Raw genomic sequence first — 57,671 nt, 5'->3', positions numbered from 1 at the left:
CCTCAACGACGACCTGGCCAAGGAGATCTCTCCCGGAGGCCGTCTGAACCAGATGGTCACGCTGGGCAAGGACCTCGACGTCACCTGGGTGGTCGACCCCGATCTGCTCGCCTCCGTCGACGCGATGACAGGCAGCTACCGGGTCCGCAGCGGGGACGACACCGTACGCGGCACCCACCAGGCGGTCGCCAAGCAGTGGCTCGCCGACCTCCAGGACGCGGTGACCGACAAGGAAGTCGTCGCACTGCCCTTCGCCGACCCCGACCTGGCCTCCCTGGCCCACAACGGCACGGACACCGCCGGGTCGCTGAGCCAGCTGAAGGAAGCCACGGACGTCGTCGACAACACGGTCCCGCCGATCCTCCACGTGAAACCGAACAAGGACTTCGCCTGGCCCGTGGAGGGCGCGGTCGACCGGTCGATCGTCAAGGTCGCCACCTCGGCGGGCGCCGACAAGGTGATCGCCCGCAGTGACAGCCTCCAGGAGACCAACGGCCTGTCGTACACCCCTTCGGCCGCGCGTCCCATCGGCGGCGGGGTCACCGCCGTCGTCGCGGACTCCCGGCTGTCCACGGCGTTCGAGGGCGACCTCGCGAAGGCGTCCTCGTCCACGCTCGCGGTGCAGCGATTCCTCGCCCAGAGCCTGACGCTGGGGCTTCAGACCGGCAAGCAGCGCAGCATCGTCGTCGCTCCGCAGCGCACCCCCTCCGGCAGTCAGGCCCGCGCGATGGCCGAGGCGCTGAGGGCACTCCAGGACGGCACCTGGTCGCAGCCCCAGAAGCTGGCGGACGCCGCCGCGGCCAAGCCCGACCCCGACGCCACCACCCAGGTACCGGGTGCCTCCTCGTACCCCTCGGCGCTGCGCAAGAAGGAACTGCCCCGGTCGGCGTTCACGGAGATCGCGCAGACACAGGACAAGCTGGACAACTTCAAGGTCGTCCTGTCGGACCCGTCCCGGGTGGTGACGCCCTTCGGGCGGGCCCTGAACCGGGAGATGTCCGCGTCCTGGCGGGGCCGGGCCACCGAGGCGGAGTCCTTCCGCGCCGGCGTGCGGTCGTACCTCGACGGGCTGACCGGCCGGGTCAGACTGATCGACAAGTCGGAGACGAAGCTGTCCGGCCGCAGCGCCACGATTCCCGTGACGGTGCAGAACAACCTGGTGCAGGATGTCGGCCCCCTGGTGCTGCGGCTCACCTCGACGAACCCGACGCGTCTGGAGATCGGCGGTGCGGCCTATCAGGAGCGGCCGGTATCCGTCTCCGGGGGCCACAGCCAGTCGGTGAAGTTCACCACGTCCGCCAACGCGAACGGCCGGGCCACGGTGATCGCCCAGCTGTACACGATGGACGGACGGCCGTACGGCAAGGCGGTCACGTTCGACGTGAAGGTCACCGAGATCACGGCCACGGTCATGCTGGTCATCGGCGGCGGTGTCCTGCTCCTCGTCCTCGCCGGTTTCCGGATGTACACGCAGCGCAAGCGGGCCGCCGCCCGTGCGGCCGACCAGGGCGATTCCGGCGAGGACCAGGAATCCGAGGGCGACGAGGACGGTCCTGAGAACCCCGATGCCGCGGAGGCGCGTCCCACGGAGTCCGAGGAACGCTCCCGGGCAGACGCCCCGGAGCAGCCGAGTGACCCGGCGCCGGACACCGCAGCGGAAAACGGCGACCCGTCCGGCACGGGTGAGAGAGTGGACCGTTGAGGATGTCGTGGCCGGTCGGCCCGGGACGATGAGGTGGGGTAACCATGAACGCGCCGTACGACGGTGACCGCGGTCAGGCCGTGGACGGCTCGGGCCACCCCGAGGGTCCGGTGCCCGACCACGGCCAGACGCCGCCGCAGCCGCCCGCGGACATGTACCTCCAGGACGCCTACGACCAGGATCCCTACCGGGCGCAGGACCTCTCCGCCCAGGACCCGGTCTCCGAGGCGCTCTACGACCGCGCCGCGCACCCCCCGCCGCCCCCGGGCACGTACCCGCAGCAGCCGCTCTACGGCCCACCGTCCCAGTCGCCGTACGCACCGGACCCGCGCGTCTGGGCCCAGACCCCGGCCCCCGAGCCGGAGGGCCCCACCCAGTACCTGCCGTACGGCGACGACCCGCGCACGACCCAGTTCGTCGGCGTCGACGACCTGGTCACCCAGGCCGGCGAGCAGCGCCACGAGCCCGACGCCTTCGCCCACCTGTTCCGGGACCAGCAGCAGGGTGGCGGCCACCCGTCCTACGACGACCAGGCGCCCTTTCCCTCCCCCGCACCCGCTCCGGGCCAGTACGGCGCGGCACCGGGGCCGGACCAGTACCGCGGGACCCAGGGCCCCGGCCCGTACGCGAACACCCCGGCCCCCGGCCAGTACGGCGGCACCGCTCCGGCCCCCGGCCCGTACGCGGCACCCGCCGCGGGCCAGTACGCGGCGGCTCCCACTGCGGAAGCGGCCGAGGCGCCCGTCCAGGGAGCCGAGCCCGCCGCCACGCCGGCCGCCGCCCCCAAGAAGGGCGGCCGTGCGGGCGGACTGCTGAAGTCCAGCGCTGTGATGGCGGCGGGCACGATGGTCTCCCGGCTGACCGGCTTCATCCGCTCGGCGCTGATCGTCTCGGCGCTCGGCGTGGGCCTGCTCGGCGACACGTTCCAGGTCGCCTACCAGCTGCCGACCATGATCTACATCCTGACCGTCGGCGGCGGCCTCAACTCGGTCTTCGTACCGCAGCTGGTGCGGGCCATGAAGGACGACGAGGACGGTGGCGAGGCCTTCGCCAACCGCCTGCTGACACTGGTCATGGTGGCGCTCGGCGCACTCACCGCGATCACCGTCTTCGCCGCCCCCTTGCTGATCCGGGTCCTGTCCAACCCGGTCGCCAGCAACCCGGCCGCGAACGAGGTGGGCATCACCTTCGTCCGCTACTTCCTGCCCTCGATCTTCTTCATGGGCCTGCACGTGGTGATGGGGCAGATCCTGAACGCCCGCGGCAGGTTCGGCGCGATGATGTGGACCCCGGTCCTGAACAACATCGTCATCATCGTCACGCTGGGCATGTTCATCTGGGTCTACGGGACCGCGGAGACCTCCGGCATGAAGGTCACCAGCATCCCGCCGGAGGGCCAGCGCCTGCTCGGCGTCGGCGTGCTGCTGGGCCTCGTCGTGCAGTCCCTGGCGATGATCCCGTACCTGCGCGAGACGGGCTTCCGGCTGCGGCTGCGCTTCGACTGGCGGGGCCACGGACTCGGCAAGGCCGTCACCCTCGCCAAGTGGACGGTCCTGTTCGTCCTCGCCAACCAGGCGGGCGCCATGATCGTCATCCAGCTCTCCACGGCCGCCGGCGCGGCGTCCCCCGTCGACGGCACGGGCTTCGCCGCCTACGCCAACGCCCAGCTGATCTGGGGCCTGCCGCAGGCCATCATCACGGTCTCCCTGATGGCCGCCCTGCTGCCGCGCATCTCGCGCTCGGCGTCCGAGGACGACGGCGGCGCGGTCCGCGACGACATCTCCCAGGGCCTGCGCACGACGGCCGTCGCCATCGTGCCCGTCTCCTTCGGATTCGTCTCGCTCGGCATCCCGATGTGCACGCTCATGTTCGGCTCCTCGGGCACCAGCGAAGCCACCAACATGGGCTACATGCTGATGGCCTTCGGCCTCGGCCTCATCCCCTACTCCGTGCAGTACGTCGTCCTGCGCGCCTTCTACGCCTACGAGGACACCCGGACGCCCTTCTACAACACGGTCATCGTGGCCGCGTTCAACGCCGCGGCGTCCGCCCTGTGCTACCTCCTGCTGCCCGCCCGCTGGGCCGTGGTCGGCATGGCCGCCGCCTACGGCCTGGCCTACGCGATCGGTGTCGGCGTCGCCTGGCGCAGGCTGCGCAAGCGGCTCGGCGGGGACCTGGACGGTGCCCGGGTGCTGCGGACGTACGCCCGGCTGTGCATCGCCTCCGTCCCGGCCGCCCTGCTCAGCGGCGCCGCCTGCTACGGGATCGGCCACACGCTCGGCCAGGGCGTCGTGGGGTCCCTCGCCGCCCTGCTGGCCGGCGCGGCGGTCCTGTTCGGTGTCTTCTTCGTCGCCGCCCGCAGGATGCGGATCGAGGAGGTCAACTCACTGGTCGGTATGGTGCGCGGACGCCTGGGACGCTGAGACCGGGGGTAGGCGCACAACCATCGTCCGCCGCCGTGTGTCGTGCATAGCGGCGGACTGTGGGCACAATTGGGTTCGGCGTCGGGCTGCGCGCATCGGGAGTCGGCCGGCGTGCATCGAATGGGGAGGCGGGAACGACGGTGGCGGAACGGAGCACAGCTGCCGTCGACGTGGCAGACAACAGCGGCGAGAAGCCGCTGACCGCACAGGCGGACCAGTCCACGGCCGACGGGGTGGCCAACAACCGGGAGCGGGACACGGACAGCGACGAGGCACAGGGAAGCCCCACGAGCGAGGATTCAGGCAAGGCCTCGCCTCCCGAACTGCACAGCGGGCACAAGCTCGCCAGGCGCTACCGCCTCGAGGAATGCGTCACCCGTCTGGACGGCTTCAGCAGCTGGCGGGCCGTCGACGAGAAACTCCGCCGCGCCGTCGGAGTCCACGTCCTGCCGGCGGACCACACACGGGCCCGTTCCGTGCTGGCCGCCGCACGATCCGCCGCGCTGCTCGGCGATCCGCGTTTCGTCCAGGTACTGGACGCCGTCGAGGACAACGACCTCGTCTACGTAGTCCACGAATGGCTCCCCGACGCAACCGAACTGACCGCGCTCCTCGCCGCCGGCCCGCTCGACGCGTACGACGCCTACCAGATGGTGAGCCAGGTCGCATCCGCGATGGCCGCGGCACACCGCGAGGGCCTCGCCCATCTGCGCCTGAACCCCAACGCCGTGCTGCGTACGTCCACGGGCCAGTGGAAGATCCGCGGACTGGCCGTCAGCGCCGCTCTGCGCGGCATCCGTTCGGACACCCCCCAGCGCGCCGACACCGAGGCCATCGGCGCGCTGCTGTACGCCACGCTCACCCAGCGCTGGCCGTACGAGAGCGACGCTTACGGCATGGCGGGCCTGCCCAAGGACATCGGGCTGATCCCGCCGGACCAGGTACGCGCGGGTGTCCACCGCGGCCTGTCCGAGCTCGCCATGCGGGCGCTCGTCAACGACGGCGCCACCGCTTCGCGCCACGAGTCCCCGTGCACCACGCCGGAGGAGCTGGTCAAGGCGATCGGTGAGATGCCGCGCATCCGTCCGCCGGAGCCGACGTACACCGCGCCGCCCGCATACCAGCGCACGTCGTACCAGAAGGGCACGTACGGCCGCCCGGCACCGCACCCCGGCATCACCCAGCCGGTGCCGACGCCACCGCCCCCGTTGCAGAGCCGTACCGGCAAGGCGCTGAAGTGGACCGTATCCGCCCTGCTGATCGCCGCCCTCGGCCTCGGCAGCTGGCAGCTGGCGGACGCACTCATGGAGCGGGGCGGCAAGGCCGACGACCAGAACCAGACGCAGACGACGGACGGCGACGACAAGAGCCCGAAGGTTCCGGTGGCCGGCAAGCCGATCGCCATCAGCAGTGCCCGGGACTTCGACCCCTTCGGCGACCAGTCCGAGAAGCCGTCCGAGATAGAGAACGTCTACGACAACAGCCCCTCCACGTACTGGCAGACGGACTACTACCTCAGTTCCGACTTCGGCCGCCTCAAGTCGGGGGTCGGTGTCATCGTGGACCTCGGCAAGGTCCAGCAGGTCGGAAAGGTGACGGTCACCTTCGTCGGAAGCACGTCCGTCGAACTGCGCAGCGCGGACGCGGACGCCACCGCGGAGCCGACGTCGTTCGACGACTACGGCAAGGTCGCCGAAGGCTCCGGAACGACGGTGGAGCTCAAGCCCGACAAGGCTCTGAGGAGCCGGTACCTGCTGGTGTGGCTGACCGATCTGCCGAAGCAGGCGGACACCGGGGAGTGGCGCGGCAGGCTGGCGGACGTCAAGGTGAGCAGCTGACGGCATCTGCCGCGAGGAGAGGGTGTGATGGCGGACGGCACGAGCGGTGAGAGCCTGACCGATCACGAGTTGCTCACCCGCCACGTCGAGGGCGATCCCGACGCCTTCGGTGAGCTCGTCCGCCGTCACCGCGACCGGCTCTGGGCAGTCGCCCTGCGCACCCTGGGGGACCGCGAGGAGGCCGCTGACGCGGTCCAGGACGCGCTCGTCTCCGCCTACCGGGCCGCGCACACCTTCCGGGGGCAGGCGGCCGTCACGACGTGGCTGCACAGGATCACCGTGAACGCCTGCCTGGACCGTGCCCGCAAGGCCGCCTCCCGCAAGACCGCTCCGGTCGACGACGCCGAGCGCCTGGAGCAGCTGCTGGAGCCGCACGAGTCGGCATCGGCCCCCGCCGAGCGCAACGACCTGCACCGCCAGCTCGTCGAAGCTCTGGGGACGCTGCCGGCCGATCAGCGGGCGGCTCTCGTCCTCGTCGACATGCAGGGTTACCCCGTCGCCGAGGCGGCACGGATCCTCGACGTGCCGGTCGGCACGATCAAGAGCCGGTGCGCCCGTGGCAGAGCCAGGCTTCTGCCGCTGCTCACCCACCTGCGTCCGGACGGCAAGGGTGACGACGAGAAGCCCGGCCCCGAGCGGAACCGGACGCAGGGCGCATCCGTCCCACCCGCAGCGGGACCGCACCGGGCGGGTCCGCCGGAAGCGGGCCCGAGCGATTCAGCCGCAGTGAAGGGCGGAGGTGGACGAGCGTGACGTCGTCGACGACAGACATGGCCGGGCATCCGGACGTCGCGGAGATCTCCGACCTCGCCGAGGGCCTGCTTCCGCCCTCGCGGACCACGGACGTACGAAGGCACCTGGAGACCTGCGCTCTCTGCGCGGACGTCTACGCGTCGCTGGAGGAGATCCAGGGGCTGCTCGGGACGCTGCCGGGACCGCAGCGGATGCCCGATGACGTGGCGGGTCGCATCGACGCCGCCCTCGCCGCCGAAGCACTGCTGAGTGCGACAGCCCCGGCACTCTCCGCAGCGCCGGCAGCCGACGAGGACGAGAGCCGCGACGCCACGCACGTTTCACGTGAAACGTCGGCGACGGACCGTCCCTCGGGGCGCGCCCGCACCTCCACCACGGGCCCGGGCCGCAAGGACCGCAGGCGGATCGGACGGCGCAGGATCGCCGTCCTGGGGGCCGTGGCCGCGGCGGCCGCCCTGGGGATCGGCTCCGTGATCGTGTCGTCCGTCACGGGAGGCAGCCCGCCCGACGACACGGCCCACGGGCAGCAGACCGCGCCCGTGGACACCTTCTCCGAGACCAAGCTGCAGAAGCAGGTCACCGATCTCATCGGCGATGGGCAGGGCACACGCAGCGGCCCGCGGACGCCGCACAGCTTCGGCACGGAGCCCGAGACGGAGAACCACGTCCTCACCCAGCCGACGGTTGTTCCCGAGTGCGTCCAGAAGGCCATCGGCCGCGACGACGCGGCGCTCGCCACGGAAGAGGGCGTCTACAAGGGCAAGGAAGCACTGCTCGTGGTGCTGCCCGACACCCTCAACGACAGCCGGGTCACCGCCTACATCGTCGACTCGTCCTGCGTGGACCAGCCCGCCGTCGGCAAGGCCACCGTTCTGCTGAAGCACTCGTACACGCGTCCCTGAGTGCGCGCGGTCCGCTCGCCCGCCGTGTGCCCGGACACAGCGGGAATGCGCGCCCCTTAGGATCCGTTGGGTGGGGTGAGAGTTCCGAGAGAAGCTCCACCCGGCCCTGAAGACGCAGTCCAGAGACGAGGAATGAAGCCGTGAGCGACGTCCGAAACGTGATCATCATCGGCTCCGGGCCCGCCGGCTACACGGCGGCGCTCTACACCGCGCGCGCGTCGCTGAAGCCGCTGGTGTTCGAGGGCGCCGTCACCGCGGGCGGTGCACTGATGAACACCACCGAGGTGGAGAACTTCCCGGGCTTCCAGGACGGCATCATGGGCCCCGAGCTCATGGACAACATGCGCGCCCAGGCCGAGCGTTTCGGCGCCGAGCTGATCCCGGACGATGTCGTCGCCGTCGACCTCACCGGTGAGATCAAGACCGTCACCGACACCGCGGGCACCGTCCACCGGGCGAAGGCCGTCATCGTCACCACCGGCTCCCAGCACCGCAAGCTCGGCCTGCCGAACGAGGACGCCCTGTCCGGCCGTGGCGTCTCCTGGTGCGCGACCTGCGACGGCTTCTTCTTCAAGGACCAGGACATCGCCGTGATCGGCGGCGGTGACACCGCGATGGAGGAGGCCACCTTCCTCTCCCGGTTCGCCAAGTCCGTGACGATCGTCCACCGCCGCGACACCCTGCGGGCCTCCAAGGCGATGCAGGAGCGTGCCTTCGCCGACCCGAAGATCTCGTTCGTCTGGGACAGCGAGGTCGCCGAGATCCAGGGCGAGCAGAAGCTGTCGGGCCTGAAGCTGCGCAACCTCAAGACCGGTGAGCTCTCGGACCTGGCGGTGACCGGCCTGTTCATCGCCATCGGTCACGACCCGCGCACCGAGCTCTTCAAGGGCCAGCTCGACCTGGACCCGGAGGGCTACCTGAAGGTCGAGGCCCCCTCGACCCGCACCAACCTGACCGGTGTCTTCGGCGCCGGTGACGTGGTCGACCACACCTACCGACAGGCGATCACCGCCGCCGGCACCGGCTGCTCCGCCGCCCTCGACGCCGAGCGCTTCCTCGCCGCGCTCAGCGACGAGGACAAGGCCGAGCCCGAGAAGACCGCAGTCTGACCCCCATCCGCCCCGCGCACCAACCAGTTAAGGAGCCCGCCGTGGCCGGCACCCTGAAGCAAGTGACCGACGACTCCTTCGAGCAGGACGTCCTCAAGAGCGACAAGCCCGTCCTGGTGGACTTCTGGGCCGCCTGGTGCGGACCGTGCCGCCAGATCGCGCCGTCCCTCGAGGCGATCGCCGCCGAGTACGGCGACAAGATCGAGATCGTCAAGCTGAACATCGACGAGAACCCGGGTACGGCCGCCAAGTACGGCGTCATGTCCATCCCGACGCTGAACGTGTACCAGGGCGGCGAGGTCGCCAAGACCATCGTCGGCGCCAAGCCCAAGGCCGCGATCGTCCGCGACCTCGAGGACTTCATCGCCGACTGACGTTTCACGTGAAACACGAAGGGGCCGGCCCAGAGGGGCCGGCCCCTTCGTGTTGCGGTCCTCGTGGGACTCAGCACGTCACAGCGGCCGCAGCACCGGCTCCTTCTGAACGGCACCGAGCAGCCGGTCCAGCGCCATCTCCACGTCTTCCTTCCACGACAGCGTGGAGCGCAGCTCCAGCCTCAGCCGGGGGTGGTAGGGATGAGGCCGGACCGTCTTGAAGCCCACGGCCAGCAGATGATCCGCCGGCAGCACACAGGCCGGCTCCTTCCAGCGGGCATCCCCGAAGGCCTCGATCGCCTTGAAGCCCCGCCGGAGCAGATCCTTGGCGACCGTCTGCACCATCACCCGCCCCAGCCCCTGACCCTGGTAGCCCGGCATCACGAAGGCCGTCATCAACTGCACCGCGTCGGGAGCCACGGGACTGGTAGGAAACGCCGTCGAGCGCGGAACGTAAGCAGGAGGGGCGTAGAGCATGAAGCCCACCGGTACGTCGTCGACGTAGACCACTCGACCGCAGGACCCCCAGTCCAGCAGGACAGCGGAGATCCAGGCTTCCTTCTCCGTGGCGGACGTCCCCGCTGTTACCGCGGCTTCGCCGCTGACGGGGTCCAGCTCCCAGAAGACGCACGAGCCACAGCGCTGGGGAAGGTCCTGAAGGTTGTCCAGCGTGAGCGGTACGAGCCGACGCCCCATGAAGGCTGTTCCTCGCTTCCTTCGCCCGTCGCGTCGCGGGCGGCTGTGAGAGCACTCCGTTCCCTGAGCAGGCTGCCGATGAACCCACCGACCGCGCCCAGCCCCAATCCCGCGCTCACCAGTCCGATGCGGCTCATCGTTCGCATGGCCCCTGCCTGCCTCTCAGAGGTACTGCCAGGTGATTGCGCCATCTCCTCGCATCGTATCCACGATGCGAGGGAGTGGGCACCGCCGAAAGGCAAAGGGCGGGCCGTGTTCCGGTAGGCACCGGACACAGCCCGCCCATCGGCAACCGGAGCACTGTCAAGTGATCCACCTGCCCGAAGATCAGGACTCGGTCTCCTCGTCCCCTCCGTCCCCGAGGCCCTTCTGCAGCACAGGGCCCTCGCCGGGAGCGAGGCTTCCAAGAATCCGTTCGAGGTCTTCCATGGAGGCGAACTCCACGGTGATCTTCCCCTTCTTCTGCCCCAGGTCGACCTTCACCCGCGTCTCGAAGCGGTCCGACAGGCGGGTCGCCAGTTCGGACAGCGCCGGAGAGACGAGAGCACCGGCCCGCGGCCCCTTGGCCCGCTGCGGCTTCTGCTGCCTGGAGCCCATCAGCGTCACGATCTCCTCGACCGCCCGTACCGAGAGCCCCTCGGCCACGATGCGGTGAGCCAGCCGTTCCTGCTCCTCCGAGTCCTCGACGGAGAGCAACGCCCGGGCATGCCCGGCGGAGAGTACGCCGGCGGCGACGCGGTTCTGCACCTTCGGGGAGAGCTTCAGCAGACGCAACGTGTTGGACACCTGCGGACGGGACCGGCCGATGCGGTCCGCCAGCTGGTCGTGCGTGCAGTTGAAGTCCTTCAGCAGCTGGTCGTAGGCGAAGGCCTCCTCCAGCGGGTTCAGCTGGGCGCGGTGCAGGTTCTCCAGTAGAGCGTCCAGGAGGAGCTGCTCGTCCTCCGTGGCCCGCACGATCGCCGGGATGGCCTCCAGCCCGGCTTCGCGGCTGGCCCGGAGACGACGCTCACCCATGATGAGCTCGTAGCGCCCGGGGCCGGTCTGCCGGACGACGACCGGCTGAAGGAGACCGACCTCCTTGATGGAGGTCACCAGCTCGGCGAGGGCGTCCTCGTCGAAGACCTTGCGGGGCTGCCGGGGGTTCGGAGTGATCGAGTCCAGGGGCACTTCCGCGAAGTGGGCCCCCATCGGGGGCGCGGGCATGCCCGCTGCTGCCGCCGACGCCGACTCCTCTGTTTCACGTGAAACAGAGGACAGCGCGGCCAGCTTCGCCGCCGCCACTCCCCGGTCGCTGGGCAGCACGGGCGCCGCCGAGGGGGAAGCGGACGTCGCATTCCCCAGGGCTGCCGAGGCCACCGACTTCTCGGTCGGGGCTGCGGGAATCAGTGCTCCGAGACCACGGCCCAACCCCCTTCGTCGCTCACTCACTGGATCCCCTCCACCATGTTCGGGTCATTCTGTGCGCCGAGGTGTGCCTGAGCCGGGTCGTAATTGACCCCCACACCCCTCAGCGCGATCTCGCGTGCCGCCTCCAGGTAGGAGAGGGCTCCGCTCGATCCTGGATCGTAGGTCAGCACGGTCTGCCCATAACTCGGGGCCTCGGAGATACGGACCGAGCGCGGGATGCTCGTCCGCAGTACCTCTTCGCCGAAGTGGCTGCGCACCTCGTCCGCGACCTGCGACGCCAGCCGCGTCCGGCCGTCGTACATGGTGAGCAGGATGGTCGACACATGCAGGGTGGGGTTGAGATGCCCCCGCACCAGGTCGACGTTCCGCAGCAGCTGACCCAGTCCCTCCAGCGCGTAGTACTCGCACTGGATGGGGATCAGCACCTCCTGGCCCGCGACGAGTGCGTTCACCGTCAGCAGGCCGAGGGAGGGCGGACAGTCGATGAGGATGTAGTCCAGCGGCTGCTCGTACGCCTGGATCGCCCGCTCCAGCCGGCTCTCCCGTGCCACCAGGGAGACCAGCTCGATCTCCGCACCCGCGAGGTCGATGGTGGCAGGGGCGCAGAAGAGACCCTCGACATCGGGAACCGGCTGAACGACCTCGGAGAGCGGCCGGCTCTCGACCAGCACGTCGTAGATGGACGGAACCTCGGCGTGGTGGTCGATCCCGAGCGCGGTGGACGCATTGCCCTGCGGGTCGAGGTCGACGACCAGAACGCGGGCCCCGTGCAGCGCCAGCGACGCGGCGAGATTGACGGTCGTCGTCGTCTTGCCGACGCCGCCCTTCTGGTTGGCGACCACGATCACGCGGGTCTGCTCGGGCCGTGGCAGACCCTCGTCGGCTCGTCCCAGAGCCTCCACCGCCAGTTGGGCAGCTCGACCGATCGGAGTGTCGTCCATCGGAGGCGGTGTTTCACGTGAAACATCCGTCCCCATCGACTCGGTGCGGGGACCGGGGACCGGATCGGTCATCGGTCCCGCGATGTTGGCGTCGGACCGCAAGGATTCACTCTCCTCGACTTCAGGCTCGCAATGAACAGAGCCTCCCATGCCTTCGGGGTCGTGAACCAGTGAGGCCTGACGTTCTGTGGAGAAATCCACCTCTGTGGACAACTCCGTACCTCGCAAGAGGGTCGAACCCTCGGGAGAGTCCGGTTCCTCAGCAAGAGAACCGAGGGGCCTCCGGTCGCGAGGTTCGGCCGCGGCGCGACCGCGACTGATGATGCCGTGCAGCAGTGAGCGACGTTTCACGTGAAACACGATGCACAGCACCCGAGGGCGAACCGCCGCGACACTCCGGCATGCGTAGGCGGGGAGGCTTGTGTGGAGTACGCCGTGTCGTCAGGACGGGGCCGTCAGGACGATCAGCGCCACCGCATTCTCATCCGCGTCGTCGGCGTGCCCGTCCGGTCCGGGCCGCCTTGGCCCGCTTGGCGGCGAAGCGCACACCTCCGGGGCTTTCCCCGACCTCGACGCGCACCACAGTGGACTGGGGATCCACGACGCCTTCACCCACATGCAGGATCGACGTCTCCACCGCACCCAGCTTGCTCAGCGCCGTGGCCGCGGCCTTGAGCTCCTCCTCGGCCGTGTCGCCCTTGAGGGCGAGCATCTCACCGTAGGGGCGCAGCAGCGGGATACCCCAGGTGGCCAGGCGGTCCAGCGGCGCGACGGCACGGGCCGTCACCACGTGCACCGGCGGGACCTTGCCCATGACCTCCTCGGCCCGGCCACGCACAACGGTCACATGATTCAGGCCCAGCAGCTCCACTACCTCGGTCAGGAAGTTGGTGCGCCGCAGCAGCGGCTCCAGGAGCGTGATCTTCAGGTCGTCCCGGACGAGCGCCAGCGGAATGCCGGGCAGCCCGGCGCCCGAGCCGACGTCGCACACCGTCACCCCCTCGGGCACGACCTCGGAGAGCACCGCACAGTTCAGCAGGTGCCGCTCCCACAGGCGCGGGACCTCACGGGGACCGATCAGGCCCCGCTGCACTCCCGCCTCGGCGAGCAGCTCGGCGTAGCGGACCGCATCCGCGTAGCGATCACCGAACACCTCGCGTGCCTGCTCGGGCACAGGGGGAAGCTCCGCTGCCTCCGTCACGGGGGGACCGTCCTTCCGTACCGCATCCGCGCCCAGGCGCCGATGCCAGAACCACCAGAACTATCAGGCTGACAAAATTCGGCCCCGCCTGCGCAACAGACGGGGCCGGAGAACGTGGGAACCGATCAGGCGGGAAGCACGACGACGAAGCGCTGCGGCTCCTCGCCCTCGGACTCGCTGCGCAGTCCCGCGGACTTGACCGCGTCGTGCACGACCTTGCGCTCGAACGGCGTCATCGGCTGAAGCCGCACTGCCTCGCCGCTGCTCTTGGCCTCAGCCGCGGCCTTCGCCCCCAGCTCGGAGAGCTCGGCGCGCTTCCTGGCCCGGTAACCCGCGATGTCGAGCATCAGCCGGCTGCGGTCCCCGGTCTCCCGGTGCACGGCCAGGCGCGTGAGCTCCTGCAGAGCCTCCAGCACCTCACCGTCCCGGCCGACCAGCTTCTGCAGATCACGGCTGTTCGTGTCGCTGATGATCGAGACAGAGGCACGGTCGGCCTCGACGTCCATGTCGATGTCGCCGTCCAGGTCGGCGATGTCGAGCAGACCCTCCAGGTAGTCCGCGGCGATCTCGCCCTCCTGCTCGAGGCGAGTCAGGGTGTCTGCACCCTCGGCAGCGGCGGAGGTGGTGCCTTCCGTCACGGGATGGACTCCTTCTTACTTCTTCGACGGGGACTTGGGCCGCTGCGGGCCCTTGCGCTGTCCGGACTGGGCCTTGCTGCGGCCACCGCCGCCGGGCTTCTGAGCGGACTTCTTCGCGGCGGCGGGCTGGGTGTCCGGCTTGGCGTCCTCCGGCTCGTCGGACTTGGTCAGCGAGGTCTTCGGCTCGGCCTCGCCGGCCGCCTTCGTGGACTGCCGCTGGGACTTGCTCTGCCGCTTGGGCTGCTGACGCTTCGGCGTGCCCGTCGCGACGGGAGCACCGTCCTCGGTCTGCACCGCGACAGCGGCATCGCTCTTCACCACGGTGCCGTCGGGCTGGGCCGCCAGACCCGCCTTGTTCAGACCGTTGATGAACTTGCGCTCGAACTCGTTGCGGTCCCGGCCCTTGGCGACGATCGCCTTCACGATGGCCTTCTCACCGCGGCCACGCGTCTTGCCGTGCTCGGTGACGTGCTTGTGCAGGCGCTCCAGGTACGCGGCCTGGGCCTTGGAACCCGGGGTCGGGTTGTTACGGATGACATACATCTGCTGGCCCATGGTCCACACGTTGGTGGTCAGCCAGTAGACGAGGACACCGACCGGGAAGTTGATGCCGAAGACGGCGAACATGACCGGGAAGACGTACATCAGCATCTTCTGCTGCTGCATGAACGGCGTCTTCACCGTCGTGTCGACGTTCTTGGTCATCAGCTGGCGCTGGGTGAAGAACTGCGACGCCGACATCAGGATGATCATGATGGCGGTGACGACGCGGACGTCGGTGATGGAGGACCCGAGGGCCTCCACCTTCGACGCGCCGTCGGTGAACTTCGCCGCGAGCGGAGCACCGAAGATGTGGGCCTTCTGCGCGCTCTCCAGCAGGCGATCGTTGATCACACCGATGGTGTCACCCGTCGCGATGCCGTTGAGCACGTGGTACAGGGCGAAGAAGAACGGGGACTGCGCCAGGATGGGAAGGCACGAGGAGAGCGGGTTGGTGCCCGTCTCCTTGTACAGCTTCATCATCTCTTCGGACTGACGCTGCTTGTCGTTCTTGTAGCGCTCCTGGATCTTCTTCATCTCCGGCTGGAGCGTCTGCATCGCACGCGTCGACTTGATCTGCTTCACGAAGAGCGGGATCAGGCAGATGCGGATCAGAATCACCAGGGACACGATGGACAGGCCCCAGGCCCATCCGGTGTCAGGGCCGAAAATGGCGCCGTACACGCTGTGGAACTGGACGATGACCCAGGAGACAGGTGTCGTGATGAAGCTGAAGAGGCTGGCAATCGTGTCCACTAATCATGCTCCTTGGGCATGGGACTGGGTCTCTGCGGCCGGGCTCGAAGGACTGGACGGACTCGTGGGAGAAGCCTGTCCCTCGATGGCCGGTTCGGCGGCGGAGGGCCCGCCCCTGCGTGCACGCCAGGCGTCACGCAGCATTTCGTGCCACCGCGGGCGCTTGCGCGGCGGAACATGGTCCACCCCGCCCAGCGACCACGGGTTGCACCGCAGGATGCGCCAGGCGGTGAGTGCCGTTCCCTTGATGGCACCGTGCCGGTCGATGGCCGTGTAGCCGTAGTGGGAACACGACGGGTAGTACTTGCAGACCGGCCCCAGCAGAGGACTGATCGTCCACTGGTACAGCTTGATCAGAGCCAGCAGCGGGTACTTCATCGCGCGCCCCCTCCCAGTAGCCGCTTCAGGGCGGCGTCCAGGTCTCGGGCCAGCTGTGCATGGTCGGCGTCACCCGCACCGGGCAGCGCTCGTACGACTACCAGGCTACCGGGGGGAAACAGGTCGACCCGGTCGCGCATCAGATGGCGAAGCCTGCGCTTCACCTTGTTGCGCACCACCGCGCCACCCACGGCTTTGCTCACGACGAAACCCGCACGTGTCGGGGGAGCGCTCTCCCCAGGCGCGTGCGGGTCCGTGGCACCGCTTCGAAGGTGGACGACGAGAGCCGGGCGGCCGGCCCGGCGGCCTCGTCGTACCGCGGTCGCGAAGTCCTCGCGCCGCCTCAGCCGGTTCTCGGTGGGCAGCACGATGTCATGACCTGACCGGGATCAGGCGGACAGACGGGCGCGACCCTTGCTGCGGCGGGTCGCGAGAATCGCGCGGCCGGCACGGGTGCGCATACGCAGCCGGAAGCCGTGGGTCTTGGCGCGACGACGGTTGTTCGGCTGGAAGGTGCGCTTGCTCACTCGGGGGCTCCAGAAAGAATCGGGGTTGGCGGGGTGCCGTCCTGGCTGTCACCGTGCGCCCACGAGTAGCTCTCGTCACGCCCGAGTGCACCGCTTTTTCGATCACCTTGGACGTGACCTGTGCCCATCGGAGGCAGGCGGCAGCAGCCATCGACAACTCGACCTGGTTACGGTACGTGAGACTGCGCCATTCGGTCAAACCAGAGGTGACCGAGGCACACTTGTCCACAGGCTGGGGACAACGACTTGAACCCTACCCGTCGCGCTGACTACCGTGACTGAACTCCGATTCGTTCCCTTATCCCTGCCCCACCCGAGTTTCATCCCGACCCGTCCCCGAATCACACCTTCGAGGGACTCGTGAGAGAGCGTGCCCTGTGGCTGACGTACCTGCCGATCTTGCCGCAGTGTGGCCACGCGTACTGGAGCAGCTCCTCGGAGAGGGCCGCGGGCAAGGGGTCGAATCGAAGGACGAGCACTGGATCCGCCGCTGCCAGCCCCTGGCACTGGTCGCCGACACCGCCCTCCTCGCCGTACCCAACGAATTCGCGAAGGGTGTGCTCGAGGGCCGGCTCGCTCCTGTCGTCAGCGAAACGCTGAGCAGGGAGTGCGGCCGCCCCATCCGCATCGCGATCACCGTCGACGACACCGCGGGCGAACCCCCGGCGCCGCCGGCACCGCCCGCCCGCCCCCAGCCGCGCTACGAGGAGCCCGAGCTCCCGTCCCCCGGCCAGGGTGGAAGCGGGGCGGGCCAGAGCGGCCCGGGAACCCACAACCGCGACGACTACGAGGGATACGGCCGCCACCGCGCCGACCAGCTCCCCACCGCCCGCCCGGCCTACCCGCAGGAATACCAGCGCCCCGAGCCCGGCTCCTGGCCCCGCCCGTCCCAGCAGGACGACTACGGCTGGCAGCAGCAGCGCCTCGGCTTCCCGGAGCGGGACCCGTACGCCTCGCCGCAGCAGGACTCGTACGGCCCGCCTTCCCAGGACGGCTACTCGCAGGACTCCTACTCCCAGGACTCCTACGGCCAGGAGCCGTACCCCCAGGACCCGTACCCGCAGGACCGGCGCCCTCAGGACCGCCGCACGCAGCCGCCGGAGCGCCCCCCGTACGACCCCCAGCGCACCGACTACGACCAGCCGCGCGGCGACTACGACCAGCGGGGCGCCCGGCGCGACCTTCCCGAGCCGCCGCCCGGCTCCGGCCACGTCCACCGCGGCGGTCCCGTCGGCCCCGGACCCGCCACCGGCGCCCCCGGCCCGCTGGCCGCACAGCCCGCACCGGCGACCGGCCCCGGCGAACCCACCGCGCGCCTCAACCCGAAGTACCTCTTCGACACCTTCGTCATCGGCGCCTCCAACCGCTTCGCCCACGCGGCGGCCGTGGCCGTCGCCGAAGCACCCGCCAAGGCGTACAACCCCCTCTTCATCTACGGGGAATCGGGGCTCGGCAAGACGCACCTGCTCCACGCGATCGGGCACTACGCGCGCAGCCTCTACCCCGGCACGCGCGTGCGGTACGTGAGCTCGGAGGAGTTCACCAACGAGTTCATCAACTCCATCCGCGACGGCAAGGGCGACAGCTTCCGCAAGCGCTACCGCGAGATGGACATCCTGCTCGTCGACGACATCCAGTTCCTGGCGGACAAGGAGTCGACGCAGGAGGAGTTCTTCCACACCTTCAACACCCTCCACAACGCCAACAAGCAGATCGTGCTGTCCTCCGACCGGCCGCCCAGGCAGCTGGTGACGCTCGAGGACCGTCTGCGGAACCGTTTCGAGTGGGGCCTGACCACCGACGTCCAGCCGCCCGAACTGGAGACGCGCATCGCGATCCTGCGCAAGAAGGCGGTACAGGAACAGCTCAACGCCCCGCCCGAGGTACTGGAGTTCATCGCCTCCCGCATCTCGCGCAACATCCGCGAGCTGGAGGGCGCGCTGATCCGGGTCACCGCGTTCGCGTCGCTCAACCGGCAGCCGGTCGACCTGGGCCTGACCGAGATCGTCCTCAAGGACCTGATCCCCGGCGGCGAGGACTCGGCCCCCGAGATCACGTCCACGGCCATCATGGGCGCCACCGCCGACTACTTCGGCCTCACCGTCGAGGACCTGTGCGGCACCTCCCGGGGGCGCGCCCTGGTGACGGCTCGCCAGATCGCCATGTATCTCTGCCGCGAGCTGACGGACCTCTCACTGCCGAAGATCGGCGCGCTGTTCGGCGGCCGGGACCACACCACGGTGATGCACGCCGACCGCAAGATCCGCAACTTGATGGCCGAGCGGCGCTCCATCTACAACCAGGTGACGGAACTGACCAACCGCATCAAGAACAGCTGACGGCCGCCGGCACGGGCCGGCACGCGTCCTGGAGGCGCCCCTGGAGAGCTCCGGGGGCGCCTTTTCCGTGCCCCCGACCGGTGCGGGTGCGCCCCAGACGCGGCCGGGAGAGCCCCTGGAAGCGCCGGCGAGCTCCCCGCGCCGGCTCGGCCCCGGACCTCCGCTGTTCGAATACCTGCCGGGTTACGGCCTCTCTCCACAGATTCGGTGACTTTTTCCCCTCCACAGCTTGGGGACCGGGAAGTTGTCCCGATCCTGTCCACAGGCTGGGGTGTTGAGGAATGATCAGGGCAGGTCAGCCCCCTGTGGATCCGTGGACAAAAGATCTCCACAGCCTGTGGACAACGGAAAGGCCCCCAGCCCGCGCGTCAAGTTGTCCACCGGCCACCCACAGGCTGGAGCCGGTTGTCCCCAGCGATCACCGGCTTCTCCACATGGCTGTCCACTGTTCGGCAACCCGACGCGGCTTCTCACCGCCCCGAGTGAAAGGCGTCACACCAAGGTGCCTGATTGACCTGTGGGAAAGGTGGGTAAACCTGGGGACGGCGCTGGGGAGAAGTCGCCCCTCCCTGTGCACGGCGTGTGCAGAACTTTCTGTTCTCCACAGAGACGCCCGGTTGTCCACCGGCTCCGCCCACAGGCCCCGTGGACAAAATTCATGCTCTGACCTGCGAAAACGGGGTTATCCACGGTATCCACAGGCCCTACTACTACTCCCGACTAGAGAGAGAGCGGGAATCGTTTCGAAGCGGGGCCTGTGCACAACTCGCTCTCTCGAGCCCGACCGCGCCTCGTCGCGACTTGACCCCGAAGGGCACCTACTGTCAGTGCGGTGCGTCAGACTGGTCCCCGGTGCTCTGCCCCCCGACGGGGTCGGCGACACCGGGTCAGACGACGAAGGCGAAGCAGGGCGAGAAGCGCCGGCAACAGCAGGAGGCGGCAACAGTGAAGATCCGGGTGGAACGCGACGTACTCGCGGAGGCAGTGGCCTGGGCGGCTCGCAGCCTCCCGGCCCGTCCGCCGGCGCCGGTCCTCGCGGGCCTGCTGCTGAAGGCCGAGGAGGGACAGCTGAGCCTGTCCAGCTTCGACTACGAGGTCTCCGCGCGGGTGTCGGTGGAGGCCGAGGTCGAGGAGGAGGGCACGGTCCTCGTCTCCGGCCGGCTGCTCGCCGACATCTCCCGCGCCCTGCCCAACCGGCCGGTGGAGATTTCCACAGACGGTGTACGGGCGACGGTGGTGTGCGGCTCCTCGCGCTTCACCCTCCACACCCTGCCGGTGGAGGAGTACCCGGCCCTGCCGCAGATGCCGAACGCCACGGGCACCGTCCCCGGCGAGGTCTTCGCCGCGGCCGTGCAGCAGGTCGCCATCGCCGCCGGCCGTGACGACACGCTGCCCGTCCTGACCGGTGTGCGCATCGAGATCGAGGGCGACACGGTGACGCTGGCCTCCACCGACCGCTACCGCTTCGCGGTCCGCGAGTTCCTGTGGAAGCCGGAGAACCCGGAGACCTCCGCGGTCGCGCTGGTGCCCGCCAAGACCCTCCTGGACACCGCCAAGGCGCTGACCAGCGGCGACCAGGTGATCCTGGCGCTGTCCGGGTCGGGTGCGGGTGAGGGCCTGATCGGTTTCGAGGGCGCGGGCCGCCGGACGACGACACGACTGCTGGAGGGCGACCTCCCGAAGTACAAGACGCTGTTCCCGACGGAGTTCAACAGCGTGGCCGTGATCGAGACCGCCCCCTTCGTGGAGGCCGTCAAGCGCGTGGCCCTGGTCGCCGAGCGCAACACTCCGGTGCGGCTCAGCTTCGAGCAGGGCGTGCTCATCCTGGAGGCCGGCTCCAGCGACGACGCACAGGCTGTGGAAAGGGTCGACGCGCAGCTCGAGGGCGACGACATCTCGATCGCCTTCAACCCGACGTTCCTGCTGGACGGCCTGAGCGCGATCGACTCGCCGGTGGCCCAGCTGTCCTTCACGACGTCCACGAAGCCGGCGCTGCTCAGCGGCAGGCCCGCGGTGGACGCCGAGGCGGACGAGGCCTACAAGTACCTGATCATGCCGGTGCGGCTGAGCGGCTGATGCCGTCCGGGTTGTCCACAGGCTGAGGACAAAGCCCCAGGTGGGGGCATACGCATGAGCGCGTATGCCCACAGCTGTGCACGGGGTTGCGGGTTTAGGCTCGTACGCGGGTACGAAAGTGCCGCGGCACGCATCCGCCGGGTGCGGACGTGCCGCCACGCCACCTCGCAGACCTAAGGAACGCAACTGATGGAGCTCGGTCTCGTCGGCCTCGGCAAGATGGGCGGCAACATGCGCGAGCGGATCCGCCGCGCGGGCCACACCGTCGTCGGATACGACCGCAATCCCGATCTCGCGGATGTCCACAGCCTGGAAGAGCTTGTGGGCAAGCTCAGCGCCCCCCGCGTGGTCTGGGTGATGGTCCCGGCCGGTGAGCCCACCCAGGCCACCGTCGACCAGCTGGGCGAGCTGCTGGAGCCCGGCGACGTCGTCGTGGACGGCGGGAACTCCCGCTGGACGGACGACGAGAAGCACGCCGAGGAGCTGGCCGCCAAGGGCATCGGCTTCGTGGACTGCGGTGTCTCCGGCGGTGTCTGGGGCCTGGAGAACGGCTACGCGCTGATGTACGGCGGCGACGCGGAGAACGTCGCCAAGGTGCAGCCGGTCTTCGACGCCCTCAAGCCGGAGGGTGACTTCGGTGCCGTGCACGCCGGCAAGGTGGGCGCGGGCCACTTCGCGAAGATGGTCCACAACGGCATCGAGTACGCGATGATGCAGGCCTACGCCGAGGGCTGGGAGCTGCTGGAGAAGGTCGACTCCGTGGAGAACGTCCGCGAGGTCTTCCGGTCCTGGCAGGAGGGCACGGTCATCCGTTCCTGGCTGCTGGACCTGGCGGTCAACGCGCTCGACGAGGACGAGCACCTGGACGAGCTGCGCGGTTACGCACAGGACTCCGGTGAGGGACGCTGGACCGTGGAGGCCGCGATCGACAACGCGGTGCCGCTGCCGGCGATCACGGCGTCGCTGTTCGCGCGGTTCGCGTCCCGGCAGGACGACTCGCCGCAGATGAAGATGATCGCCGCGCTGCGCAACCAGTTCGGTGGTCACGCGGTGGAGAAGAAGTAAGCAACACCCGAAGGTTGGGGAGGTCGGCGAACGACCATGCACGTCACGCATCTGTCGCTGGCCGACTTCCGCTCGTACGCCCGGGTCGAGGTCCCGCTGGACCCGGGCGTCACCGCCTTCGTCGGCCCGAACGGGCAGGGGAAGACGAATCTCGTCGAGGCGGTCGGCTATCTGGCCACCCTCGGCAGCCACCGGGTCTCCTCGGACGCTCCCCTGGTGCGCATGGGCGCCGACCGGGCGGTGATCCGGGCGCAGGTGCGGCAGGGCGAGCGGCAGCAGCTGATCGAGCTGGAGCTGAACCCGGGCAAGGCCAACCGTGCCCGGATCAACAGGTCGTCGCAGGTCAGGCCGCGTGACGTGCTGGGCATCGTGCGGACCGTGCTGTTCGCGCCCGAGGATCTCGCGCTGGTCAAGGGGGACCCCGGTGAGCGGCGCCGCTTCCTCGACGAGCTGATCACCGCCCGTTCCCCGCGCATGGCCGGAGTGCGCTCGGACTACGACCGGGTTCTCAAGCAGCGCAACACCCTGCTGAAGTCGGCCGCGCTCGCCCGCCGGCACGGTGGCCGCACGATGGACCTGTCCACGCTCGACGTCTGGGACCAGCACCTGTCGCGGGTGGGTGCCGAACTGCTGGCGCAGCGTCTGGACCTGATCGCCGCGGTGCAGCCGCTGGCCGACAAGGCGTACGAGCAGCTGGCGCCCGGCGGTGGTCCGGTGGCGCTGGAGTACAAGCCGTCGGCGCCCGGTGAGGCGCACACGCGCGAGGACCTCTACGAGCAGCTGATGGCCGCGCTCGGTGAGGCCCGGAAGCAGGAGATCGAGCGGGGTGTCACGCTGGTCGGCCCGCACCGTGACGACCTGGTGCTGAAGCTCGGGCAGCTGCCCGCCAAGGGATACGCCTCCCACGGTGAGTCGTGGTCGTACGCGCTGGCGTTGCGGCTGGCGTCGTTCGACCTGTTGCGGGCCGAGGGCAATGAGCCGGTGCTGGTGCTCGACGACGTGTTCGCCGAGCTGGACGCGCGGCGCCGGGAGCGGCTGGCCGAGCTGGTGGCGCCCGGGGAGCAGGTGCTGGTGACCGCCGCGGTGGACGACGACGTGCCGCACGTGCTGGCGGGGGCGCGGTACTCCGTGGCGGAGGGGACGGTGGAGCGCGTATGAGCGCGGACGGGCCGGGCCCCGGGAACTCCGGGGGCGAGCAGGGCAAGGGCGGCGGAGCCGCCGAACCGTCGGGTGTGGATCTGGCGCGGGTGGCGCTGCGGGCGGCCCGGGAGGCGGCGCGCGCGCGGGGGGACGCGGCGCAGCAGAAGCGGCAGGCGCGGCGCGGTGGGCTGCGTTCCGGTGCGCGCGCGGACGGTCGTGATCCGATGGCGCTGGGTTCGGCGATCAACCGGCTGATCACGGAGCGCGGGTGGGAGACGCCGGCCGCGGTGGGCGGTGTGATGGGCCGCTGGCCGCAGATCGTGGGCGAGGACGTGGCCAAGCACTGTGTGCCGGAGCGGTACGACGAGGACGAGCGGGTGCTGGTCGTCCGGTGCGACTCGACGGCCTGGGCGACGAATCTGCGGCTGCTCGCCCCGACGCTGGTGGCCCGGCTCAACGAGGACCTCGGGCACGGCTCGGTGCGGGTGATCAAGGTGCACGGTCCGGGTGGCCCGGGTGGTTCCGCCCGGCGTTACGGCCCGTTGCGCGCGCCGGGCAGCAAGGGCCCCGGGGACACCTACGGGTGACCTGTCCGCCCGCCCTGCGGGTTGGTGAGGTACATCACATTCGCGGGCGTCGAGGGCCGGTCCGGACCGTCGGCGCCCGGTGCGTCGTACCACCGCACACGGTTGCGAATCCCGATCTGACTCCCAAGTAGCCAAGGGTTGACGCCTCGAAGCGCTGAGTGCCGTCGTGAGCCTCTTGAGGACCCCTTCCGCATATCGGGAGTCGGGAGAGCCTCGTTCAGGGCGGCACATGCGAACTCAGGCACCGGCAAACCCCCATCAGTGTCAGTGCTACCGGTAGAATGGAAGACAATCCCGCCCCGAACGTGGGGACCGTCCGGGACAAGCTGAGCAACGCTGATCAAGGCTTACCAACGCAACATGCCGCAGCCGCTCCGGCAACCCGCCGACGAGCCCGGCTCGTGCTGTGCCAGAAAGGGCGCTTCGTGGCCGATTCCGGCAACCCCAACGAGAACAACCCGTCCACCGACACCGGCGTGAACGACCCGGTGAGCACCGCCGACGGCGAAGCTCCCGCCTCGTACGACGCCAGTGCCATCACCGTCCTCGAGGGTCTGGACGCGGTCCGCAAGCGACCCGGCATGTACATCGGCTCGACCGGTGAGCGCGGCCTGCACCACCTGGTGCAGGAGGTCGTGGACAACTCCGTCGACGAGGCGCTGGCCGGTCACGCGGACACCATCGACGTGACGATCCTCGCCGACGGCGGTGTCAGGGTCGTCGACAACGGCCGTGGCATCCCGGTGGGCATCGTCCCCTCCGAGGGCAAGCCCGCCGTCGAGGTCGTGCTGACCGTGCTGCACGCGGGCGGCAAGTTCGGCGGCGGCGGTTACGCGGTCTCCGGTGGTCTGCACGGCGTGGGTGTCTCCGTCGTCAACGCCCTCTCCACGAAGGTCGCCGTGGAGGTCAAGACCGACGGCTACCGCTGGACGCAGGACTACAAGCTGGGTGTCCCCACGGCACCGCTCGCTCGGCACGAGGCCACCGAGGAGACCGGCACGTCGGTCACCTTCTGGGCCGACGGCGACATCTTCGAGAGCACCGACTACTCCTTCGAGACGCTCTCCCGGCGCTTCCAGGAGATGGCCTTCCTCAACAAGGGCCTGAAGATCAACCTCACCGACGAGCGCGAGTCGGCGAAGGCCACCGCCGGCGCGGACGAGGCGGGCGAGGACGAGAAGCACGAGGTCAAGAGCGTCTCATACCACTACGAGGGCGGCATCGTCGACTTCGTGAAGTACCTCAACTCCCGCAAGGGAGAGCTGGTGCACCCCAGCGTGATCGACCTGGAGGCCGAGGACAAGGACAAGAGCCTGTCCCTCGAGGTCGCGATGCAGTGGAACGGCGGCTACACCGAGGGCGTGTACTCCTTCGCCAACATCATCCACACGCACGAGGGCGGTACGCACGAGGAGGGCTTCCGCGCGGCGCTCACCTCGCTGATCAACAAGTACGCGCGGGACAAGAAGCTGCTGCGCGAGAAGGACGACAACCTCACGGGTGACGACATCCGCGAGGGTCTGACGGCGATCATCTCGGTGAAGCTGAGCGAGCCCCAGTTCGAGGGCCAGACCAAGACGAAGCTGGGCAACACCGAGGTGAAGACCTTCGTCCAGAAGGTCGTCTACGAGCACCTGGCCGACTGGCTCGACCGCAACCCCAACGAGGCCGCGGACATCATCCGCAAGGGCATCCAGGCGGCCACCGCGCGCGTGGCGGCCCGCAAGGCGCGTGACCTGACCCGCCGCAAGGGCCTGCTGGAGTCGGCGTCGCTGCCGGGCAAGCTGTCCGACTGCCAGTCGAACGACCCGACCAAGTGCGAGATCTTCATCGTCGAGGGTGACTCCGCCGGCGGTTCGGCCAAGTCCGGCCGCAACCCGCAGTACCAGGCGATCCTCCCGATCCGAGGCAAGATCCTCAACGTGGAGAAGGCGCGCATCGACCGGATCCTGCAGAACCAGGAGATCCAGGCGATGATCTCCGCGTTCGGCACGGGCGTGCACGAGGACTTCGACATCGAGAAGCTCCGCTATCACAAGATCATCCTGATGGCGGACGCCGACGTCGACGGCCAGCACATCAACACCCTGCTGCTGACCTTCCTGTTCCGCTTCATGCGGCCGCTGGTCGAGGCCGGGCACGTGTACCTGTCCCGTCCGCCGCTCTACAAGATCAAGTGGGGCCGGGACGACTTCGAGTACGCGTACTCGGACCGCGAGCGCGACGCGCTGATCGAGATGGGCCGCCAGGCCGGCAAGCGCATCCGCGAGGACTCCGTGCAGCGCTTCAAGGGTCTCGGTGAGATGAACGCCGAGGAACTGCGCATCACGACCATGGACCAGGAGCACCGCGTGCTCGGCCAGGTCACGCTCGACGACGCCGCGCAGGCCGACGACCTGTTCTCGGTGCTGATGGGCGAGGACGTCGAGGCCCGGCGCGCGTTCATCCAGCGCAACGCCAAGGACGTCCGCTTCCTCGACATCTGAGTCGGTCTCAGCTGACCGCACCAGGAAGGACCTTCACCAGCAATGACCGACGAGAACACCCCTGTGACGACGTCCGAGGGCGACGCCCTGGCGATGCGTGTCGAGCCCGTCGGGCTCGAGACGGAGATGCAGCGCTCGTACCTCGACTACGCGATGTCCGTCATCGTCTCGCGTGCGCTGCCCGACGTCCGTGACGGACTCAAGCCCGTCCACCGCCGGGTGCTGTACGCCATGTACGACGGCGGCTACCGGCCCGAGCGCGGCTTCTACAAGTGCGCCCGCGTCGTCGGCGACGTCATGGGCAACTACCACCCCCACGGCGACAGCTCCATCTACGACGCCCTGGTCCGCCTCGCCCAGCCCTGGTCGATGCGGATGCCGCTGGTCGACTCCAACGGCAACTTCGGTTCGCCGGGCAACGACCCGGCGGCGGCCATGCGGTACACCGAGTGCAAGATGGCGCCGCTGTCGATGGAGATGGTCCGCGACATCGACGAGGAGACCGTCGACTTCACGGACAACTACGACGGCCGCTCCCAGGAGCCGACCGTCCTGCCCGCCCGCTTCCCGAACCTGCTGATCAACGGCTCGGCCGGTATCGCGGTCGGCATGGCGACCAACATCCCGCCGCACAACCTGCGCGAGGTCGCGGCCGGCGCCCAGTGGTACCTGGAGAACTACGAGGCCTCGCACGAGGAGCTGCTGGACGCGCTGCTAGAGCGCATCAAGGGCCCCGACTTCCCGACCGGCGCCCTGGTGGTGGGCCGCAAGGGCATCGAGGAGGCCTACCGCACCGGGCGCGGCTCGATCACCATGCGCGCGGTCGTCGAGGTCGAGGAGATCCAGAACCGCCAGTGCCTGGTGGTCACGGAGCTGCCGTACCAGACCAACCCCGACAACCTCGCGCAGAAGATCGCCGACCTGGTGAAGGACGGCAAGATCGGCGGCATCGCGGACGTCCGCGACGAGACGTCCTCGCGCACCGGCCAGCGCCTGGTCATCGTGCTCAAGCGGGACGCGGTCGCCAAGGTCGTCCTGAACAACCTGTACAAGCACACCGACCTGCAGTCGAACTTCGGCGCCAACATGCTGGCCCTGGTCGACGGTGTGCCGCGCACCCTCTCCCTGGACGCGTTCATCCGGCACTGGGTGAACCACCAGATCGAGGTCATCGTCCGGCGGACGAAGTTCCGCCTGCGCAAGGCCGAGGAGCGCGCCCACATCCTGCGCGGTCTGCTCAAGGCCCTGGACGCCATCGACGAGGTCATCGCCCTGATCCGGCGCAGTGACACCGTCGAGATCGCGCGCGGCGGCCTGATGGACCTCCTGGAGATCGACGAGATCCAGGCCAACGCCATCCTCGAGATGCAGCTGCGGCGACTGGCGGCCCTGGAGCGGCAGAAGATCGTCCAGGAGCACGACGAACTCCAGGCGAAGATCAACGAGTACAACGAGATCCTCGCCTCGCCGGTCCGTCAGCGCGGGATCGTCAGCGCGGAGCTGGCGGCGCTCGTCGAGAAGTACGGCGACGACCGCAAGACCAAGCTGATCCCCTACGAGGGCGACATGTCCATCGAGGACCTGATCGCCGAAGAGGACATCGTCGTCACGGTCACGCGCGGTGGCTACATCAAGCGCACCAAGACCGACGACTACCGGGCCCAGAAGCGCGGCGGCAAGGGCGTACGCGGCACGAAGCTCAAGGAAGACGACATCGTCAACCACTTCTTCGTGTCCACCACCCACCACTGGCTGCTGTTCTTCACCAACAAGGGCCGGGTCTACCGGGTCAAGGCGTACGAGCTGCCCGACGCCGGCCGGGACGCGCGCGGCCAGCACGTGGCGAACCTGCTGGCCTTCCAGCCGGACGAGACGATCGCCCAGATCCGCGCGATCCGCGACTACGAGGCGGTGCCCTACCTGGTCCTGGCCACCAAGGCCGGCCTGGTGAAGAAGACGCCGCTGAAGGACTACGACTCCCCGCGCTCGGGCGGCGTGATCGCCATCAACCTGCGTGAGCAGGCGGACGGTTCCGACGACGAGCTGATCGGCGCCGAACTCGTCTCGGCCGAGGACGATCTGCTGCTGATCAGCAAGAAGGCGCAGTCGATCAGGTTCACCGCCTCGGACGACACCCTGCGTCCCATGGGCCGTGCCACCTCGGGCGTCAAGGGCATGAGTTTCCGTGACGGGGACGAGCTGCTCTCGATGAATGTTGTTCGAGCCGGTACGTTCGTGTTCACTGCCACCGACGGCGGGTACGCGAAGCGGACCTCCGTCGACGAGTACCGCGTCCAGGGTCGCGGCGGCCTCGGCATCAAGGCCGCCAAGATCGTCGAGGACCGCGGAACGCTCGTGGGCGCGCTGGTGGTCGAGGAGAACGACGAGATCCTCGCCATCACACTCTCGGGCGGTGTGATTCGTACGCGAGTCAGCGAAGTCAGGGAGACGGGCCGTGACACCATGGGCGTCCAACTGATCAATCTGGGCAAGCGCGATGCCGTCGTGGGTATCGCGCGCAACGCCGAGGCGGGACGCGAGGCGGAGGAGGTCGACGGCGATGTCGTCGTCGACGAGGCCGCCGAGGGCGCCACGACCACCGGCACGGACGAGGGTGAGGCGCCCTCGGCCGAGTAGCACGAGGAGAGAGTCATCGTGAGCGGAGCCACGGGCGCCGGATCGGCCAGTACCCCGAGAGGTACGGAGACGGACGGCGGCCGTGGCTCCGCCGCGCGTGCGACGGATCCGCACACGACTCAGCTGCGCAAGATCGACGACGGCGCGACCGGCTCGCACGCGTCGGACACTCATGGATCCCAGGGGGGAACTGTGACGGACACCAGAGGCCCGCAGACCCGGCAGTCGGCCTCGCCGCTGCCCGGGGAACGGCAGCCCCAGCAGCCCGGCGGGCCGTACCACCCGCCGCAGGCCTACCAGACCCAGGGCGGCAACCCGTCCGCGGCCGCCGCGCGCCGACCGCGCACCGGCGCGCGCACCACGCCCCGCGTCCGCAAGGCACGCCTGCGCGTGGCCAAGGCCGACCCGTGGTCGGTGATGAAGGTCAGCTTCCTGCTCTCCATCGCGCTCGGCGTCTGCACGATCGTGGCCTCCGCCGTGCTGTGGATGGTCATGGACGCCATGGGCGTCTTCTCGACGGTCGGCGGCACGATCTCCGAGGCCACCGGATCGAACGAGTCCAACGGCTTCGACCTGCAGTCCTTCCTGTCGCTGCCCAACGTGCTGATGTTCACGACGATCATCGCGGTCATCGACGTCGTCCTCGCGACGGCTCTCGCCACGCTCGGCGCCTTCATCTACAACCTCTCCGCCGGCTTCGTCGGCGGTGTGGAGCTGACGCTCGCCGAGGACGAGTGATCCGCGCGGGCGGTCCCACGACAACCGATTTTGGGACTGCCCGCCTGGTGCGCTAATCTTCAGGAGTCAGCGCGCGGGACACACACCGCAGAGCGCGGCGGGGCTATAGCTCAGTTGGTTAGAGCGCATCCCTGATAAGGATGAGGCCACAGGTTCAAATCCTGTTAGCCCCACCAGCACAAAGACCCCCAGTCGGTAACGACTGGGGGTCTTTGGCATCCACGGCTGAACTCAACGGCGGTCACGGAATCCGCCGTGGTGGGGGTTCCTCGTGATCTCGGCCGGAGCGACAGTGGTCCTGGGGGGCAGTCCTTCTGTCCCTGGTCGGCGTGGTGGCACTCAGCCGAGCCAGGCCGACCGTGGTCCGGCGGACGCCGGCGCGCTTGACGAGTCGGTCGAAGGTGCGGGGTGGCGGTGCTTCGGCGCGGGCGCCGCCCCGTCGTCACGTTCTTGTCCGACACCCCCGGCCGCGGAGTGGGGGCGGATCTCCCGTGAGCGCGCACACGGCGACGGCCCGGCTGCTCTGTCGAGCGGCCGGGCCGTTTCTCGCGTGCGGTGCGTACGCAATACGCCGTGACGTCAGGGTCGGATGGCGGGGGCGCGGTGCGCCGGGCCGCTCAGCGCTGGAGCGGAACGGTGTGCTGCCGGGCCGGGGACTCGGCGGTGTCGCACTGGGTGTCGTCGGCCGGCAGGGTCCTCGCGCCGACGCGGTGTCCGCGAGCGGACGGTGCCGGCAGCTGGGGGCCTTGCCGTGGGCCTCGGCGTGGATGCGCTGCTTCATCGTGGGGGGCAGGGCCCCTGCTCGGGACCAGGACCAGGGTGCTGCCGCCGCCGGTTCCGCCGACTCGGGCGCGGTCTTCGGGTTGCTGCGCGTCTCGGTGTGCGGTACGGCCGCCGCGGCGGTCGTCGTGACGAATCCGAGCGCCGTGCACAGCGCGAGGAAGGCGGTGACGATGGCGGTCCACAGCTTCATGACCTTGTTCCGGTCCATGGCCCCTCACTTTCGGGTCGGGCGATTTGCGTACTTTCCTCATGATGTGTATGTGGGCCGCGAAGTGGTGGACCCGAGCCCGTGGCGCCGCGATGTTCAGATGAACACCACCCGTATGGCCCCAAGAAGGCCGAAAACGTCTGGAGAGGGGAGAAGTTCGGGCGAAAGTCACCGTCCGTGGAGGTGTGATCACCCTCCGATCGGAACGGTTCGGTCCGTATCTACTGGGTTCCACCGACGGGCAGTTGAGGGCCGACTCAGATCACCGATCGGTATCGGCCGGTGTGTATAGTCGGGCGCCAGAGGTCCCCTACGTCAAGGAAAGACGAGGTCGCGCGGTGAAGAAGCTTCTCCTGGTCGCACTGGCCGCCATCGGCGGGCTCCTCGTGTACCGCCAGATCCAGGCGGATCGCGCCGAGCAGGATCTGTGGACGGAGGCGACTGACTCCGTGCCCACGGGTTCGTGAGTACGACCGACATCCGGTCCTGAGCAGACCCCGGCCGTCATCGCGGTCGGGGTTTTGTGTTGTCCGGACCGGGCGCGGAGACCACCGGGCGCGCGGCAGGATGGGCCACGGTCCGTGCAACGGCGAGCGCGAGGGGTGGCGGCTGATGGTGCGGTGGTGTACGGCTCGGTGGCGAGGCGGGTCAGGACGTGGCCGCACACCGGTGCCGGTGCGTCTGGCCGTCGTCACCGCGGTGCTGGCCACCACCTCCGCCCTGCCGGGCGGCACGGCCCTGGCGGCCGGTACGCCGGGCGGCTACGCCTTCGCCGAGGACGCCCGGCGGGTCGAGGGCGCGAGCGGTACCGCGGGCGCCCCGCTGCTCGAACCCGGCACGACGTACCGCAGCTCCCTGCCGCGAAGCGGCACGCTCCACTACCGCCTCGAACTCGACGCGGCCTCGGACACGTACGTGTCCGCCACCGCGGTCCCCGGCGAGGGCGACGAGCTCACCGCCGTCGACGGCATCCGGCTGTCCGTACAGGACGCCGAGGGCGGCACCTGCTCGCTGGACAGCGCGAGTTTCGGCGCCGCCCGCAGCCCTCGACCGGTCACGGCCTGGGGCGTGCGCGCGATCTCCCCCGGCGGATCGCGGTGCCAGGACCCCGGCACCTACTACGTCACCGTCGAGCGGTCCCGGCCGCAGGACTCCCCGCCGGACCCCTGGGACCTGGAGCTCACCGCCGTCACCGAAGCACGCCCGGCGGACACCGGCGCCACACAGGCACCCGAGGCCTGGAACTCCGCCTCGCCAGGACCGCTCGCGGGCGAGCCCGAGCGCCGCCGGGGCGGCAGCGGCTTCGCCCGGGCCACCCCGGTCGGCCAGGGAGCCTGGCGCGACGACATCCGGCCCGGACAGACCCTCTTCTACAAGGTGCCCGTCGACTGGGGCCGGCAACTGTACGCGGCCGCCGAACTCGGCAGCACCGACAGCGGTTCCGGCTACGCGACCAGTGCGCTGCGCCTGGCCCTGCACAACCCCGTGCGCGGCGAGGTCGTCGACGCCGCCAAGGGGTACACCGGCCGTCGGGCGACGGCCGCCCTCGCTCCCGCGCCACCGGTGGCGTACGCCAACCGGTACGCCACCGACGACCGGGTCACCGGCATGCGGTTCGCCGGCGACTACTACCTCGTGGTGCACCTCGCGGCCCAGGTGGCCGACGACTTCGGAGAGGGCCCGTTCCCGCTGGTCCTGCGCCTGCGGCTCGAGGGGACGGCGCAGGCCGGGCCCGGGTACGCGGGGAAGTCCGTGCCCGACGGCGTCTTCGAGGTGTCGGCCCACGACCGGCAGGCGGCGTCGGCGGACGGAGCGGCCGGGGACGGCGACGCCGCCATGACGGTGATCGCCGTGGGCGGGATCGGCGCCGGCAGCGTCCTGCTGGCGGGGCTCGGCGTGTGGACGGCGGTGGCCCGGCGCCGGGCCGTCTGACGAGCGCCGGCGGGCCCGCGCCTCAGATGCGGGCCAGGGCCCAGAAGCCCACGGCGTAGCAGGCCAGCGCGAGCAGCAGCAGCGGAACCGCCACCCGGGCCGGGGGACCGGGTCGGCGGCGCCGAGCCGCGCGATGCTGGGGGTACGCCGGAGCGGGCGGGGGAGTCTGCGGGGCCTGCGCGGTGTACGCGGCGGTGGGCACGTCGGCGCGCTGCCACGGCTGCGGTGCGGGGGTCTGAGGAGGATGCGGGGGCGCGTACGAGGGCTGGTGCCGTGGACCCGGGAATCCGGGCGCCTGCGGCTGTGCCGGCAGATGGGCCGGTGCGTGTACGGGCGACTGCGGGAGGGGGGACGCGGGGGTGGACGTGGCGGTGGCCTGCGGGGGCGGCAGGGGAAAACTCCCGGTGTCCGACATGGCGGACGGCCGAACGGGAGCGGGCGCGTGTGCGGGCCGGGGTTCGGGCGAGGGGGATGGCTGCGGTGGTGGCGTACTGTCCGGGGCTTGCGGCGGGGCGGAGGGTCGCCGCGGATCCGTCGGTACCTCGTCCACTCCCGTGGCCCGCTTCAGCGGTCCGCCGGGCCCGAACCCCGGGGGCAGCGGGCCGATTTGGTCGAAGACCTCGATCAGCTCGTCGTCGGGACCCGGCTCCGGCAGCAGCTCCGCCGCCGCGGCCAGCGCCTTGCGCGCCCCCGTGGCCGTACGGAACCTCGCCTCCGGATCCGGCTGCAACAACGTGGCCACGACCTGCCACAACGGCTCGGGGATCCCCTGTGGAGCCGGTGGCGTCCCGTGCTCCGCGAAGTACTGCACGAGCGCCTTGGCATCCGGCTTGGCACCCTCCAGCAGATACAGGGCGACCAGTCCCACGGCGAACAGGTCCGCCGCGAAGTCCGGTTCCGCGCCCATCATCTGCTCCGGCGCGAGATAACCGGGCGTCCCCACCACCAGGTTGGTCTCCGTCAGCCGGGGCTCGCCCAGCCGCATCGCGATGCCGAAGTCGGACAGCCGGAGCCGGGGCCGCCCCGTGCCGGTGGCTTCGAGCAGTACGTTGGCGGGCTTGACGTCGCGGTGCACGACATCCTCCGCGTGCACCGCCGCCAGGCCCGCCAGGAGCTGGTCCAGCAGGGTGCACACGAAAGCCGGCGGCAGCGGGCCGTAGTCCCCGACCAGGTGGACGAGCGAACCGCCCGTGACCAGGTCCATGGTGAACAGGACCTGGTCGTCGTCGGCGGCCCAGCTGGCCGGGGCCAGCACATGGGGATGGTCGATCCGCAGCGCCTGCTCACGCACGAAGCGCAGCAGCGAGTGGGCGTCCCTCTGCTGCAGCACCTTGGCGGCCACATAGCGCCGGCGGCGGTGGTCCCAGGCACGCCAGACGGCACCCACCCCTCCACGGCCGATCGGATCGACCAGCTCGTACCGGCCGGCGAAGACCTCACCCATGGCTGTGTGCCGCTCCTCCCCCTCGCGCCACTCCCCGCGGGGCCGGCCGAACCCGTCGACGGCCGGACCCCGGGGGTCAGTTCTGGTGGGACTGGTAGTGCGCGACCGCGTCTGAGGTACGGCCGGCGCCGTACACCCGCAGGAACTCCGCCAGCTCCGGGTGGGACGGGGAGAGGGCGTCCGCGGCGTCGATTATGTCGCCGGCGGCCGCCACCGAACGCAGCAGCGACTGGATCTCACGGACCACCCGCTTGACCGTGGGTGCGCCCGAACTGTTCGTCGTCTGCGTGGTGTTGTTGAGCACCGAGCCCCCCTGCGACTTCTTGATCTCGTCCATGCGCTCGGTGGCCTCGGCCGCGCTCACACTGCCGTCCGCGACCTGCCCCGCCAGGTCCTGAAGCAGCTGCACCCGCTGCACCACCGCGGGATTCCCGATCTTCGCCCGCTGCCCGCTCATCAGCTGCGACAGCATCGGCGCGGACAGCCCCAGCACCCCCGCCAGACGAGCCTGGTTGAGACCAAGATCGTCGATCAGCCTACGGAAGAGCGCCCCCAGCGGCTCCCCGTACCAGTTCCGCTGCAGTTCCCGCGCTCTCGCGGTGGCTTCCTGCTGTGCGGCGTCCATTGCGTCTCCCCATCGCTTCCCCAAAAACCGCAGTTCGCTTCAGCGAACCACGCCGAGCATCTTACGGAGCGTGGTGTTTCCCCGGGAGTCCCCATCATTTGTGAGATACGGGGGGCGACCCGGTACTCTTGTCTGCGGCGCCCGCCGGTATGCGGATCCTCCGGCCGGACGTCTCCTCCGGGGCCTTAGCTCAGTTGGTAGAGCGCTGTCTTTGCATGGCAGATGTCAGGGGTTCGACTCCCCTAGGCTCCACACCCCAAGAGCCCGTCCGACCTGCGCAAACACCAGGCCGGACGGGTTCTTCGTGTCGATGTCGTCGCCCTGCGTGCGCAGCGGCTCTCCGGCCGGCGCTCAGCGCGGCCCCAGGGCCCGTCCTCGGCCCCCACGGTCGCCTCCGCGGGCAGTCCCGCAAGCCGCACTCCCGCTCGGCCGCCGTGCGGGGATGTTCGCCAACGACTGTCGGTAGTGCGGCAGTTGACAGGGCATCAGGGATCGCCGACCTCCCATGACCGGGTGGGAAAGGGTGTGCGCGAGGCCACCGCTCAGCACCGGAGTAGCGCTGTCTGCTCTTGATATCGTCACCTCAGAGGGCACCAGCGCCACACCCCTGCGGGGCGGTGCCAAGCGGCACACCGCCGCCGGAACCGTCCGGTCGCTGCCGACGAGATGAAAGGGGCAGAGCATGCGGGCCAAGGTACGAGCCGCACTCGATGCGCTGTACATGAAGCGTCTCGTCAAGGAGCTGGAGGGCCGCCCACGCCCCCAGCACATCGGCATCATGCTGGACGGAAACCGCCGCTGGGCCAAGGAATCGGGCATCGAGGACCCGCGGGAGGGCTACCGGGCCGGCGGTGCGAAGGTGCTGGACTTCCTGCACTGGTGCGACTCCGCCGAGATCGAGCACGTCACCCTCTACATGCTCTCCGACGACAACCTGCACCGGCCCGAGGACCAGCTCACCCCCCTGATCGACATCATCGCCGAGGTGGTGGAGCGGCTGGCCGCGCCCGGAAACCCCTGGCGCGTCGAGGTCGTCGGAGCTCTCGACCTCCTCCCGGCCGAGTCCGCCAGCCGGCTGAAGACCGCCACCGCCGCCACCCAGGGGCGCCAGGGCGGGACCAAGGTGGACGTCGCCGTGGGATACGGAGGCCGCCGGGAGATCGTCGACGCCGTCCGCTCCGCCCTCACCGAGCACAGCGCCCAGGGCGGGGACATCGACGAGTTCATCGAGACCTTCACCATGGAGCACATCTCCAAGCACCTGTACTCCAAGGCGCGGTCGGAATCCGACCTCATCATCCGCACCTCCGGGGAGCAGCGGCTGTCCGGCTTCCTCCTGTGGCAGTCCGCGTACGCAGAGATGTACTTCTGCGAGACCTACTGGCCGGACTTCCGGGAGATCGACTTCCTGCGCGCCCTGCGCTCCTACTCCCTGCGCGAACGACGCTACGGCCGCTGAACCGCCGCCCGACGTTCCACGTGAAACATCACCGCGGGGCGGGAGACCCGGAAGTCTCCCGCCCCGCGGCGATGTACAGAGGCGGTGGCGTACCGATCCGCCCCAAGAGTCGTCAGCGCGGCTCGTCACCGCCGTCGGCGGCCTCGTCCTCGGCCTGCTTGGCCTGCACCTCGGGGTCCAGGACCGCCCCACCGGTACCGTCCACCGACGTCAGCCGCCCGCTCTCGGGAACCTCCGTCGCCTCGGGCGGTTCGACCAGCCAGTCCGGGTTGGCCTGCTTGTCCCACCACTTCCAGGCCGCGAAGGCACCGCCCGCGACGGCGCCCACCACCGCAAGGACCTTGGCGATACGCCCGGCCCTCGCCCGCCGCTCGTGCCGGCGGGTCAGCTTCTGGATCTCCTTGGCCGAGACCTGACCCCGCAGCGCGGCCAGCGCCGCGGCACCACGCGCGGCCGCCTCGTCCCTGACGGGCCCGGCAGCGGCAACCGCCTGCTCGATCACCGGCCGGGAGTAGTCGGCCGCCTGCCGGGCGGCCAGACGTGTACGGACCGCGGCCTCGTGAGCGGCCTGGTCCATCTTCGGCGGCACATGCGTACGGGCCTGCTCCAGCCGTGGCGCGACATGCGCGCCGTACTGAAGCCGGGCCTGGCACGCGGCCTGCGACACCTTGGGCGCCAGCCGTACGCGCGCCTCCTGTGCGTAGTGAGCGGCCCTGTCCTTGGCCGTGTCGGCGTAGGGCGCCACCACTTCCGCGGCGTGCAGCACGCTGTCCTTCGCCGAACCGGTCGCGGCGCGCACGCTGTCGATGCGGGTCACGGGTTCCTCCTCCTCGGTGGCGTACGGTAATTCGACTTTCCACCCTTTTACGGATCATGCCTGCCGACACACAGGCAGGCATGCGCGGACGGGCATCCGGGTCACGGGTGATGACGCCGGGCCCTCTGGGGCACGCGGTGCCGAAGATGCGATCAAAAGACGATCAACGGCAATAACGGATGAATACAGGGCAACAGGAGCCTGTCGACGACAATGCCACGGATCGGCTCCCCGCGCTCGCAACCCGTGGGTACCCACCTGGATTCCCCCAAGCGCCCCACCCGTCCGCGGCCCGAACCGACAGCTGGGCGACGTACACCACGGGCCGTGCGAGGATCGGGGAGCACAACAAGACGACGGAAGGCACATCGTGGCCGAGCAGCTCTACGCCACCCTGAAGACCAACCACGGCGACATCGAAGTCCGGCTCCTGCCGAACCACGCCCCCAAGACGGTCCGGAACTTCGTCGAGCTCGCCCGGGGCGAGCGTGAGTGGACCAACCCCGAGACCGGGCAGACGTCCACGGACAGGCTCTACGACGGCACCGTCTTCCACCGGGTGATCAGCGGCTTCATGATCCAGGGCGGAGACCCGCTGGGCAACGGCACCGGTGGCCCCGGCTACAAGTTCGAGGACGAGTTCCACCCCGATCTCGCCTTCGACAAGCCCTACCTCCTGGCCATGGCCAACGCCGGCCCGGGCACCAACGGCTCGCAGTTCTTCATCACCGTCTCCCCGACCACGTGGCTGACCCGCAAGCACACGATCTTCGGCGAGGTCATCGACCCGGCCAGCCAGAAGGTCGTCGATGCCATCGCCGCCACGGAGACCAACCCGCGCACCGACCGCCCCGTCAACGACGTCGTCATCGAGGCGGTCGTCGTGGAGACACGCCAGGGCTGACCACCGCGGCTCCCCGACCGCCCTCACCGGCGTGTCCCATGGGAACCAAATGCCCCGCTCGTCCGTATGGAAGGGCGGGGCCGCGCGCCTCTCGGACACGGACGGACAAGGGAGGGGATCCCATGGACCAGTCACCGAACGGCCCGCAGGGCCCGGACGGCCAGGCACCCCCGCCCGCTCACAGCCTGCCCGGCTGCTACCGCCACCCCGACCGCGAGACCGGCATCCGCTGCACCCGCTGCGAACGTCCCATCTGCCCGGACTGCATGGTCAACGCCTCCGTCGGCTTCCACTGCCCCGACTGCGCCCGCGGCGGCACCGGCACGGGACCCGCGCCCGCCGCCTCCCGGCCCCGCACGCTCGCCGGTGGCACCGTCGCGGCGGATCCGCACCTCATCACCAAGATCCTCATCGCCATCAACGTGGCGGTGTTCATCGCCGTCCACGCCAGGTCCTCGCTCCTCGGCGACCTCGTCCTGATCGGACGCTGGCCGCCTGCCCCGTACATGCCGACCGAAGGCGTCGCGGAGGGCGAGTGGTACCGCCTGGTGACCTCGATGTTCACCCACCAGGAGATCTGGCACATCGGCTTCAACATGCTCGGGCTCTGGTGGCTGGGCGGCCCCCTCGAAGCGGCCCTCGGCAGAGCCCGCTACCTCGCGCTCTACCTCGCCTCCGGCCTGGCCGGCAGCGCCCTCACCTACCTGCTCGCCGCGCCGACCACCGCCTCGCTCGGCGCGTCCGGCGCCATCTTCGGCCTCTTCGGCGCGACAGGCGCCCTCGTCCGCCGGCTCAACGCCGACATGCGGCCGGTCATCGCCCTGCTGGTGATCAACCTGGTCTTCACCTTCGGGTGGAACAACATCGCCTGGCAGGCGCACATCGGCGGCCTCGTCGCCGGTGCCGTCATCGGCTACGCCATGCTCCACGCCCCGCGTGAGCGGCGGACGCTCGTGCAGTACGGCACCTGTGCGCTGGTCCTCGTGGCCGTCGTCGGCCTGACCCTGTTGAGAACCGCCCAGCTCACCTGAGCGGCTTGTTGTCCACAGCCGGTGGCGGACCCTGTGCAAAGCGTGCGGGAACAGGTGTGCCCCCTGTCACTGAACCGTGTTTCCGCAGGTCAGGCAGGGGGCGAACAGGTTTTCGGTTGCTGGTACTTCCGTCACACCGGCGTCAATGCCCGGCGAGTTATCCACAGATCGTCGTTTCTTTGTCCCCACCGTGTGGACAAGGTCTGTGGATAACTCGGTGGATAGCCCTGGGGAGGGCTACTTCCACTGGGTGGAGACACCGAATCCGGCGGCGATGAAACCGAAGCCCACCACGATGTTCCAGTTGCCCAGCGCCTCGATGGGCAGCGACCCGTCGGTGACGTAGAAGACGACGATCCAGGCGAGACCGATGACGAACATGGCCAGCATGACCGGCGCGACCCAACCGCGGTTGGTCAGCTTGATGGCGGCCGCCTGCTTCGCGGGCGGCGGCGTGTAGTCGGCCTTCTTGCGGATACGTGACTTCGGCACGAGGGTCTCTCCTGTCGATGCGCTGCGTGGCCGCGCAGGGAACGGTTCGGGCTCGGGGCGGCGTACAAGGGGACTCTGAGCGCTCCCCCGGGCGTCCGTTAGCGTAGTGCTTCCGTGGCGCTTAAGGAGATAAGGGTACGTTGAGCAATTCTGCCGACTCCCCCGGGACGGGATCCAGCCCTGCCCGCGGGCGCCGATTCCGGCCGGTCCGGGTGCTCACGGCGGCCGTCTTCGCTCTCGCGGGTCTCATTTTCTTCACCAGCTTCAATACCGCCAAGGGCACCAATATCCGCACGGACACCTCTTTGCTGAAGTTGTCCGATCTCATCCAGGAACGCAGCCGTAAGAACGGTGAGCTGGACGAGTCCAACGCGGCCCTGCGGGACGACATCGAAAGCCTCGCCGAGCGCGACGACGGAAGTACGAAGGCGGAGGACGACAAGCTCGCGGCGCTGGAGAAGAAGACCGGTACGCAGGAGCTGAAGGGCGAATCGGTCTCGGTCACGCTGGACGACGCCCCGCCGGATGCCACCGCCAAGCTTCCCGGGTATCCCGAGCCGCAGCCCGACTACCTGGTGATCCACCAGCAGGATCTGCAGGCGGTGGTCAACGCGCTGTGGCAGGGCGGTGCCGAGGGCATCAAGGTGATGGACCAGCGGCTGATCTCCACCAGCGCGGTGCGGTGCGTGGGCAACACCCTGATCCTCCAGGGGCGCGTCTACTCGCCGCCGTACAAGATCCAGGCGGTCGGGGAACCGGAGCGGCTGAAGAAGGCCCTGGCCGAGTCGCCGGCGATCCAGAACTACATGGTGTACGTCAACGTGTACGGGCTCGGCTGGAAGGTCGAGGACGAGGGGACGGCGACGCTGCCGGGCTACTCGGGCGCCGTGGACCTGCACTACGCCCAGCCTGTCGAGTGACGCCGTTCTCGGGGGCTCCGCGCCGTTAGTCTGGTGCCGTACGGCGTGAGTCTGGTGCCGTGGTGCGACGGAAGGGACGGCATGTACGGCTGGATCTGGCGGCATCTGCCGGGGAACGTGTGGGTGAGGGCGCTGCTCTCGCTGGTGCTCGTGGTGGCCGTGGTCTACGTCCTGTTCCAGTACGTCTTCCCGTGGGCCGAGCCGCTGCTTCCCTTCAACGATGTGACGGTGGACAACCAGTGAGTGCGCGCATCCTCGTCGTCGACAACTACGACAGCTTCGTCTTCAACCTGGTCCAGTACCTGTATCAGCTGGGTGCCGAGTGCGAGGTACTGCGTAACGACGAGGTGTCCACGGGGCACGCCCAGGACGGTTTCGACGGGGTGCTGCTGTCGCCGGGGCCGGGAGCGCCCGAGCAGGCGGGCGTGTGCGTCGAGATGGTGCGGCACTGTGCGGCGACCGGCGTGCCGGTCTTCGGTGTCTGTCTCGGCATGCAGTCGATGCAGGTGGCGTACGGCGGCGTGGTGGGCCGGGCGCCCGAGTTGCTGCACGGGAAGACGTCGCCGGTGGAGCACGGGGGCCAGGGCGTGTTCGCGGGCCTTCCGTCGCCGTTCACGGCGACGCGGTACCACTCGCTGGCCGCCGAGCCGGACACGGTGCCGGCCGAGCTGGAGGTGACGGCCCGCACGCACGACGGGATCGTGATGGGGCTGCGGCATCGGGACCTGCCCGTCGAGGGTGTGCAGTTCCATCCCGAGTCGGTGCTGACCGAGTACGGGCACCGGATGCTGGCCAACTGGCTGGTGGAGTGCGGTGACCAGGGCGCGGTGGCGAGGTCGGCGGGGCTCGCCCCGGTGGTGGGCAGGGCCACGGCGTGACCGCGCTGCGCCCCGAGCGTGAGTCCGGCGCGGCCGGTGACCAGGGGGTCTCGTACGGGCAGTCGTACGGGAGTTCTGGTGCGTTCGGGGGCGGCTCGTTCGGGGACGGCTGGTACGAGGGGCGCGTCCCGGCCGAGGGGGCGTACGAGGAGACGTATGCGCCGGTTCCCGACGACGAGACGGTGGCGTTGCGGGTTCCGGATCCGCCGCCGGTGCGTACGGGGGACGTTTCTCCTTCCGTAGCGGCCGGACCGCCGGGTGGTGGCCGTGCGGCCCGCAGGAAGGCCGCCAGACGGCGCCACGGGCGTCATGGAGGCGCTCAACGGCCGTCGGGGGCACAGGAGTCCGCCGAGGCGCCGAAAGCGCCGCTGTCGCGTGTGGAGGCCCGTCGACAGGCCCGGGCGCGAAAGCCGGGGGCCGCGGTGATCGCGAGCCGGGCGATAGGCGAAATCTTCATCACGACCGGTGTGCTGATGCTGCTGTTCGTCACCTACCAGCTGTGGTGGACGAATGTGCGGGCGCACGCGCAGGCCGACAAGGCGGCGAGCAGCCTCCAGGACGACTGGGCGAGCGGCAAGCGGAATCCGGGGGCCTTCGAGCCGGGGCAGGGTTTCGCCATCCTGCACATTCCGAAGCTGGACGTGGTGGTGCCGATCGCCGAGGGCGTCAGCAGCAAGAAGGTGCTGGACCGGGGCATGGTGGGGCACTACGCGGAGGACCCGCTCAAGACGGCGATGCCGGAGGCGAAGAGCGGCAACTTCGGGCTGGCCGGGCACCGCAACACGCACGGTGAGCCGTTCCGGTACATCAACAAGCTGGAGCCGGGCGATCCGATCGTCGTGGAGACGCAGGACGAGTACTTCGTCTACAAGATGTCGTCGATCCTGCCGGTGACGCCGCCGAGCAACACCACCGTCCTCGATCCGGTGCCCCGGCAGTCGGGGTTCACGGGGCCGGGGCGCTACATCACGCTGACCACGTGCACCCCGGAGTTCACGAGTAAGTACCGGATGATCGTCTGGGGCAAGATGGTCGAGGAACGGCCGCGCAGCAAGGGCAAGCCGGATGCGCTCGTCAATTAAGGGCAGATGACCAGTGGCAGCGACCACCGACACGGATCACGAAGAGCACACCGACGCGTCCGGCCGGCCGCCGTCCACGGCACGCCGCCGTCGCGGCCCGGGGCGGGGCGTCGCCGCGGTCGTCAGTGTCTTCGGCGAACTCCTCATCACGGCGGGCCTGGTGCTGGGCCTGTTCGTCGTCTACTCGCTGTGGTGGACGAACGTCGTCGCCGACCGCGCGGCCGACAAGCAGGCCGACAAGGTGCGGGACAACTGGGCCCAGGACAGGGTCGGTCCGCAGGGGCCGGGGGCGCTGGACACCAAGGCGGGCATCGGCTTCCTGCACGTGCCCGCGATGGGGGACGGCGACATCCTGGTGGAGAAGGGCACGTCGATGGAGATCCTCAACGACGGCGTGGCCGGCTACTACACCGATCCGGTGAAGTCCGAACTCCCGACGTCGGGCAAGGAGGGCAACTTCGCGCTGGCGGCCCACCGGGACGGGCACGGTGCGAGGTTCCACAACATCGACAAGATCGAGAAGGGTGACCCGATCGTCTTCGAGACGAAGGACACCTGGTACGTGTACAAGGTCTACGGCATCCTCCCGGAGACCTCGAAGTACAACGTGAAGGTGCTCGGGGGCATCCCCAAGGAGTCCGGGAAGAACAAGGCGGGGCACTACATCACGCTGACGACCTGCACGCCGGTGTACACGAGCCGGTACCGGTACGTGGTGTGGGGCGAGCTGGTCCGCACGGAGAAGGTGGACGGCGAGCGGACTCCGCCACAGGAGCTGAGCTGACCGGCCTCCTCGCAGGGGCAGCCACCCAGCACGACGACAGAGCCCCGGCCCTCACCAGAGGGCCGGGGCTCTGTTCGTTTCGGTGGGGTCAGTCGTGGTTGCCGAGGCCGCCGATGAAGCCGCCGCCACCGTTGTCGTTGCCGTTGTTGCCGTTGCCGCCGGCGGCGAAGAGGGTGACCTTGTCGCCCTTCTTGACCTCCTGGCCTTCCGACGGATTGCTCGTCAGCACGATGGCGTTGTCGTCGCCGCTGCCCTGGACGCTTTCGAGCTGGAGGCCGCTCTGGGCGAGGACCTGCTTGGCCTGGCCGACGGTCATCTGGGTGACCTTCGGCATGGCGAGCTTCTCTTCCGCCGGCGCCTTGGCGATCTTCACCGTGACCGTGCTGCCGCGGTCCACGTCGGTGCCCGGCTGGAAACTCTGCTCGAAGATCGTGCCCTCGGGCTGCGCGGTGGACTCCTCCTCCGTCTGGGAGCCGAGGACGAGGCCCTTCTCCTTCAGGCGCTGCTCGGCGTCCGCCGGGCTCAGGCCGAGCAGGCTCGGCACGGTCACCTGGGAGGTCTCGCGGGCGACGGTGAGCGTGACGGTCGAGCCCTTCTCGCGCGAGGTGCCGCCCTCGGGGTCCTGGGAGAGCACCGTGTCCGGGGTCTCCGTCGACTCCTTGGTCTCCTTCTCGACCTTGAAGCCCTTGTCCGTCAGGGCCGCCTCGGCGTCGTCGAAGGTCTGGCCCTCGACGTCCGGGACCTCGACCTTGGGCGCGCCGGTCGAGACGACGAGGTTGATGGTGGAGTTCTTCTCGACCTCGGTGTCCGGCTTCTGGTCCTGCGAGCAGATGTGGTCCTTGGCCTGGTCCTCGCAGGGCTTCTGGGTGAATGCCAGTTCCAGGTCGGCGTTGGTCGCCTGGTTGCCGGCCTCCTGCTTGGTGAGGCCCACGAAGTTCGGTACGGGGACGGTGTCGTTGCCGACGCCTCCGCCGCCGATGGCGTACTTGCCGATCAGGATGGCGCCGACGAGGACGAGGAGGCCGGCCAGGACCAGGAGGATCGTGGAGGTGTGGGACTTCTTCTGCTGGCGGCGCCGTCCGGGGCGGTCGTCGTAGCCGTAACCCCCGTCGTCGGGGTTCATCGGCGGCAGCATGGTCGTGGCGCCCGCGCCCGTGCCGGAGTCCGAGCGCAGGGCGGTGGTCGCCTGGTCGTCGGGGTAGCCGCCGTAGCCTCCGGCTGCCATGACGCCCATCGCGGCGGTGGCGGCGACCGGCTGGCCGTCGAGGCAGGCCTCGATGTCGGCGCGCATCTCGTCCGCCGACTGGTAGCGGTAGTCGGGGTCCTTGACCAGGGCCTTCAGGACGATCGCGTCCATCTCGGGCGTGATCTCGGGGTCGAAGACGCTGGGTGCCTGCGGTTCTTCGCGGACGTGCTGGTAGGCGACCGCGACCGGGGAGTCGCCGACGAAGGGCGGCCGGACCGTGAGGAGTTCGTAGAGCAGGCAGCCGGTGGAGTACAGGTCGGAGCGTGCGTCGACCTGTTCGCCCTTGGCCTGCTCCGGGGAGAGGTACTGGGCGGTGCCGATGACGGCGGAGGTCTGGGTCATCGTCATGCCGGAGTCGCCCATGGCGCGGGCGATGCCGAAGTCCATGACCTTGACCTGGCCGTTGCGCGTCAGCATGACGTTGGCGGGCTTGATGTCGCGGTGGACGATGCCGGCGCGGTGGGAGTACTCCAGGGCCTGGAGGATGCCGATGGTCATCTCCAGCGTCCGCTCGGGCAGCAGCTTGCGGCCGGAGTGGAGGAGCTCGCGGAGCGTGGAACCGTCGACGTACTCCATGACGATGTACGGGATGGAGACCCCGTCGATGTAGTCCTCGCCCGTGTCGTAGACCGCGACGATCGCGGGATGGTTGAGCGAGGCGGCCGACTGGGCCTCCCGGCGGAACCGGGCCTGGAAGGACGGGTCACGCGCGAGGTCCGCGCGGAGCGTCTTCACCGCCACGGTGCGGCCGAGCCGGGTGTCGTGCGCGAGGTAGACCTCCGCCATGCCACCACGGCCGAGCACCTGGCCCAGCTCGTACCGGCCGCCGAGGCGACGCGGCTCTTCCATGGTTACCTACCAGCCCTCTCCGTCGGTCCCGACCGGCATGCTTGTACGGTCGGAGGCTGCCGTCCGGCCTACCGTACCCGGCTCGCTCTGTGTGACCTGGCCAAGCCCGGTACCCGATACAGGACCGGTATCGCAACGTGCGTCGATGTGAAGGGGACGTGAGCGGAGTCACGTCCCGTCCAGCGCTTGGTCACTTCTTGCTGTTGATGACGGCCTCCATCACGCTCTTCGCGATCGGTGCCGCGAGGCCGCCGCCGGAGATGTCGTCGCGGCTGGCGTTCTCGTCCTCGATCACCACGGCCACGGCGACCGGTGAGCCGCTGTCGGTCTTGGCGTACGAGATGAACCAGGCGTACGGGTTCTCGCTGTTCTCGACACCGTGCTGCGCGGTACCGGTCTTGCCGCCTACGGTGACGCCGTCGATCTGCGCGTTGGTTCCCGTGCCGTCCTTGACGACGGTCTCCATCATCGACTGCAGGATCTGGGCGTTCTCCGGGGAGAGCGGCTTGCTCATCTCCTGCGGGTCCGTCTTCTCGATGGTGTCGAGGTTCGGGGCCTGGAGCTCGTCGACCATGTACGGCTTCATCAGGGTGCCGTTGTTGGCGATGGCCGAGGTGACCATGGCCATCTGCAGCGGGGTGGCGGCGGTGTTGAACTGGCCGATGGAGGAGAGCGCGACCTGCGAGTCGTTCATGTCGTCGGAGAAGACCGAGGCGCTGGAACGGACGGGGACGAACTGCTCCTCGGTGAAGCCGAACTTCTTGGCCGTCTCGAGCATCTTGTCGTTGCCGAGGTCGTAGCCGATCTTGCCGAAGACGGTGTTGCAGGAGACGCGCAGTGCCTCGCGGAGGGTGGCGTTCTCGCAGGGGAGGTCGCCCTCGTTCGGCAGGGGCGTGGTGGTGCCGGGCATGGTCCACGGCAGCGGGGAGTCGGTCTTCTCGTCGGCCGAGGTGTACTTGCCGTGCTCCAGTGCCGCCGCGGCGGTGACGACCTTGAAGGTCGAACCGGGCGGGTAGACCTCGCGCAGGGCGCGGTTGAGCATCGGCTTGTCGGGGTTGTTCTTCTCGATGATCTTGTTCCAGGCCTTGCCGTCCGCCTCGCCGCCGCCGGCGATCGTCGAGGGGTCGTACGAGGGGTACGAGGCCAGGGCGAGGATCTTGCCGGTGGAGGGCTCGATGGCGGCGACGGCGCCCTTGCCGCCCTGCTTCTTCAGGCCCTCGTAGGCCGCCTTCTGCGCGGCGCTGCTGAGCGTGGTGACGACGTTGCCGCCCTCGCGCTTCTTGCCGGTGAGCATGTCGAGGGTGTTGCGGAAGAAGAGCCGGTCGTCGTTGCCGGTGAGGATGCCGTCGTCGATGTTCTCGAGCTGGGTGGCGCCGTAGGCCTGGGAGACGTAGCCGGTGACCGGCGCCCACATGGCGCCGTCCTTGTAGGTGCGCTTGTACTTGAAGTCGCCCTCGGTGGTGGCGTGTCCGGTGATGGCCTTGCCGTCGACGATGATGTCGCCGCGGGGGGTGGCGTAGCGCTCGATGGCGACGCGGCGGTTGGCCTCGTCGTTCTTCAGTTCGTCGGCCTGGACGTACTGGAGCCAGTTGTCGCGGATGAGCAGGGTGAGGACCAGGAGTCCGCAGAAGATCGCGATGCGGCGCAGGGGCTTGTTCACGGTCGGACCACCTGGGTCATCTCGGCGTCGGGGTTGGCGGCGGGCGCGGGGGCGGGCCTGCGCGCGGTGTCGCTGATCCGCAGCAGGATGCCGATGAGGGCCCAGTTGGCGATGACGGAGGATCCGCCGTAGGCCAGGAAGGGCATCGTCATACCGGTGAGCGGGATGAGGCCCATCACACCGCCTGCCACGACGAACACCTGGAGCGCGAAGGCGCCGGACAGGCCGATGGCGAGGAGCTTGCCGAACGGGTCGCGGGCGGCGAGGGCGGTGCGCACGCCGCGTTCCACGATGAGTGCGTAGAGCAGGAGCAGGGCCATGAGGCCGGCCAGGCCGAGCTCCTCGCCGAAGGTGGCGAGGATGAAGTCGGAGTTGGCGGCGAAGCGGATCAGCTCGGAGTGGCCCTGGCCCCAGCCGGTGCCGAGGGTGCCGCCGGAGCCGAACGCCCACAGGGCCTGCATGGCCTGCTCGGAGTGGCCGCCGACGCCCGCGCGGGAGAGCGCGTACTCCTTCATCGGGTCCAGCCAGGCGTCGACGCGCTGCTGGATGTGCGGTTCGAAGCTGGCCACGCCGACGGCGCCGACGGCGGACATCATCAGGCCGAAGACGATCCAGCTGGTCCGCTCGGTGGCGACGTACAGCATGATCACGAACATGCCGAAGAAGAGCAGCGAGGTGCCGAGGTCGGTCTCGAAGACCAGGATGAGGATGGAGACCATCCAGACGACCAGGATGGGGCCGAGGTCGCGGCCGCGGGGCAGGTAGAGGCCCATGAAGCGGCGGCTGGCGAGGGCGAGCGCGTCGCGCTTCACCATCAGGTAGCCGGCGAAGAAGATCGCCAGGACGATCTTGGCGAACTCTCCGGGCTGGATGGAGAAGGAGCCGACCTGGATCCAGATCTTGGCACCGTAGATGTTCTTGCCGAGGCCCGGGACCAAGGGGAGCAGCAGCAGGAAGAGGGCGCCGACCATGGAGATGTAGGTGTAGCGCTGCAGGACGCGGTGGTCCTTGAGGAAGATCATCACCACGACGAACAGGGCGATGCCCATCGCGGTGTACATCAGCTGGCGGGGTGCGGCGGTGCCGGCCTGCTTGATGTCCTGGAGCAGCTCGGACTGGTCCAGACGCCAGATGGCGACGAGCCCGAGGCCGTTGAGCAGGGTGGCCAGCGGCAGCAGCAGGGGGTCCGCGTACGGCGCGAACTTGCGGACGACCAGGTGGCCGACGCCGGCCAGCAGGCCGAGCCCGAGGCCGTAGCTCAGCAGTCCTGCGGGTACCTCGTCGTTGAGGGCCAGGCCCACGTTGGCGTAGGCGAAGACCGGGATGACGACGGCGAACACCAGCAGGGCCAGCTCGGTGTTGCGGCGGCTGGGCGCGCCGATCGAGCCGATCGTGGACGTGTGGTGCGTCGGCGAGTTGGAAGTACTGCTCATCGTGTGACGGGGCCTCTCACGGCTTGCCTACTGCTTACCGCACAGCGAGACGACCTTCTGCTCTTCCTCCGAGAGGCTGGGGCCGGGGCTGGTAGTGGGTGCGGTCGTGGACGGGGACGGGGACGATTCGGGCGTCTTCGGTGGCTCCGACGCGGTCGGTGTCGGTGTGGCCTTGGACGTGAAGGAGGCGGGTGTGGTTCCCGTGGTGCCTCCGGCCTCGCCTTCGCCCGTCTTCGCGTTCTCGCTGTCCGCGGCATGCCGTTCGGCCTGCTTCTTGCAGGCCGAGGCCTGTACCGACAGCTCTTCGATCTTCGCCCGGGCGTCGTTCAGGTCGCCCTCGGCGATGGTCGACTCGACGAGTTTCTGCTGGTAGGGCGGCAGGTACTTGAGTTCGATCTCGGGGTGGTCCTTCTGGACCTTCGAGAGCGAGACCCAGGCGAGGTCCTGGCTGATGCCCCGGTAGAGGGCGACGTGGTCGTTGTTGGTGCCGACGTAGTACTGGGTCTGGGTCCAGCGCCAGCCGCCGTAGAGACCGCCGCCGATGACGGCGAGGGCGAGCACGCTGTAGAGGGACCGCTTGAGCCACTTGTGGTTCTTGCGGGGTTTGACGAAGTCGTCGTCGCCGTAGTCGCCGAAGCCGCCGGCGGGGATGAAGCCGGTGGTGTCGCCGCTGCCGGGCGGGCCGAACTCGCCGCCTCCGCCGTGCCGGCCGCCGCCCTGGCGGCCGAGTCCGGCGGCGCGGCCGGCCGGGGTCTGCATGATGCCGTTGTCGCCGAACTGGGCCTGGTTCTCGGCGACGGCGCCGACGACGACGGGCGTGTCGGAGAGCTGGCCGGCGAGGGTGTCGCCGGTGTCGAGGTCGAGGACGTCGGCGACGATGACGGTGATGTTGTCGGGGCCGCCGCCGCGCAGGGCGAGCTGGATCAGCTCCTGCACGGTCTCCTGGGGGCCCTGGTAGCTGGCGAGGGTGTCCTCGAGCGTCTGGTGGGAGACGACGCCGGAGAGTCCGTCCGAGCAGATGAGGTAGCGGTCGCCGGCCCGTACCTCGCGGATGGACAGGTCGGGTTCGACGTGGTCGCCGCTGCCGAGGGCGCGCATCAGCAGGGAGCGCTGCGGGTGGGTGCCGGCCTCCTCCTCGGTGATGCGTCCCTCGTCGACGAGGCGCTGCACCCAGGTGTGGTCCTGGGTGATCTGGGTGAGGACGCCGTCGCGCAGGAGGTAGGCGCGGGAGTCGCCGACGTGGACGAGGCCGAGGCGCTGGCCGGTCCAGAGCAGGGCGGTGAGGGTGGTGCCCATGCCTTCGAGGGCGGGGTCCTCCTCGACCATGTGCCGGAGCTGGTCGTTGGCGCGCTGCACGGCGGTGCCGAGGGAGGTGAGGATGTCGGAGCCGGGCACGTCGTCGTCGAGGGCGACGATGGTGGAGATCACCTCGGAGGAGGCGACCTCTCCGGCGGCCTGGCCGCCCATGCCGTCGGCGATGGCGAGCAGGCGGGGACCGGCGTAACCGGAGTCCTCGTTGCCCTCCCGGATCATGCCCTTGTGCGATCCGGCGGCGAAGCGCAGTGACAGACTCATGCGCACCTCGCCCGTCGGCTCCGACTGCAGCCGGTCGTGTCGAGCCACACTGCCCACCCTCCGGTCGGGAGCGCGCCGTGGCCCGGGGTGCCGGCCGCCGCTGCGTGCTCGCTCCGCTCGCGCTCATTCATTGGTGTAGCACTACTTCCGCAGCTCGATGACGGTCTTGCCGATGCGGATCGGCGCCCCCGGGCCGATGGGTGTGGGGGACGTCAGCCGGGACCGGTCCAGGTAGGTGCCGTTGGTGGAGCCCAGGTCCTCGACGATCCACTGGCCGTCGCGGTCCGGGTAGATCCTGGCATGGCGGCTGGAGGCGTAGTCGTCGTCCAGCACGATCGTCGAGTCGTGTGCCCGGCCGAGCGTGATGGTCTGGCCCTGGAGGGCGACGGTGGTGCCGGTGAGGGTGCCCTCCGTCACGACGAGTTTGGTGGGCGCGTTGCGGCGGCCCCGGCCGCCGCTCGGCTGCTGGCGCTGCGGTGGAGGCGCCTGGCCCTGGCGCGTGGCCTGCTGCGGTCGTGCGGCGTCGCGCCGCGCTCCGCGCTGGGTGACCCGCGTACCGAACAGGTCGCTGCGGATGACCTGCACGGCCACGATCACGAACAGCCACAGTACGGCGAGAAAACCCAGCCGCATGACCGTGAGGGTCAGCTCTGACATTGCCCCCGGATCACCCTTCGGCTTGCCTATAGATAACGGTGGTGCTGCCCACGACGATCCGCGAGCCGTCGCGGAGCGTAGCGCGGGTGGTGTGCTGCCCGTCCACCACGATGCCGTTGGTGGACCCGAGATCCTGGATCGTCGAGGGCGTTCCGGTCCGGATCTCGCAGTGCCGGCGGGAGACGCCGGGGTCGTCGATCCGCACGTCGGCCTCGGTGCTGCGTCCGAGGACGAGGGTCGCGCGGGAGATCTGATGGCGGGTGCCGTTGATCTCGATCCAGTGGCGGGTGCGGGTGCCGGGCGCGGGTGCGGCCGGGGGGTGCTGGCCGCCCGCGGGCTGCGGGTAGCCGTAGCCGCCGGGGCGTCCGCCGGGCGGCGGAGCGGCGGGCATGGGCGGGGCGCCGGCGGGTCCGGCGGGCGGGTAGCCGTAGCCGCCGCCCGGTGCGCCGGGCCGTCCGGAGGGAGCGGGGGGCGCGGCGGGTCCCGAGGGGCCCGGGCCGCCCTGCTGGCTGCTGGAGGAGGCGAGCGTACGGCTGCGGACCCGGTACAGGCCGGTGTCGAGGTCGTCCGCCTTCTCCAGGTGGACCTTGATCGGTCCCATGAAGGTGTAGCGCTGCTGCTTGGCGTAGTCGCGCACCATGCCGGCGAGCTCGTCGCCGAGCTGGCCGGAGTAGGGGCTGAGGCGCTCGAAGTCGGGCGTGCTCAGCTCGACGATGAAGTCATTGGGCACGACGGTGCGGTCGCGGTTCCAGATGGTCGCGTTGTTGTCGCATTCGCGCTGGAGCGCTCCAGCGATCTCCACGGGCTGCACCTCGGACTTGAACACCTTCGCGAAGGTGCCGTTGACCAGACCTTCGAGACGCTGCTCGAACTTCTTCAGGACTCCCATGGGGCACCTCCTCCGTCGCTGCCGTCCTGTCCACTGCCTTGCGTACTGCTCGTCGTGCCGCGTGTCCGGGCACTGTCCACCTGGTACTGCTTACTGATCGTATCCACGCGCCGGTCGATCGGCTGGTTCCCCCTGTCGGCCCCGTCGACGGGTGTCGACGCCTCTCGGAGTTCCCGCTGGAGCTCCTCTTCGAACTCTCCCGGCCGTTCGAAGCTGCTCCCGCAGGTCCTCATGCCCAGGATCGTAGAGGCGGCCGTGGACCAGTGTCCCGCACCTGACTGTGGACCCCTGCCTGCTCCTGGGGAGACGGGCGGGACCGGTACGAGGTTGATACGTGAACGGGTACGGGCCGGTACGAGTGCCCGGCCCGGCCCCGGGGGCCCTTCCACCGGCGAACAAGGGATGTGAATCGGGCCCGTACAGCGTGCTAATGTTCTGGGTGTCGGAAGGCGCCGGGCCGAAAGGAACGGGGCCCGAGGACACACCCAATGCGCGGGTGGCGGAATAGGCAGACGCGCTGGATTCAGGTTCCAGTGCCCGCAAGGGCGTGGGGGTTCAACTCCCCCCTCGCGCACAGAACGAAAGCCCCCCAGGTCTCGGACCTGGGGGGCTTTCGCGTTGTCCGTCACGGGCCGTGTGAGGAAGGTCTCACGGGGGTGGGGTCATTCCCGGTGCCACAGGGCGGGCACGTTGGGCGGCTCCCAGCCGGTCATCGACGTGTGGGCCTGCAGGCAGCGGTAGGCGCCGGAGCCGTACGTCACGCGGGCGCCGGCGGCGTAGGCGCGGCCGGGGGCCCAGGTGCCGCCGGGCGGGTCGGTGGGCGGGTCGGTGGGGGTGCCCGGGCCGGGGCCGCCGTCCACGTTCAGCACGAAGTCGAAGGTGGCCTGCCTGCCGCCGCCCGCGTCGCGGACGTTCATGAGCAGCGCCGGATCGAAGATCGTGTCCGTGCTGTTGCGCGGTTCGCCGGGGAAGTAGAGCTGGGTGGTCAGCACGGGTTCGCCGGGTGCCTGGGCCTTGACGTGGATGTGCCGGGTGCGGCCCGGATAGAGGCCGGGGACGATCGTGCGCAGGGTGAACGCACCGGTGGAGTCGGTGAACTGGTGGCCGCGGAGCGTGTATCCGGCCATGTCGTAGGCGCCCGCGGTGTCGGCCTGCCAGAAGTCGAGCAGGACGCCGGGCAGGGGGACGCAGTTGCGGCCGAAGACGTAGCCGCTGACGGTCAGCCGGGTGCCGGCGGTGTCCGGGGTGACCAGGTCGGTGCGCAGCGGGGAGTTCGGCTTGAAGTAGGGGCCCTCGATCTGGTCGGGCGTGGGGTCGTCGCCGTCGTCGCAGAACGGGGTCGGTGCCAGGGTCGTGCCCGGTGCGCGGGCGGAGTCCCGGGCGAGGGCGACGGCGCCGGTGGCGAGCAGCGGGACGGCGGCACCGGCGGCGACGGCCGCCCTGAGCAGGGTCTTGCGGCTGACGCCGGGCTCGGCGCCGCGATCATCGGGGGTGGTGGGTGTCATGGCGGGCTCCTCGGGCTCCTCGGTGGGGGGCAGCCCCTGGGGAAGAAGACGGGCGGGACGTGCACGACACGGAGCGCGTCCCCCGGGCGCGGGGCAGGCTGAGTGCACCGGGGGACGCGCTCCCGTGGTGATCGCCGAAACCGTAAGCCGCGCCGGCGGGCCGCGGGGACCTCCCGTTGTGCCCCCTGCCCGGCGTTATGGGGCGGGATTCCGTGTACGGGCGGTGCGGGCGGCTGTACGGTCGTGGCGCGTTCATGACGGCGGCCGGGCGTGTCCGGTGCGTGCGGGCGGCGGCGGGCGGTGTGGGCGGGAAGTACGGGCCGTGGGGTGCGCGGGGCGGGTTCGCCGTGGTGCGCCGGGGCGGGTGCGTGGGTCGAGTACGGGAGTCGGGGAGGGCGGTCGGATGGCCGAGGCGACTGAGGCGGCTGCGGATGTGGCCGCTGCCGGGGTGACGGAGGACATCGAGGCGGGAGCCCGTGCGGTGCGGGCGGGGCGGATGCCGCAGGTGCCGGGGTTCGCGCGGTGGCCCGCAGGGGGGTCGCCGAAGGCGGAGGGCAAGGCGCTGCGCGGGCGCGTCCCGCGTTCCGCGCACGCCGCCTTCGACCCGGACGGGGCCCGGCCGGACGCGGTGAGCGCGGTCGAGGAGTCCCACCGGGGACGGATACCGGGGCTCACCCCGATACGGACCGGGCGGATGGCGGCCACGCCGTTCGCCTTCCTGCGCGGGTCGGCTGGCCTGATGGCGTACGACCTGGCGCGCACGCCGATGACGGGCATCGGCGCCCAGATCTGCGGCGACGCGCACGCGGCCAACTTCGGGCTGTACGGGGACGCCCGCGGCGGCCTGGTCATCGATCTGAACGACTTCGACGAGACGGTCCACGGCCCCTGGGAGTGGGACCTCAAGCGGCTCGCCGCCTCCCTGGTGCTCGCGGGCCGGGAGGCCGGCGCCGACGAGGACACCTGCCGGGCGGCCGCCCACGACGCGGCCGGCGCCTACCGGCGCACCATGCGGCTGCTGGCCCGGCTGCCCGCGCTGGACGCCTGGAACGCCATCGCCGACGAGGAACTCGTCTCCCACACCGACGCCCACGACCTGCTCGGCACGCTGGAGCGGGTGAGCGAGAAGGCGCGGGCCAACACCAGCGGCCGGTTCGCGGCCAGGTCGACCGAGGCCACCGAGGACGGCGGGCGCCGCTTCGTGGACGCGCCCCCGGTGCTGCGCCGGGTGCCGGACCCGGAGGCGGCGGCGGTCGCGGCCTCGCTGGAGCCCTACCTCGCGACCCTGTCCGAGGACCGGCTGCCGCTGCTGGCCCGGTACGCGGTGCACGACGTCGCCTTCCGCGTCGTCGGTACGGGCAGCGTGGGCACGCGGTCGTACGTCGTGCTGCTCCTGGACCACCGGGGCGAGCCGCTCGTGCTCCAGGTGAAGGAGGCCCGGCCCTCCGCGCTGGGGCCCCATCTGGCGACGGCCGGTTTCGACGTTCCCGAGGTCGCGCACGAGGGCCGCCGGGTGGTGCTCGGGCAAAAGCGCATGCAGGTCGTCAGCGACATATTGCTCGGCTGGACCTCGGTCGACGGGCGGCCCTTCCAGGTGCGGCAGTTCCGCAACCGCAAGGGCAGCGTCGACCCCGCGGCCCTGGCCGCCGACCAGCTCGACGACTACGGCCGGATGACCGGCGCCCTGCTGGCCCGCGCCCACGCGCACAGCGTCGACCCGCGCCTGGTCGCCGGCTACTGCGGCAAGAACGAGGAGCTGGACGAGGCGATGGCCGCCTTCGCCCTGGCCTACGCCGACCGCACCGAGGCGGACCACGCCGCGCTGCTCACCGCGGTGCGGTCGGGGCGGATCGCGGCGGAGCCGGGGGTGTGAGGGGGCCCGGCGGCAGGCCGGACGGCACCGGCGGTCCGTGCCCTAGGCTGGTCGGGTGACGACCCCGGAAGCTGAGCCCGAGCAAGGTGGTGCGCCGCGGCCCGAGGAGCGGCTGGAGCAGGCCGTACGGGCCGCCGAGCAGGCGCTCATCGAGTACGAGATCGCCCTGGAGACCTTCCGCGTGGAGGTCGAGAACTTCTCACGGCTGCACGAACAGCGGCTCGGCCCGGTGTACGCGCGGCTCGAGGAGCTGGAGGCGCAGATCCTGGAGGCCCGGGCGGCCCGCAGCGACGACCCCGAGGACCGCCGCCGGGCCGACGAGGCACGGGCCCGGCTCATGCCGATCCCCGGGGTCGAGGAGCTGCTGCACGGCTGGATGGACGGGGACGGACTGTTCCCGGAGGCCACGGCGATGCTCACGGACCAGGCGGTGCGCCCGCCGAAGCGGGTCCGGCCGGGCGAGGAGGCCCGCAGGCTCTACCGCGAGCTGGCCCGCAAGGCCCACCCCGATCTGGCGCAGGAGGACGGCGAGCGGACCCGGCGCGAGGAGTTCATCACCCGCGTCAACGCCGCCTACGCCCGCGGCGACGAGACCGAGCTGCGGGCGCTGGCCGAGGAGTGGGCCGCGGGCCCGGCCCCCGAGCGGCGGCCGAGCCGCGGCGAGGAGCTGTACGTGCGCCTCGAATGGCTCGACCGGCGCAAGGAACTGCTCACCGTGCTCGCCAAGGAGCTGGAGGAGAGCGCGATAGGCGCCATGCTCCGCCTGGCCCCGGACGACCCCGACCGCCTGCTGGAGGAGATCGCCGAGCAGTTGGCGGCCCAGGTGGGCGAGCGGGAGGCCGAGCTGGCGGAGCTGCTCGGCCAGTAGCCCCGCCGGAGCCGCCGTGGTCAGCAGCGACAGGGGCTGCGCGATCCGGACCAGGGCCTGATGGGCGACGGCGCCCGCGACCCCACGGGCGTCGGCGGCCGGCCGGGCGGGGCGTCGTGTCGGGTAGCGTCGGGGGCATGAGTTTTGGAGCTGGTGTGCCCACGGTCGAGGTCACGGACCTCAAGGACGGCGACTTCTTGCTGGACGTCCGCGAGGACGACGAGTGGCAGGCCGGCCACGCCGCCGGGGCCCTGCACATTCCCATCAGCGAGTTCGTCGCCCGCTACGGCGAGCTGACCGAGGCGGCGCCCGAGGACGGCCGGGTCCACGTGATCTGCCGCTCCGGCGGACGCTCGGCCCAGGTCACCATGTACCTGGTCCAGCAGGGCATCGACGCCGTGAACGTCGACGGCGGCATGCAGGTGTGGGCCGCCGCCGGCCGGCCCGTCGTGGACGGGAAGGGCGAGCCGGGGCACGTCCTCTAGCGATCCCCGCGCGGGTCGCGGTCCACGGCCGCGGCGCGGGTGTGGCGACGGCCACGGTGCGGCCGGTCCGCCGGGGGCTGTGCCGCCGGGCCGTCCTGAGTACCGTTCCCGTTCGAGCGGCGTGGACCACCCGCACCGGTGGTGTCACGCGGCGCCCCCGCGGCAGGGCGGGCGGAGAGACGGACCGGGGAACGGGGCGGAATGGACGCGCACGACACAGGCTCGGACGCCCGGCGGGGGCCGGACGAGCCGGACCGACCCGCCGAGCCGTCCGCCGCGCGCACCGGACCGTCTGCCGGACCGCCCCCCGCCGTCGCGCCCGACGGGCCGCCGATGCCGCAGGCCGTCGCCGGTGCGGCGGGGACCGGGCCTCCCCGTACCGGGGTCGCCGCCCTCTCTCCGCGCTACCAGGTCGGTGCCGTGCTCGCGCTCGCGGTCGTCGCGGCCGCCGTGTGCGCGCACATCGGACTGACGTTCCTGCACGTCGCCCCGTCGAACACCCTGTCCAAGCGGCACGGTTCCGTGGTCGACGAGTGGATCTACCCGGAGTTCGAGCAGAACTGGAAGCTCTTCGCGCCCAACCCGCTCCAGCAGAACATCTCCGTCCAGGTCCGTGCCGAGGTGAGCACGTCGGACGGCGGGATACGGACCACCGGCTGGTACGACCTGTCCGCCGAGGACGGCCGGGCCATCGACGGCAACCCGCTGCCGAGCCACACCCAGCAGAACGAGCTGCGCCGGGCCTGGGACTTCTTCGTCGCCACCCACGACTCCCACAATCGCCCGGTGGGCCTGCGGGGCACCCTGTCCGAGGCCTATCTGCGCCGCGTCGCGGTCCTGCGGCTGGACCGCAGCGACGCCGCGGAACCGGACGGCGCCGTCCAGCGCGTCCAGTACCGCTCCCGCACGACCAATGTGCCGCCGCCCGACTGGAGCGGTGAGACGGTCTCCGACCGGCCGGTGTACCGGGAGCTGCCCTGGTGGCGGGTGCCCGCCGACGAGGCGGAAGGAGGCGTCGCGTGAACGGCCTCGCCCTGTCGGTCTCGCGCGGTATCGCCCGCGTCACCGGGTCCGCGCTCGGCCCCTGCCAGACCGCCGTGATCCGCATCGGCTTCAGTGCGACCTGGCTGCTCTTCCTGCTCCGCGAGTTTCCCCACCGCCACGAGCTGTACGGCCCGGACGGCCCCTGGAGCCACGACCTCGCCGAGCAGCTGATCTCGGACAACGGCGCGTTCACGGCGTTGATGTGGTGGGACGGCGCGGCCTGGTTCGAGGCCGTCTACGCGCTGTCCGTGCTGAGCAGCCTGCTCTTGCTGCTGGGGTGGCGCACGCGGACCACCTCGGTGCTCTTCATGGTCGGGGTGCTCTCGCTGCAGAACCGCAGCATCTTCATGGGGGACGGCGGCGACAACGTCCTGCACCTGATGAGCATCTACCTGGTCCTCACCCGCTGCGGCCGGGTGTGGTCGCTGGACGCGCGCCGGGCACGGCTCGCGGGCGCGGCACGCGCGCGGGGGGAGCGCGTCGTGGACCGGACCGGGCCCGCCCTGTGGACGGTGCTCGGGTCGGGGCTGGTCCTGGTGACGCTGGCGGGCCGGCTCGACGGCGACTGGTTCGTCCCGGCGCTGCTGTGGGCGGTGTGGTCGGCGCAGGGCCTGTGGTGGAGCGTGGGGCGGTGGGCCAGGAGCGGTCAGCCGCGGATCCTGCTGGACGTCGTCGCCGACGTCGTGCACAACGGCGCCCTGCTGGTGATCATGGCGGAGGCCTGCCTGATCTACGCGACGGCCGGCTGGTACAAGATCCAGGGATCGCGCTGGCAGGACGGCACCGCGGTCCACTACCCCCTCCACCTGGACTACTTCTCGCCCTGGCCCGGCCTGTCCGACGCGCTGGCCGCCAACGGCACGATGGTCATGCTCATCACGTACGGCACGGTCGCCGTCCAGGTCGCCTTTCCCTTCACCCTGTTCAACCGGCGGATCAAGAACGTCCTGCTGGCCGCCATGATCACCGAGCACG

50 protein-coding genes, 3 tRNA genes and 1 pseudogene (2 of these 54 only partly in view) are annotated in these 57,671 nt (G+C 70.1%); 33 read left to right on the top strand and 21 right to left on the bottom strand.

All coding sequences use genetic code 11. The features are described 5' to 3' along the window. The 7 genes from ACIRG6_RS18195 to trxA all read left to right on the top strand — a co-directional run. Window positions 1–1,702: the 3' portion of a DUF6049 family protein gene (locus tag ACIRG6_RS18195; RefSeq protein ID WP_365020354.1), read on the top strand. The gene continues 689 nt to the left of window position 1, outside the view; the window shows 1,702 of its 2,391 coding nt (coding positions 690–2,391); its start codon lies beyond the left edge, outside the window; the stop codon is at window positions 1,700–1,702. A gap of 44 nt (window positions 1,703–1,746) precedes the next feature. After that, window positions 1,747–4,125, top strand: coding sequence for a murein biosynthesis integral membrane protein MurJ (gene murJ, locus ACIRG6_RS18190; protein ID WP_403323508.1), 2,379 nt, complete (start codon window positions 1,747–1,749; stop codon window positions 4,123–4,125). Between the two features lie 140 nt (window positions 4,126–4,265). Continuing rightward, window positions 4,266–5,963 carry a protein kinase family protein gene (locus tag ACIRG6_RS18185; protein ID WP_403323506.1) on the top strand — a complete coding sequence of 566 codons (1,698 nt, stop codon included), beginning with the start codon at window positions 4,266–4,268 and terminating at the stop codon, window positions 5,961–5,963. Between the two features lie 27 nt (window positions 5,964–5,990). Then, the gene (gene sigM / locus ACIRG6_RS18180) at window positions 5,991–6,716 is read left to right on the top strand and encodes an RNA polymerase sigma factor SigM (RefSeq protein WP_403323504.1); all 726 of its coding nucleotides are present in this window, start codon (window positions 5,991–5,993) and stop codon (window positions 6,714–6,716) included. 17 nt (window positions 6,717–6,733) lie between these two features. After that, window positions 6,734–7,618, top strand: a complete 885-nt coding sequence (locus tag ACIRG6_RS18175; protein ID WP_364819703.1) for an anti-sigma factor family protein — start codon at window positions 6,734–6,736, stop codon at window positions 7,616–7,618. Window positions 7,619–7,758: 140 nt separating this feature from the next. Then, a complete protein-coding gene (gene trxB / locus ACIRG6_RS18170) occupies window positions 7,759–8,727 on the top strand; it encodes a thioredoxin-disulfide reductase (protein ID WP_364675402.1) in 969 nt (322 codons plus the stop codon). A gap of 41 nt (window positions 8,728–8,768) precedes the next feature. Then, window positions 8,769–9,101 carry a thioredoxin gene (gene trxA, locus ACIRG6_RS18165; protein WP_063482508.1) on the top strand — a complete coding sequence of 111 codons (333 nt, stop codon included), beginning with the start codon at window positions 8,769–8,771 and terminating at the stop codon, window positions 9,099–9,101. A gap of 78 nt (window positions 9,102–9,179) precedes the next feature. On the opposite strand, the gene ACIRG6_RS18160 is transcribed toward trxA, so the two are convergent. The 9 genes from ACIRG6_RS18160 to rpmH form a co-directional block, all read right to left on the bottom strand. Next, a complete protein-coding gene (locus tag ACIRG6_RS18160) occupies window positions 9,180–9,797 on the bottom strand; it encodes a GNAT family N-acetyltransferase (protein WP_403323500.1) in 618 nt (205 codons plus the stop codon). Between the two features lie 327 nt (window positions 9,798–10,124). Further along, a complete protein-coding gene (locus tag ACIRG6_RS18155; RefSeq protein WP_364819581.1) occupies window positions 10,125–11,225 on the bottom strand; it encodes a ParB/RepB/Spo0J family partition protein in 1,101 nt (366 codons plus the stop codon). Further along, entirely contained in the window at window positions 11,222–12,295 is a 1,074-nt protein-coding gene (locus tag ACIRG6_RS18150) for a ParA family protein (protein ID WP_403323669.1), read from the bottom strand. Before ACIRG6_RS18150 ends, ACIRG6_RS18155 begins: the two co-directional genes overlap by 4 nt. A gap of 331 nt (window positions 12,296–12,626) precedes the next feature. Next, entirely contained in the window at window positions 12,627–13,346 is a 720-nt protein-coding gene (gene rsmG, locus ACIRG6_RS18145; protein WP_362486189.1) for a 16S rRNA (guanine(527)-N(7))-methyltransferase RsmG, read from the bottom strand. Between the two features lie 125 nt (window positions 13,347–13,471). Continuing rightward, window positions 13,472–13,984: a Jag family protein gene (locus ACIRG6_RS18140; RefSeq protein WP_189230176.1), complete on the bottom strand. Its 513-nt coding sequence runs from the start codon at window positions 13,982–13,984 to the stop codon at window positions 13,472–13,474. A gap of 15 nt (window positions 13,985–13,999) precedes the next feature. Continuing rightward, the gene (gene yidC, locus ACIRG6_RS18135; protein ID WP_364675412.1) at window positions 14,000–15,280 is read right to left on the bottom strand and encodes a membrane protein insertase YidC; all 1,281 of its coding nucleotides are present in this window, start codon (window positions 15,278–15,280) and stop codon (window positions 14,000–14,002) included. 3 nt (window positions 15,281–15,283) lie between these two features. Continuing rightward, window positions 15,284–15,658 (bottom strand): membrane protein insertion efficiency factor YidD, encoded by a 375-nt coding sequence (gene yidD, locus ACIRG6_RS18130; protein ID WP_350717083.1) that lies wholly within the window; start codon window positions 15,656–15,658, stop codon window positions 15,284–15,286. Then, the gene (gene rnpA, locus ACIRG6_RS18125) at window positions 15,655–16,026 is read right to left on the bottom strand and encodes a ribonuclease P protein component (protein ID WP_318213578.1); all 372 of its coding nucleotides are present in this window, start codon (window positions 16,024–16,026) and stop codon (window positions 15,655–15,657) included. The genes yidD and rnpA overlap by 4 nt, the downstream gene beginning before the upstream one ends. 21 nt (window positions 16,027–16,047) lie before the next feature. After that, on the bottom strand, window positions 16,048–16,185 hold the full coding sequence (rpmH, locus tag ACIRG6_RS18120) for a 50S ribosomal protein L34 (protein WP_003975051.1): 138 nt from the start codon (window positions 16,183–16,185) through the stop codon (window positions 16,048–16,050). 377 nt (window positions 16,186–16,562) lie between these two features. Here rpmH and dnaA point away from each other — a divergent pair, with 377 nt between their 5' ends. The 9 genes from dnaA (at window position 16,563) to ACIRG6_RS18075 (ending at window position 29,429) form a co-directional block, all read left to right on the top strand. Continuing rightward, on the top strand, window positions 16,563–18,524 hold the full coding sequence (gene dnaA / locus ACIRG6_RS18115) for a chromosomal replication initiator protein DnaA (RefSeq protein ID WP_365020344.1): 1,962 nt from the start codon (window positions 16,563–16,565) through the stop codon (window positions 18,522–18,524). A gap of 945 nt (window positions 18,525–19,469) precedes the next feature. After that, the gene (gene dnaN, locus ACIRG6_RS18110; protein ID WP_364675418.1) at window positions 19,470–20,600 is read left to right on the top strand and encodes a DNA polymerase III subunit beta; all 1,131 of its coding nucleotides are present in this window, start codon (window positions 19,470–19,472) and stop codon (window positions 20,598–20,600) included. A gap of 189 nt (window positions 20,601–20,789) precedes the next feature. Further along, complete coding sequence (gene gnd / locus ACIRG6_RS18105) at window positions 20,790–21,665, top strand: phosphogluconate dehydrogenase (NAD(+)-dependent, decarboxylating) (RefSeq protein WP_189230172.1); 876 nt, start codon at window positions 20,790–20,792, stop codon at window positions 21,663–21,665. A 36-nt stretch (window positions 21,666–21,701) separates the two neighbouring features. Continuing rightward, entirely contained in the window at window positions 21,702–22,823 is a 1,122-nt protein-coding gene (recF, locus tag ACIRG6_RS18100) for a DNA replication/repair protein RecF (RefSeq protein ID WP_189230171.1), read from the top strand. Then, window positions 22,820–23,392, top strand: coding sequence for a DUF721 domain-containing protein (locus ACIRG6_RS18095; protein ID WP_364675422.1), 573 nt, complete (start codon window positions 22,820–22,822; stop codon window positions 23,390–23,392). Before recF ends, ACIRG6_RS18095 begins: the two co-directional genes overlap by 4 nt. Window positions 23,393–23,817: 425 nt before the next feature. Continuing rightward, on the top strand, window positions 23,818–25,878 hold the full coding sequence (gene gyrB, locus ACIRG6_RS18090; RefSeq protein ID WP_239765000.1) for a DNA topoisomerase (ATP-hydrolyzing) subunit B: 2,061 nt from the start codon (window positions 23,818–23,820) through the stop codon (window positions 25,876–25,878). Window positions 25,879–25,920: 42 nt separating this feature from the next. Then, window positions 25,921–28,515: a DNA gyrase subunit A gene (gene gyrA, locus ACIRG6_RS18085; RefSeq protein WP_239765001.1), complete on the top strand. Its 2,595-nt coding sequence runs from the start codon at window positions 25,921–25,923 to the stop codon at window positions 28,513–28,515. 18 nt (window positions 28,516–28,533) lie between these two features. Next, entirely contained in the window at window positions 28,534–29,253 is a 720-nt protein-coding gene (locus ACIRG6_RS18080) for a DUF3566 domain-containing protein (protein ID WP_350717092.1), read from the top strand. 99 nt (window positions 29,254–29,352) lie between these two features. Further along, window positions 29,353–29,429: transfer RNA gene (locus ACIRG6_RS18075), tRNA-Ile, on the top strand. A 538-nt stretch (window positions 29,430–29,967) separates the two neighbouring features. Here the strand turns inward: ACIRG6_RS18075 and ACIRG6_RS18070 are convergent. Further along, a pseudogene (locus ACIRG6_RS18070) lies at window positions 29,968–30,244 on the bottom strand (DUF6344 domain-containing protein); the annotation flags it as partial. Window positions 30,245–30,582: 338 nt separating this feature from the next. On the opposite strand from ACIRG6_RS18070, the gene ACIRG6_RS18065 reads away from it, so the two are divergent. Both ACIRG6_RS18065 and ACIRG6_RS18060 read left to right on the top strand, forming a co-directional pair. Then, entirely contained in the window at window positions 30,583–30,711 is a 129-nt protein-coding gene (locus tag ACIRG6_RS18065) for a DLW-39 family protein (protein ID WP_003999697.1), read from the top strand. Between the two features lie 145 nt (window positions 30,712–30,856). After that, on the top strand, window positions 30,857–32,176 hold the full coding sequence (locus tag ACIRG6_RS18060; RefSeq protein WP_403323667.1) for a hypothetical protein: 1,320 nt from the start codon (window positions 30,857–30,859) through the stop codon (window positions 32,174–32,176). Between the two features lie 22 nt (window positions 32,177–32,198). On the opposite strand, the gene ACIRG6_RS18055 is transcribed toward ACIRG6_RS18060, so the two are convergent. Together ACIRG6_RS18055 and ACIRG6_RS18050 are read right to left on the bottom strand one after the other, a co-directional pair. Further along, a complete protein-coding gene (locus tag ACIRG6_RS18055; RefSeq protein ID WP_403323494.1) occupies window positions 32,199–33,620 on the bottom strand; it encodes a serine/threonine-protein kinase in 1,422 nt (473 codons plus the stop codon). A gap of 76 nt (window positions 33,621–33,696) precedes the next feature. Beyond that, window positions 33,697–34,245: a helix-turn-helix domain-containing protein gene (locus tag ACIRG6_RS18050; protein ID WP_189230164.1), complete on the bottom strand. Its 549-nt coding sequence runs from the start codon at window positions 34,243–34,245 to the stop codon at window positions 33,697–33,699. A gap of 179 nt (window positions 34,246–34,424) precedes the next feature. Between ACIRG6_RS18050 and ACIRG6_RS18045 the strand changes: the two genes are divergently transcribed. Together ACIRG6_RS18045 and ACIRG6_RS18040 are read left to right on the top strand one after the other, a co-directional pair. Next, a tRNA-Ala gene (locus tag ACIRG6_RS18045) sits at window positions 34,425–34,497 on the top strand. Between the two features lie 430 nt (window positions 34,498–34,927). Further along, window positions 34,928–35,704, top strand: a complete 777-nt coding sequence (locus tag ACIRG6_RS18040) for an isoprenyl transferase (protein ID WP_239765005.1) — start codon at window positions 34,928–34,930, stop codon at window positions 35,702–35,704. Between the two features lie 112 nt (window positions 35,705–35,816). Here ACIRG6_RS18040 and ACIRG6_RS18035 read toward each other — a convergent pair whose 3' ends face one another. Next, a complete protein-coding gene (locus ACIRG6_RS18035) occupies window positions 35,817–36,521 on the bottom strand; it encodes a DUF5324 family protein (RefSeq protein WP_350717098.1) in 705 nt (234 codons plus the stop codon). A gap of 370 nt (window positions 36,522–36,891) precedes the next feature. Here ACIRG6_RS18035 and ACIRG6_RS18030 point away from each other — a divergent pair, with 370 nt between their 5' ends. Next, on the top strand, window positions 36,892–37,425 hold the full coding sequence (locus ACIRG6_RS18030) for a peptidylprolyl isomerase (protein ID WP_364675433.1): 534 nt from the start codon (window positions 36,892–36,894) through the stop codon (window positions 37,423–37,425). A gap of 122 nt (window positions 37,426–37,547) precedes the next feature. Beyond that, window positions 37,548–38,456, top strand: coding sequence for a rhomboid family intramembrane serine protease (locus ACIRG6_RS18025; RefSeq protein ID WP_364819573.1), 909 nt, complete (start codon window positions 37,548–37,550; stop codon window positions 38,454–38,456). Between the two features lie 237 nt (window positions 38,457–38,693). Here the strand turns inward: ACIRG6_RS18025 and crgA are convergent, their stop codons facing one another. Then, window positions 38,694–38,948 (bottom strand): cell division protein CrgA, encoded by a 255-nt coding sequence (crgA, locus tag ACIRG6_RS18020; protein WP_239765009.1) that lies wholly within the window; start codon window positions 38,946–38,948, stop codon window positions 38,694–38,696. A gap of 140 nt (window positions 38,949–39,088) precedes the next feature. Between crgA and ACIRG6_RS18015 the strand changes: the two genes are divergently transcribed. Genes ACIRG6_RS18015 through ACIRG6_RS17995 form a run of 5 tightly spaced genes read left to right on the top strand, consistent with a single transcriptional unit; the run spans window position 39,089 to window position 42,612 of the window. Next, entirely contained in the window at window positions 39,089–39,868 is a 780-nt protein-coding gene (locus ACIRG6_RS18015) for a DUF881 domain-containing protein (protein ID WP_364675438.1), read from the top strand. Between the two features lie 45 nt (window positions 39,869–39,913). Continuing rightward, window positions 39,914–40,111 carry a hypothetical protein gene (locus ACIRG6_RS18010; RefSeq protein WP_189230365.1) on the top strand — a complete coding sequence of 66 codons (198 nt, stop codon included), beginning with the start codon at window positions 39,914–39,916 and terminating at the stop codon, window positions 40,109–40,111. Continuing rightward, window positions 40,108–40,746, top strand: coding sequence for an aminodeoxychorismate/anthranilate synthase component II (locus ACIRG6_RS18005; protein WP_239765011.1), 639 nt, complete (start codon window positions 40,108–40,110; stop codon window positions 40,744–40,746). Before ACIRG6_RS18010 ends, ACIRG6_RS18005 begins: the two co-directional genes overlap by 4 nt. Continuing rightward, on the top strand, window positions 40,743–41,828 hold the full coding sequence (locus ACIRG6_RS18000; protein WP_403323488.1) for a class E sortase: 1,086 nt from the start codon (window positions 40,743–40,745) through the stop codon (window positions 41,826–41,828). Before ACIRG6_RS18005 ends, ACIRG6_RS18000 begins: the two co-directional genes overlap by 4 nt. 13 nt (window positions 41,829–41,841) lie before the next feature. Next, complete coding sequence (locus ACIRG6_RS17995; RefSeq protein WP_403323485.1) at window positions 41,842–42,612, top strand: class E sortase; 771 nt, start codon at window positions 41,842–41,844, stop codon at window positions 42,610–42,612. Window positions 42,613–42,700: 88 nt separating this feature from the next. Here the strand turns inward: ACIRG6_RS17995 and pknB are convergent, their stop codons facing one another. From pknB to fhaA, 6 genes are all read right to left on the bottom strand, one after another. Continuing rightward, window positions 42,701–44,707: a Stk1 family PASTA domain-containing Ser/Thr kinase gene (gene pknB, locus ACIRG6_RS17990; RefSeq protein ID WP_403323483.1), complete on the bottom strand. Its 2,007-nt coding sequence runs from the start codon at window positions 44,705–44,707 to the stop codon at window positions 42,701–42,703. Window positions 44,708–44,897: 190 nt separating this feature from the next. Then, window positions 44,898–46,367, bottom strand: a complete 1,470-nt coding sequence (locus tag ACIRG6_RS17985; protein ID WP_364675447.1) for a peptidoglycan D,D-transpeptidase FtsI family protein — start codon at window positions 46,365–46,367, stop codon at window positions 44,898–44,900. Further along, window positions 46,364–47,800: an FtsW/RodA/SpoVE family cell cycle protein gene (locus tag ACIRG6_RS17980; protein WP_364675450.1), complete on the bottom strand. Its 1,437-nt coding sequence runs from the start codon at window positions 47,798–47,800 to the stop codon at window positions 46,364–46,366. The genes ACIRG6_RS17985 and ACIRG6_RS17980 overlap by 4 nt, the downstream gene beginning before the upstream one ends. Window positions 47,801–47,827: 27 nt before the next feature. After that, window positions 47,828–49,375 carry a Stp1/IreP family PP2C-type Ser/Thr phosphatase gene (locus ACIRG6_RS17975; protein ID WP_364675452.1) on the bottom strand — a complete coding sequence of 516 codons (1,548 nt, stop codon included), beginning with the start codon at window positions 49,373–49,375 and terminating at the stop codon, window positions 47,828–47,830. A gap of 141 nt (window positions 49,376–49,516) precedes the next feature. Further along, window positions 49,517–50,032, bottom strand: coding sequence for an antibiotic biosynthesis regulator FhaB (fhaB, locus tag ACIRG6_RS17970; RefSeq protein ID WP_189230150.1), 516 nt, complete (start codon window positions 50,030–50,032; stop codon window positions 49,517–49,519). Between the two features lie 10 nt (window positions 50,033–50,042). Beyond that, the gene (fhaA, locus tag ACIRG6_RS17965) at window positions 50,043–50,921 is read right to left on the bottom strand and encodes an antibiotic biosynthesis regulator FhaA (protein ID WP_189230149.1); all 879 of its coding nucleotides are present in this window, start codon (window positions 50,919–50,921) and stop codon (window positions 50,043–50,045) included. A 490-nt stretch (window positions 50,922–51,411) separates the two neighbouring features. Between fhaA and ACIRG6_RS17960 the strand changes: the two genes are divergently transcribed. Then, window positions 51,412–51,495 (top strand) — tRNA-Leu (locus ACIRG6_RS17960). Window positions 51,496–51,583: 88 nt separating this feature from the next. Here the strand turns inward: ACIRG6_RS17960 and ACIRG6_RS17955 are convergent. Beyond that, window positions 51,584–52,426 carry a dioxygenase family protein gene (locus tag ACIRG6_RS17955; RefSeq protein WP_403323479.1) on the bottom strand — a complete coding sequence of 281 codons (843 nt, stop codon included), beginning with the start codon at window positions 52,424–52,426 and terminating at the stop codon, window positions 51,584–51,586. A gap of 403 nt (window positions 52,427–52,829) precedes the next feature. Between ACIRG6_RS17955 and ACIRG6_RS17950 the strand changes: the two genes are divergently transcribed. The 5 genes from ACIRG6_RS17950 to ACIRG6_RS17930 form a co-directional block, all read left to right on the top strand. Then, window positions 52,830–54,299, top strand: a complete 1,470-nt coding sequence (locus tag ACIRG6_RS17950) for a DUF2252 domain-containing protein (RefSeq protein ID WP_403323477.1) — start codon at window positions 52,830–52,832, stop codon at window positions 54,297–54,299. Window positions 54,300–54,354: 55 nt separating this feature from the next. Continuing rightward, complete coding sequence (locus ACIRG6_RS17945) at window positions 54,355–55,167, top strand: hypothetical protein (RefSeq protein WP_318213597.1); 813 nt, start codon at window positions 54,355–54,357, stop codon at window positions 55,165–55,167. Between the two features lie 155 nt (window positions 55,168–55,322). After that, window positions 55,323–55,652 (top strand): rhodanese-like domain-containing protein, encoded by a 330-nt coding sequence (locus ACIRG6_RS17940; protein ID WP_161166738.1) that lies wholly within the window; start codon window positions 55,323–55,325, stop codon window positions 55,650–55,652. A gap of 201 nt (window positions 55,653–55,853) precedes the next feature. Next, a complete protein-coding gene (locus ACIRG6_RS17935; RefSeq protein WP_364675460.1) occupies window positions 55,854–56,675 on the top strand; it encodes a DUF5819 family protein in 822 nt (273 codons plus the stop codon). Continuing rightward, on the top strand, window positions 56,672–57,671 hold the 5' portion of the coding sequence (locus ACIRG6_RS17930; protein WP_364675463.1) for an HTTM domain-containing protein. The gene runs 218 nt beyond the window's last position; 1,000 of the gene's 1,218 nt are visible here — the first part of the coding sequence; it begins with the start codon at window positions 56,672–56,674; the stop codon falls past the right edge of the window. The genes ACIRG6_RS17935 and ACIRG6_RS17930 overlap by 4 nt, the downstream gene beginning before the upstream one ends.

This window comes from Streptomyces flaveolus, assembly GCF_044765825.1.
Classification (GTDB): domain Bacteria; phylum Actinomycetota; class Actinomycetes; order Streptomycetales; family Streptomycetaceae; genus Streptomyces; species Streptomyces flaveolus.
The sequence above is the reverse complement of the archived record's forward strand: the minus strand, read 5'-3'. Positions and strand labels throughout refer to the sequence as shown.

Bases quoted from the DNA above. Each gene is read 5' to 3' on its own strand.
- murJ (WP_403323508.1), top strand. From the start codon at position 1,747: ATGAACGCGCCGTACGACGGTGACCGCGGTCAGGCCGTGGACGGCTCG.
- sigM (WP_403323504.1), top strand. From the start codon at position 5,991: ATGGCGGACGGCACGAGCGGTGAGAGCCTGACCGATCACGAGTTGCTC.
- ACIRG6_RS18175 (WP_364819703.1), top strand. From the start codon at position 6,734: ATGGCCGGGCATCCGGACGTCGCGGAGATCTCCGACCTCGCCGAGGGC.
- ACIRG6_RS18160 (WP_403323500.1), bottom strand. From the start codon at position 9,797: ATGGGGCGTCGGCTCGTACCGCTCACGCTGGACAACCTTCAGGACCTT.
- ACIRG6_RS18150 (WP_403323669.1), bottom strand. From the start codon at position 12,295: ATGGGAGGCTCTGTTCATTGCGAGCCTGAAGTCGAGGAGAGTGAATCC.
- yidD (WP_350717083.1), bottom strand. From the start codon at position 15,658: ATGAAGTACCCGCTGCTGGCTCTGATCAAGCTGTACCAGTGGACGATC.
- gnd (WP_189230172.1), top strand. From the start codon at position 20,790: ATGGAGCTCGGTCTCGTCGGCCTCGGCAAGATGGGCGGCAACATGCGC.
- recF (WP_189230171.1), top strand. From the start codon at position 21,702: ATGCACGTCACGCATCTGTCGCTGGCCGACTTCCGCTCGTACGCCCGG.
- ACIRG6_RS18095 (WP_364675422.1), top strand. From the start codon at position 22,820: ATGAGCGCGGACGGGCCGGGCCCCGGGAACTCCGGGGGCGAGCAGGGC.
- gyrA (WP_239765001.1), top strand. From the start codon at position 25,921: ATGACCGACGAGAACACCCCTGTGACGACGTCCGAGGGCGACGCCCTG.
- ACIRG6_RS18060 (WP_403323667.1), top strand. From the start codon at position 30,857: ATGGTGCGGTGGTGTACGGCTCGGTGGCGAGGCGGGTCAGGACGTGGC.
- ACIRG6_RS18055 (WP_403323494.1), bottom strand. From the start codon at position 33,620: ATGGGTGAGGTCTTCGCCGGCCGGTACGAGCTGGTCGATCCGATCGGC.
- ACIRG6_RS18050 (WP_189230164.1), bottom strand. From the start codon at position 34,245: ATGGACGCCGCACAGCAGGAAGCCACCGCGAGAGCGCGGGAACTGCAG.
- ACIRG6_RS18040 (WP_239765005.1), top strand. From the start codon at position 34,928: ATGCGGGCCAAGGTACGAGCCGCACTCGATGCGCTGTACATGAAGCGT.
- ACIRG6_RS18025 (WP_364819573.1), top strand. From the start codon at position 37,548: ATGGACCAGTCACCGAACGGCCCGCAGGGCCCGGACGGCCAGGCACCC.
- pknB (WP_403323483.1), bottom strand. From the start codon at position 44,707: ATGGAAGAGCCGCGTCGCCTCGGCGGCCGGTACGAGCTGGGCCAGGTG.
- ACIRG6_RS17980 (WP_364675450.1), bottom strand. From the start codon at position 47,800: ATGAGCAGTACTTCCAACTCGCCGACGCACCACACGTCCACGATCGGC.
- ACIRG6_RS17975 (WP_364675452.1), bottom strand. From the start codon at position 49,375: ATGAGTCTGTCACTGCGCTTCGCCGCCGGATCGCACAAGGGCATGATC.
- fhaB (WP_189230150.1), bottom strand. From the start codon at position 50,032: ATGTCAGAGCTGACCCTCACGGTCATGCGGCTGGGTTTTCTCGCCGTA.
- fhaA (WP_189230149.1), bottom strand. From the start codon at position 50,921: ATGGGAGTCCTGAAGAAGTTCGAGCAGCGTCTCGAAGGTCTGGTCAAC.
- ACIRG6_RS17955 (WP_403323479.1), bottom strand. From the start codon at position 52,426: ATGACACCCACCACCCCCGATGATCGCGGCGCCGAGCCCGGCGTCAGC.
- ACIRG6_RS17950 (WP_403323477.1), top strand. From the start codon at position 52,830: ATGGCCGAGGCGACTGAGGCGGCTGCGGATGTGGCCGCTGCCGGGGTG.
- ACIRG6_RS17935 (WP_364675460.1), top strand. From the start codon at position 55,854: ATGGACGCGCACGACACAGGCTCGGACGCCCGGCGGGGGCCGGACGAG.